We start from the raw sequence: 55656 nt of genomic DNA on the forward strand, positions 1-55656 counted from the left end.
GTTCCTGGGTGGCGGTCGCCACCCAGGAACCGGGCCCTTCGGCCGTCCGCTACCGGCCGACGCCCGCCGGGGCCATGCCGGCCTGCTGCCGCAGGGTCGCCACCGGGGGGCGGCGCGCCGGGCCGGTGCCCGCGATCTCCCGCACCGTCCGGCGCAGGCCCTGCTCCAGGGTGGCCATGGTCCGGCGGGCCTGCGGGGTGTCGACGTGGATGACGTTCATGTGCAGTCCCTCCTCGTCGCGCTGGAACCAGAGGCAGGCGCCGTTGGCACGGGACGACCAGACGTGGGTGGTGGGCCGCCACACGCCGTGGTGGGCGGCGCCGGGGCACCGGCGCATGTCGATGTAGGAGAAGAAGTTCACCGGGTACGGCCACGAGGTCGCGGCGAAGTGCTCGGGGGCCAGCAGTTCCCACGCCCGCACGAAGGGCACGTCGATGTGGCGGATCATCTCCGCGAAGGCGGCTCTCGCCCCGGCCATGAGGTCGGGCAGCTCCATGCCCGCCCGGACCGGGAACTCGATGGGCATCGTGTTGACGAACCAGCCGACGGCGTGCCGCCAGGGCCCGTCGCCCCGTTCGCTGACGGGCATCAGCGCGCGGTAGACGTCCGGCCCGCCGGCCTCCCGCAGGCAGCGGGCGAGCGCGGCCATGACGCCCATGAAGGGCTTGCCGCCCGCGTCCCGGCACGCCTGGTCGAACGCCGCCGTCCCCGCCGCGTCCAGCAGGGTGCAGGCGCCGTTGACGATCGGGTACAGCCGCCCCGTCTCGACCCCGAGGTCCAGCGGGAACGGCGGGAAGAAGGCGCCGGTGCGCTCCGTGAAGGCCCGCCAGTGGTCGAGGCGTCGGTCGTCGGCGGCCAGGGTGAGGAAGCGGTTCCGCTGGGTGTCGGCGAAGTCCAGGTAGCTGCCGGTTCGGGGCAGTTCCGGCTCGTCGCCGGAGAGGGCGGCGGCGTAGGCGTGGGCGATGTCGTGGGCCACGTTGGGCATCGAAACGCCGTCGCAGACGATGTGGTCGAAGGCCAGGTACACGGTGCTGCAGGCGTCGCGGACCACGGCGCCCATCGTGAACAGGGGCCACGCCAGGGTGTCGATGGTGGCGCGGAACCGGGCGGCCAGGAAGCCGCGTACCGCCTCCGTGGTGGTGAACTCGCCCAGTTCCGCCGCGTCCAGGGTCAGTCCGCCGGGGTCGTACGACGCGCACGAGAGATCACCGGCCAGCCGCTGGAACGCGCACCGCAGCACCTCGTGGCGGCGTACGAAGGAGAGCAGCGCCTCCTCCAGGGCCGCCTGGTCCAGTGGGCCGGGCAGTTCGAAGGTCACCGCGATCCAGGACGCCACCTGGTCGTCCGCATCCCGGCTCTGCTCGGCGGCCGTGAAGTGCTTGTCCTGGTTGAAGGAGGCCCGCCGGGCGGCCTCGGGCCCGCCGCCGCCCGGCGCGTCCGTCGAGCGGAGCTGCCATTCGATGAGCCTGCCAGGGGCCACATCGAGCGTCTCCAAGGGGAACTGCCGCATATCGGATCGCCTTTCCGCTCAGAGCCGACCCGTGCTCAACGAAGCCCCGCTTTCTTCGTCACGCCTGTCCGCCGCCCGCCCGCGCCCCTGGCCTCCCCGTCTCCTGCCAGTAGGATTGCGGCCATGCGGTCCTCCGGTCACTCTCCGTCCTCGCCCCGCCCGCCGCTCGGTCCGGCTCAGCACGGGCTGCTGAAGGAGCGGATCGCGCGGCAGTTGGAGCACGACATCCGGTCGGGCCGTTTCGCGGTGGGCCAGAAACTGCCGTCGGAGCGGGAGCTGGCCACCGAGTTCGAGGCCAGCCGGGGCGTCGTCCGGGAGGTGCTGCGGCGGCTGGAGGCCCAGCACCTGATCGAGGTGGCGCCGGGCCGCGGGTCGTTCGTCCGCGAGCAGGCATCCGGGCGGGCGCGGGACTACGACGCGCTGTACCGGGCGGGGCGGCCCACCGTGCGCCAGCTCATCGAGGCGCGGATCCCGATGGAGACGGAGATGGTGCGGCTGGCCGCGGAGCGGGCCACCGACGACGACATCGCGGCGCTTCGCGCGACGCGGGACGCCCTGGAGCAGGCGAGCGACGTGGTCGACAAGGCGCGCGCGGACCTCGCCTTCCACGACGCCATCGCCGTGGCGAGCAAGAACCCCGTGCTGCGGATCATGCTCTCGTCGATCAGCGGGATGATGTTCGAGCTGATGCTGCGCTCCAACTCCGACCCGTCGATCGGCAAGCCGGGCGTGCCGCACCACCCGGAGATCTTCGAGGCGCTGGAGGCGCGCGACGGGGACCTGGCCTCCCTGCGGATGCGCGAGCATCTGAGGCTGGGGCTGCTGACCTACGGGGCCGACCTGGACGTGCAGGTGGACCTCATGGCGCGCAACCACATCGAGACACTGCTGGAGCAGGGCGGCAGGGCGTAGGCCGCGCGGGGCTCACCCCCGCCCCTGGCAAGACCCGGCGCATCCGGCCACCCCTCCCCGGCACCGCCGGGCGGGCTTCCGGCGGCGTCCTGCCGGCCTCTCGTCGCCGTCCGATCGGCGAGATTCTCGCTCTGAGGGGTGTTGCATCGATGTTTCCTCCTGTTACGTTCAGCCCGACCCAACTGGTCCTACCAGTTGGACCACGTGGTCCGGAGGGTCGCGTACGTTCGTGCAGAGAGGCAAGGGACGGCGATGTCCACGAGCAGCCACCCACTGAGTCGGCGCTCCTTCGGCCGGCTCGCCGCCGTTTCGGCGGCGGCGGTCGGCACCACGGCACTCGGCGCCTGCGGACCGGGAGGGGGCAGGCCGTCGGCCAACACCCCGCTGCGGATCATGGCCATCAACCACGTGTGGTCGCAGGCGGTCAAGCGGCGGCTCGGGGAGTTCGAGGAACTCGTCGGGCGGCGGGTCTCCATGACCCTGCTGACGGCGGACCAGCTCGCGAGCAGCTACAACGTCAAGCTCAACGCGTCCGGTTCCGACGTGGACGTCATGATGGTGCGCGCCTTGCAGGAGCAGACGCTGTTCGCGCACAACGGCTGGCTGGTCGACCTGACCGACCGCGTCGAGGGCGACGCGGAGTTCGACTGGTCCGACTTCCAGAAGGCCCCCCGCGCCGCCTCGGCCACCAAGGGCCAGGTGCTCAGCGTCCCCGTCGTCACGGAACGCCCGGTCCTCTACTACCGCAAGGATCTCGCCGCCGACCTGGGCGGCGTCCCGCGCACGCTCGACGCGCTGATGGCCGCCTCGCTGGAGGCGGCCGACCGCGGCCGCGGCCGGTACGGCTTCGTCGGGCGCGGCCAGCGCAGCGGCGCCGTCTCGCAGTGGTCGAGCTTCCTCTACTCGTACGGCGGTGACTTCATCGTCGACGGCGCCTCGGGCATCGGCAGCCGGGAGGCGCTCGCCGCGTACGCGTACTACGGGCGGCTGCTGGGCCGTACCGGACCACCGGGGTCGACCAACATGAGCCTGGAGCAGGCCATGCCGATCTTCGCGCAGGGCAAGGCGGCCTTCTACATCGACGCCGACGCCATCTACAGCAGCTTCCTGGACCCGAAGGTGGCCACCCGGCAGGTGCGGGAGTCGGTGGGGTTCGCCCCGTTCCCGGCGGGTCCCGCCGGGGCGCGGCCGCACAACATCCCCTCCTGGAGTCTGGGCATCAACCAGTTCTCGCTGCTGCGCGACGACGCCTGGCAGTTCATCCGGTGGGCCGCCGGGGTGGAGCAGTCCCGCACGCTCCAGGAGGCGGGAATACCCGGGGCGCGCGCCTCGGTCTGGTCGGACCCGCGGTCCCTGCGGAAGTTCCCCGCCGAACTGGCCGAGGCGATGCGGGTCAACGCCCGGCGCGGGCTCGGCTACGACCGGCCCCGCGTCCTCCAGGTGGGCCGGGCCCGGGACATCATCGGCCGCCCACTCGTCGCGGGCATCCTGGGCGAGCCCGTCGCCCCCGCCGCGCGGGACGCCGACGCCGAGTTCGCCGACTTCCTCGTCCGCGACAACCGCCACAAGGAATCCTGATGAGCACCACCGGACTCGCCCCGGCCCCGGCCGACGCCGCCCGGGCGCCCCGCCCGGTCCCGCCGCGGCGCACCCGCACCTTCGAGCAGGCCAACCGGCGGCTGAAGTGGGCGATGCTCGCTCCGGCCCTGCTGTTCGTCGGCGCCATGATCATCTTTCCGCTGGTCTTCACCGCCGACCTGAGCGTCAGCGACGCCTTCGGCGCGGTGAACGCGGGCAAGGAGTACACCGGGCTGACCAACTTCACCGACGCGCTCGGCGACACCCGGCGGTTCTGGCCGGCCGTCGGACGCACCGTCACCTTCACCGTCGGGGCCGTGCTGCTGGAGACCGTGCTCGGGCTGGCGCTGGCGATGCTGCTGCGCAAGCCCTTCCGCGGCATGCGCTGGGTGCGCACCGTCCTGATCGTGCCGCTGCTGGCGGCGCCCGTGGCGATCGGCATCCTGTGGCTGCTGATCCTGGACCCGACCAACGGCATCGCCAACCACCTGCTGGCCTCGATCGGCCTGCCCCGCCAGGAGTTCCTCGGCTCGGTCGGGCAGTCGCTGCCCACCCTCATGCTGATCGACGTCTGGCAGTGGACGCCGATGATGACGCTGCTGCTCCTCGCCGGCCTGACCACCCTGCCCCAGGAGCCGGAGGAGGCCGCCCTCGTCGACGGCGCGGGCCCCTGGCAGCGGTTCCGGTACGTCGTCCTTCCCATGCTCGCGCCCACGCTGGCCACCGCCCTGGTCCTGCGCGCCGTGGACGCGCTCAAGACCTTCGACCTGCTGTACGCGACGAAGGGGCCGGGCGGCGGCTCCGACTTCGAGGTCGAGACGCTCAACGTCTACGCCTACGGCCTCACCTTCGACTACCAGGAGTACGGCCTCGCCGCGGCCGTCCTGGTGCTGTTCACGCTGTTCATCATCGGTGTCGTCGTCCTCATGCGCCGCCGTGGCGGAGGGAAGAACGCATGACCACTGCAACCGGCCCCGTGCCCTCCACCGCCGCGGTCCGCGACCGGCGCCGCCGGGCCGCCTCCGCCGCCCGCGCGCTCGCCGTCGTCCTGACGGTGCTCGTCTTCGCCCTGCCGATGGTGTGGATGTTCGCCGCCGCGTTCAAGACGAACGTGCAGGTGACCGACCCGTCGGTGGGCCTGTGGTTCACCCCGACGCTGGAGAACTTCCGCTCCGTCTTCGAGGCCGGGCAGATCGTCCGCTCGATGGGCAACTCGCTGCTGGTCGGGGTGGTGTCCACCGTGCTGTCCGCGGTGATCGCCGTCCCGGCCGCCTGGGCCGTGGGCCGCTTCGCGATGCACCGTACGGCCTCGGTGATTCTCGTCGCCCGCATCGTCCCGGCGATCTCCCTGCTGGTGCCCTGGTACTACCTGTTCGCGCAGATGGGGCTGGTCGGCTCGTACACCGCGCTCGTGCTGAGCCACATGTTCGTCTCCGTGCCGCTGATCATGTGGATCATGATCAGCTTCTTCGCCGGTCTGCCGGTGGAGCTGGAGGAGGCGGCGCAGGTAGACGGGGTCAGCGCGTTCGGCGCCTTCTGGCGCATCACGCTGCCCCTCGCCGCGCCGGGCACGGCGACGGCCTCCCTGCTGGCCTTCGTCTTCAGCTGGAACAACTTCATGTTCGCCCTGGTCTTCGCCGACGACACCACACAGACCGTCCCCGTGACCCTCTTCAACTTCATCTCCTACGCCAGCACCGACTGGGGCGGACTCATGGCCGCCACGACCCTGATCACCCTGCCCGTCCTCCTCGCCGCCCTGCTGGGCCAGAAGTACCTGATCGCCGGACTCACCTCCGGCGCCACCAAGGGCTGACCACCTCCCCCGCCCCACACGGAAAGAGCACCCACCGCATGAAGATCGTCGACGCGAAGGTCGTCGTCACCAGCCCCGGACGCAACTTCGTCACGCTCAAGCTGACGACCGACGACGGTCTGACGGGCCTCGGGGACGCCACCCTCAACGGACGCGAACTCGCCGTCGCCAGTTACCTGTCGGACCACGTCGCGCCGCTGCTGACCGGGGTGGACCCGCACCGCATCGAGGACACCTGGCAGTACCTGTACAGAGGCGCGTACTGGCGGCGCGGCCCGGTCACCATGGCCGCCGTCGCCGCCGTCGACGTGGCCCTGTGGGACATCAAGGCCCAGGCCGCCGGTCTCCCCCTGTACCAGCTCCTGGGCGGGGCCAGCCGCGACCGGATCGGCACCTACGGCCACGCCAACGGCCGCGACATCCCCGAACTCCTCGACTCCGTCCGCGCGCGGCTCGCCGAGGGGTACCCGGCGGTCCGCGTCCAGACCGGCATCCCGGGTCTGCGGGCGGTCTACGGCGTCCACACCACCGACAGCGGCGGCACGGCCGTCCTGCACCAGCAGGCCCGCCCGCTCGTGGAGGACTGGGACACCGACGCCTACCTGCGCCACCTGCCGGCCGTCTTCGACGCCGTCCGCTGCGAGTTCGGCCCCGAGCTGCCCCTCCTGCACGACGCCCACCACCGGCTCACGCCCATCCAGGCGGCCCGCCTCGGCAAGGACCTGGAGCCCTACCGGCCGTTCTGGCTGGAGGACTGCACCCCGGCGGAGAACCAGGAGGCGCTGCGCCTCGTGCGCCGCCACACCACCACTCCGCTGGCGGTCGGCGAGGTGTTCAACACCGTCCACGACTACCAGACCCTCATCACCGAGCAGCTCATCGACTACGCCCGCTCCGCCGTCACCCACTTCGGCGGCATCACCCCGCTCCGCAAGCTCTTCGACTTCGCCGCCCAGTACCAGGTCAAGTCCGCCATCCACGGGCCCGAGGACATCTCCCCCGTCGGCATGGCTGCCGCCCTCCACCTGGACCTGGCCGTCCACAACTTCGGCATCCAGGAGTACTCCGGCCACACCCCGCTCACCCACGAGGTCTTCCCGCACGCCTACACCTTCACCGACGGCCACCTCCACCCCGGCGACGCCCCCGGCCTCGGCGTCCGCCTCGACGAGGAGCTCGCCGCCGCCCACCCGTACGAGGCGGCGTACCTGCCCGTCAACCGCCTCCAGGACGGCACCCTGCACGACTGGTAGGCGCCGAGCGGACAGGCTGACGCGTGGGCGGACCGGCCGCGCGTCAGGGGCCGTCCGTCCGCCGCGTCCCGGCCGCGGCCGACGGGCTGGTCGGGCCCGCGGTGGTTCCGGTGCACGAAGGTGCCGCGGGCCGGGGGGCGGCGGGCCGGGTCGTGACGGGGGTGTGCGCCGCCGCCTCCCGTCCGTAGGCTCGTAGCCGGTCGGGCGCCGGGGGGCGGCATGCCCGGGGGAAAGGCGTAGGTGTGCGGATGTCCGGGAGCCGTCGGCTGCTCGCTGTCAGTGATCTCCACATCGGGTACGCGGAGAACCGCGAGATCGTCGAAGGGCTCCGCCCGGAAGGGGACGGCGACTGGCTGCTGGTCGCCGGTGACATCGGCGAGCTCGTCCGCGACGTGGAGTGGACGCTCCGCCTCCTCACCCGCCGCTTCGCCAAGGTGATCTGGACGCCCGGCAACCACGAGCTGTGGACCCCGCGCGGCGACACCGTGCAGCTCCGCGGCGAGGCGCGCTACCAGCATCTGGTCGCCCTCTGCCGCCGCCTCGGCGTGGTGACGCCGGAGGACCCGTACCCGGTCTGGGAGGGCGCCGACGGGAGCTCCACCCTGATCGTCCCCCTCTTCCTCGGCTACGACCACACCTGGCGCCCGGAGGGGACGCACACCAAGGAACAGGCGCTGGCGTACGCGTACGACACCGGGGTGGTCTGCACCGACGAGATGCTGCTGCACCCGGACCCGTACCCGGGCCGGGACGACTGGTGCCGGGCCCGTGTCGCGCTGACGCGGCGCCGGCTCGACGCCGAGCGCGAGGGACGGCCGACCGTCCTGGTGAACCACTATCCGCTGGTGCGCGAGCCCACCCGGATCCTGCGGTACCCGGAGTTCGCCCAGTGGTGCGGCACGGAACTCACCGCCGACTGGCACCTGAGGTACGAGGCGGCGGTGATGGTTTACGGCCATCTCCACATACCGCGGACCACGCGGCACGACGGGGTGCGCTTCGAGGAGGTGTCGGTCGGCTACCCGCGCGAGTGGCGGCGCCGCCCGACGCCGCCGGGACGCCTGCGCACGATCCTCCCCGCCCCGGCGTGACCGGCTCCCGGCCAGGGCCGCGCCAGGTGCGGCGGGGCGCCGCAGGGTATTCTCACCCGCGCACACGGGGGCTCGGGGGGGGCTTCCGGCGACGGGAAGAGAGCAGTGATGGCATCGACCGCCGACCAGAGTGACCCGCGAGCGGAGCGCTGACATGCTGGAGACGATCCTGCCCGAGGGGCTGAGCGTCGTGGAGACCCGCGAGGACGTGCCGGACGCCACGCTCTTCCCGGAGGAGGAGCCGGTCGTCGCCCGGGCCGTGGAGAAGCGGCGGGCGGAGTTCACCACGGTGCGCCACTGCGCCCGGCGTGCCATGGCCGAACTGGGCTTGCCCCCGGCCCCGTTGGTGCCGGGCGAGCGGGGGGCGCCGCGGTGGCCGTCCGGGGTGGTCGGCAGCATGACGCACTGCGCCGGCTACCGGGCGGCGGTGGTCGGCCGGGCCTCGGAGTTCCGGTCCGTGGGCGTCGACGCCGAGCCCCACGACGCGCTCCCCGAGGGCGTCCTCGACACGGTCGCGCTGCCGACGGAGCGCGAGCGGCTCGCGGCACTGCGCCGCGAGCGGCCCGAAGTCCATTGGGACCGGCTGCTGTTCAGCGCCAAGGAGAGCGTCTACAAGGCGTGGTTCCCGCTGACCGGGCGCTGGCTGGGCTTCGAGGAGGCCGACCTCGTGTTCGGTCCCGGACCGGGGTCGGCTGGCACCTTCGAGGCGCGGTTGCTGGTGCCCGGCCACACCACGTCCGGCGATCCGCTGACCGGGTTCGCGGGGCGGTGGCGGGTGGAGGCGGGCCTGGTCTGCACCGCGATCGCCGTCCTGGCGCCCGTACGGTCCACGCCGCCCGCACCCCGGGCGGACCGGCCGTCCTCCGCGCCGACGACGACGCCTCCGAAGCCGTAGCACACCCGCGTCTCCCCCACGGCCGGACAGGCCGTGGGGGGAGGCGTTCGTCGGTCGGGGCCCGCTCAGCAGCCGGAAGCGCCGCAGGCCCCGCCCGCCTGCTCCTCGCCGCCGGTCGGGACGCGCGGGTCCCGGTCGGTGAGGCAGTAGAGCACACCCGACGGGTCGCGCATGACGATCCATTCCTTCCCCTCGGCCACGAACCGCGCGCCGAGCGCCTCGTGCCGCACCCGGGCCGACGCGGGGTCCAGTACCGCCAGGTCGAGATGGGCGTGGGCGGGCTGCTCGTCGTCGAGCCGTTGGACGAGGAACCGCACGGGGAGGCCGAGGGGCGGCCGGAGCCGGTAGAACTCCGGCTGGGTGCTGAGCTCCGGCCGCCAGCCGGTCAGCTCGGCCCAGAAGGCGAGTTCCCGTTCGTACGCGGCGGGGCCGACGTCGAGGCAGACCTGGTCCAGCCGCTCGTCCTCGACCACCGGGGGCGGCGTACGCTCCCCGGCCCACGGCACGACGCAGAAGCCGAGCCCGGCGGGCGAGCGCAGCACGCTGAGGCCCGGCTCCTCGAACTCCACGGCGGCGCCCGCCTGTCGGGCGTGCCGGACGAAGGCCAAGACGTCCTCGACGCACAGGTCCACGTGTGTTCCGCCGGGCCCGCCGGCCACCGACTGGTGCTTGACGCAGGGGTCGGCGTTGCCGGGCGGCAGGAAGGTGACGAACTCCCCGCCCTCCCCGCGCAGAGGGGAGAGTGCGGTGCCGGTGACGGCCGCCCAGAAGGTGCGGACGGCTTCCTCCGTCGGCTGGGGCCGGTCGGCGAAGGCGTAGATCCAGCGGATCGCGGGAGGCGGTGTGGCCGAGGGCGGGGTCATCGGGTCCTCCGGAGTCGGTGCCGTGGGGGGCGCCCCTCGATGATCGCGCAGGATCGCGGGCGGCGTCCCCGAACCCGGCGGGCTCGCGCGCCCGGTTCGCGCGCCGGGCGGTGGCTCAGCCGCCTTCCGCGACAGCCCGTCCGGTCCGCGCGGTGCTCTGGGCCGCTCAGGAGGCGAGGAACCGCAGCCCCTCCTCGGTGGCGGACCCGGGCTCTGCCGTCCAGATGACGAGTTGCTGATCGGGGTCGGTGGTGGCGGTGAGGGTGTCCCGGTCGAGGACCAGCGAGGGGGTGGCCGTCCACGCCTCGGCGCCGAAGGAGCCCTCGCCTCCCTCCACGACCACCTGGTCGCGGCCTGCCCCGGCCGCCCCCACAGCGGGACCTCGGCACCGGGGCGGGCGTAGCCGGGCGGGGCGTGCCTCTCTACGCGCCGGGGGCCGGGCGTCCGGTGAGCGACCAGGCAAGTTCGGCGCGCAGCGGGCCCGAGCGGGCCACCAGGTTGCCGTGGTCGGAGGCGAGCGGGGCGAGCTGGGAGCCGTGGCAGAGCACGGCGGCGCGTTTGGCGGCCCATTCCTCGTCGTCCAGCCGCAGGTCGTGGGCGACGGCGCAGTGGTGGTGGCGTGTCAGCTCCTGGTAGGCGAGGCCCCACTTCTGGCTGGCCGCCAGCGCGGCCGAGGCGCCGTCGGTCGCCCACTCGGGGAGGTGGCCGGTGTAGGGCAGGTCGGCGTAGACGAGGGTGCGGGGTGCGCCGGGCCGGTCGAGGGCGGCCAGGGCCTGGTGGCGGACCCGCTCGTGGTCCGGCTGGTTGGTGCCGAGCGGCACCAGGACCGTGGTGTCGGCGCCGAGTCCGGACAGCAGGGAGTCCAGGCCGGTCAGCGGTCCGTCGGTGCCGTAAGGGCCGTCGGGGTCGGGCAGCAGGGTCTGCTCCGCGTCCAGCAGGGCGCAGGCGCGGGCGTCCTCGGCGCGGCGGCAGGCGTACGCCTCACCGGCCGAGGAGAAGCCGCAGGTGGCGTCCCACCAGGAGACGGGGGCGCCGTCGGGTGGTGGTCCGCCGAAGACGGTGACCACGGTCAGCGGGCGAGGCAGCCGCCGGACGAGGCCCGCGACGGAGAGGGCCGCGTCGTCGAAGTGGGGCGAGAGGACGACGGTGCGCCAGGGCTGGGTCATGCGTCACCTGCTTCGGGGAGGGCGGGGCGCGGACGGGGCACGCGCAGGTCGGCGAAGGCGGCGTCCCAGGCGTGGTCGTCGCCCTCCCACCGCCCGGGGGCTCCGGCGACCGTGCGCGGGAGGATGCCGGGTGGCAGGGCTTCGGCGTCGGCGGGGGCGGTCCGGCGCAGCCACAGAAGGGTGGAGCGGTGACCGGGGTGGGCGGCGGCGAGGACGGCGCGCAGCCGCCGCACGTCGTCGGCGGTCGCCTCGTCGAAGGCGTCGAGGTGGACGTGGAGCACGTGCGCCGGGGAGGCGGCCAGCTGGTGCCAGCGCCGGGCGAGCGCCGCGAACTTTGCTTGGACACGAGGTAGTTGGGCGTCGATGTCGCTCTGGGTGAGGTGTTCGCCGTCGCTGGGGGTGAACTCGTGGAAGAAGCGGATGTCGCTCCCCCGGTCCAGCGCGCACAGCCCGTCGCTGAAGGGCTCGACCGCGCCGGTACGCAGCACGTCGCGGAAGCCTCCGTCCACGGCTTCGGTGACGGCGTCCAGGTCGAGGTCGAGCCAGTCGAAGAAGTGGGCGCGCTCGACACCGGTGATCCGGCGGAGCTGGTACGTGGTCTCGCAGTGGTAGCCGAGGCCGACACAGGCGTCGAAGGAGGGCTGGCCTGCGGGGCCGGCCGGGGCGGGGGCGCGATGCGTGTGCACGGTCATACCCCGTCAGCGGGAGGCGGCTGTCGGGGCCGCGGGGCCGGTCCGGCGTAGGAGCAGGCCGTGGCTGCCGCGTTTGGTGAGGTAGGCGCGGCCGCCGCAGACCGCTTCGACGCGGGGCGCCACCAGGACCGTCTCCTCGGCCACCTCCCAGTGCGGGGATGCGGCGAGCCAGGGCCGGAGGGTGGTCCGCAGCGCCTCCGGTTCGAGAGCGAGGAGGACGAGGTCGGCGGGGAGCCGGTCGATCAGGGCGGGGTCCTGGCCGTAGTAGAGCATCTCGATCAGCAGGTGGGGGCCGCGTGGGCCCGCACCGTCGGCCAGTTCCTTCAGCCCGGCCGCCGAGACGGCGAGCCGCTCGACCCCGGCGAGGGCGGTACTCAGGCGGCGCCGGAAGCGGTCGTTGGGTTCGGTGGCGTGCACCTGGTGGCCGGCCGCGAGGAGGCGGCGGGTCAGGGCACCCTCACAGGCGCCGACCTCGACCAGCGGTGCCGTTCCGGCGGGGCAGTGGCGGCCGATCCAGGCGAGGGTGGTGTCCAGCCGGGCGCGTTCGTAGGGCGAGGCGGCGAACTCCCACGGGTCGTCGACCTCGGCGGCGTCCTCCCCCAGGCTGGCCAGGAGCGCGTACAGCCGGACCGCTTCGTCGGGGCGGGAGCGGAAGAAGCGCTCCGAGGCGGGGACGCGCGAGGTGTCGACGCGGTACTGCGGGGAGTCGGAGGAGAGCAGGGCCGAGCAGTGGAGGTTGACGAACTCCCTCTTGATCGCGACGAGTTCAGGGGTGAGCGGTACGTCCTCGTCGCTGACGACCTGGAGGTACGGCGAATACCCGACCGCGTGGCGGACCGGTAGGCCGTGCGCGGCGCGGGCGGTGTCCCGCCCCAGCCGGGCGCGCGCCTCCCGGTTGTCGGCGGGGGAATGCGTCCAGACCAGGACTTCGCGCCCCGCGGCCGCTTTCCGGATCCGCGCGGCGACATCGTGGCCCCCGGGGCGGGAACGCGGCGGGTCCTCGGCGGGCCGTACGTGCGGGGCGAGCAGGGCCAGTCGCCCGGCCGTCCCCGTACCGGAGGGCAGGGTGACGGTGAGGGCGGGATCGGCGAGGAGGACCACCGCCTCGTCGCGCGGCTCCCGGCTCAGCACGGAGAGGAATTCGAGTACGGCGTCCTCGGCACGGACGCACACCAAGACATCGATCACGGGCAGTCCTGTCTGTCGCGGCGCCGCCCGGGTGGGACGTCGTCCGAGAGCGCGAGCGGCACCGGCACGGCGGTCTCCGCCAACAGGACTAGACCTATCACGGAGGATGCGGAGGACCTCGGGGCTGGTGTGATTTTTGGTCTACTCCACACCTCGGCACGGCCGTCACCTCCCCAGGCGGCCACCGAAGCGGAAGGACGCCCGACCCGCCTGACCGGCGGCAGCGCCCCCGGTCGGGGCGCAGGACCGGATGGCTTGTTCCCGAGGGTCCGGCAGGCTCTTCGGAGCGTCCGCCGGGGAACCCGCACCGTCCGCCTTCACCAAGGGCGCGGATTCGACGCCTTCGGCGAGGGGTTCACCACGGCGCTGCTCGCGAAGGTCCCGCCCGGCAGCGAACAGGTCGTCCTGCTCAGCCGCGGTCACCTGCCGCCCTACCTGGTGGCGGAAGGGCGGGTGGTCCCGCTGATCCGGACGGCTCCCGGTACGCCGCTGGGCGCGGGACTGCCCGGCCCGGACGACGCCGAGCCGGAGGCGTTCCCGCTGCCGCCCGGGGCGTCCTTGCTGCTGACCACGGACGGTGTCACCGAGGCCCGCGACCGGCACGGGGTGTTCCACGACCCGGCCACCGGTCTGGCCGGGCGCTCCTTCGCCGAGCCGCAGGAGCTGGTGGACACCCTGGTCGCCGAGGTCACGGCGTGGACCGGCGGGCGGCTCCACGACGACATGGCGGTCCTGGCGGTCACGCGGCCCGGGCCGCCGGGTTCCCCCGGCGCGTGAGCGGCGAACCGGCCATGGGCGACCGCCTTGGGCCGGTCTCCGCTCGGTTCAACCGCTTGGGCCAGTCCTCCGGCACCGCTCCCGCCGGGCCGGGTACGGGCTGGTCGGCCGGGTGCGAGGTGGGCCGGGCGAGTTGCGGCCGGTCGCAGATGCGCTGCGTCTCGTTGTCGTAGTACCAGTTTTCGCCCGGTTCGTAGCTGGCGACGAAGGGATGGCCCGCCGCCTCGGAGTGCTTCGTGCCGTGCTGGGAGGGCGAGGAGTCACAGCAGCCGATGTTCCCGCAGGCGGCGCAGCGCCGCAGGTGGAACCACCAGCCGGGGCCGTCTCCGGCAAGGCAGTCGGCGCAGCCCGGACCGCTCGGGGCGGCCTGCGGATCGTTGCCGGGGATGGGTTGGTCAGCCATCGGTACGCTCCTCGCTCGGTCGGCGCCGGAACGGCGGGCCGCCCGGCGGCGGGGCGGGCGCCCTTCCTCCAGGCTGCGCCCGGCCGGAGAGGGACGCCGGCGGGCGAGGCGGTGGCGGTGGCCGGGCCCGTCCTCACGCGGGGCGCGGCCACCGGTTCAGCTCACCAGGACGACTTGGTGACGCCGGGGAGGAATCCCGCGTGGGCCTGTTCGCGCATCCGCACCCGGGAGAGGCCGAACTTGCGCAGATGGCCCCGGGGGCGGCCGTCGACGCTGTCCCGGTTCCGGACGCGGGTCGGGCTGGCGTCGCGCGGCTGGCGGCGCAACTCGGCCAGCGCCTCACGGCGTGCGGCGTCGGTGGTGGACGGGCGCCGGATGACCTCCTTCAGTTCGGCGCGGCGGGCGGCGTACCGCTGGACGACCGTCTTCCGGTGCTCGTTCCGGGCGATCTTGCTGCGCTTGGCCATCAGACCTTCCCTCCCCGGGCGCGGATGCGGGCGACGGCCGCCTCGATCCCGATCGCGTCGATCGTCTTGACCGCCCTCGCGCTGAGGGTGAGCCGGACGGTGCGGCCCTCACTGGGCAGCCAGTAGCGCCTGCGCTGGATGTTGGGGTCGAAGCGGCGCGAGGTGCGCCGGTGCGAGTGCGAGATGGAGTTGCCGAAGCCGGGCCGGGCGCCGGTGAGTTGGCAGTGTGCGGACACGGGTGTGACCTGCCTCTCTGGAGCGGTTCCCCGATTTGGAGATGAAAACCGTTTCCATATACTAGCCCGCATGGCTCGCAACGAAGTACGCCCGGTGGTCAAGCTCCGCTCCACCGCCGGCACCGGATTCACCTACGTCACCCGCAAGAACCGCCGCAACGACCCCGACCGGCTGGTCCTGCGCAAGTACGACCCCGTCGCCCGGCGGCACGTCGACTTCCGCGAGGAACGCTGACCGCCGCCCCCGCCCCCTGCCCTCTGCGACCTCTTCCGAAAGGACACCCGATGAAGCCCGGAATCCACCCGGCCTACCGCCCCGTCGTCTTCCGCGACCGGGCGGCCGGCTTCGCCTTCCTCACCCGCTCCACCCTCACCAGCGACCGCACCGTCGAGTGGAAGGACGGCCGCACCTACCCGGTGGTCGACGTCGAGATCTCCTCCCGGAGCCACCCCTTCTACACCGGCAAGGCGCGGGTCCTGGACACCGCGGGCCGCGTCGAGCAGTTCGAACGCCGCTACGGACGGCGGGAGGACCGGTGAACGGCGCACACCGCGAGGGCCTGCCCGTCGCGATCGTCGCCGGGCTGCACGCCGACGCCCGCCGCGAGGCCGTCGAAGAGCTGCTGCGTACCGTCGAGGGGAGCGTCGCCCTCCATCACGACCTCTCCACGGCCGCCTCGGGGACGGTCCGGCGCACCGTGCGCGACCGCTCCGGCGAGCTGGGGGCGGGCGACACCCCGCTCGTCAACGACTGCGCCTGCTGCGCCCTGCGGGAGGACCTCGTCCCCGAACTGCGGCGGCTCGCCGGGGACGGGCTCACCCGGCTCGCGGTGGTGGAGCTGTGGGACTCGGTCGAGCCGCAGGCGATGGCCGAGGTCGTCGCGGCGCACGGGGGTGAGGAGCTGACGCTGACCGCCGTCCTGACCGCCGTCGACCCCGCGCTGGTCCTGCCCTGCCTCGGCAACGGCGACGACCTCGCCGACTCGGGGCTGGCGGCGGCCCGAAGCGACCAGCGGACCGTCGCCGACACCTGGGCGCGCCAGCTGGAGTACGCGCCCGTGCTCGCCGTCGCCGAGAGCGAGGAGGCCGACGACGAGGACCGCGCCCTGCTGGCCCAGCTCCACCCAACGGCACGCCACCTTGCGGTCGGCCGAGGGGAGTTGGCGCAGGCCGTCTTCGACGGGTTCGACCCCGAGGCGGCCTCCGTCGCCCAGCACCCCGCCTGCGCCCTGCTGCCGCAGGAGGCCGACGAGGCGGGTGTCGCGACCACGGTGTGGCACCGCGACCGGCCCTTCCATCCCGCCCGGCTGTACGCGGCGCTGGAGGATCTGGCCTGCGCCGCGGCCCGCAGCCGGGGCCGGTTCTGGCTCGCCGACCGGCCGGACACGCTACTGGTCTGGGACTGCGCGGGGGGCGCGCTCTGCGTCGAGGAGGCCGGGCCGTGGCTGGCGGCGCTGCCGGACGCGGCCTGGGAGATGGTGCCCCCGGTCCGCCGGGCCGCGGCCGCGCTGGACTGGCACCCGGCGCACGGCGACCGCTGCCAGCACCTGGTCTTCACCTCCCCCGGCCTGGACAGCGACGGCCTGGTCCGGCTGCTGGACTCCTGCCTGCTGACCGAGGCCGAGTACCGGGCGGGACGCGAGCTGTGGCGCGAACTCCCCGACCCGTTCGCCCGGTTCCTCGACCCGGTCCGCTGAGGCGCGGGCCCCTGTCATCCCCCTTCGACCCCCTTCGATCCCCTTCGACCCCTGAGGAGCGTGCCGTGGCACGTCGTACCGACACCGGCCGGAAGCCGGTCAAGTCCCGCCCCAACCCGCTGATCGCGGCGGGCATCACCTACATCGACTACAAGGACACCGACCTGCTGCGGAGGTTCCTCTCGGACCGCGGCAAGATCCGCGCCCGCCGGATCACCCGGGTCACCGCCCAGCAGCAGCGGCAGCTCGCCCGCGCCGTCCGCAACGCCCGGGAGATGGCGCTGCTCCCCTACCCGGGGCGGTGACCGCGTGCCCCTGCCTCAGCTCCGGTGCTCCGGGTCGGCTGCGTCGAAGCGGCAGCCGGCGTCCCACTCGGGGCGCTGGCTGCCGTACGCGGGGATGCCGCCGGCCCGCTTGAGGAGGGCGGCGAGATGCATGAGGTTCCAGGCGGCGAAAGTGGTGTTCCGGTTGGTGAAGTCGTTCTCGGGGCCGCCCGAGCCCGGTTCGAGGTAGCTGGGTCCCGGGCCGCCTCGCCGATCCACCCCGCGTCGGCCTGCGGCGGGACGGCGATGCCGATGTGCTGGAGGTTGTAGAGGATGTTCATGGCACAGTGCTTGAGGCCGTCCTCGTTGCCTGTGATCAGGCAGCCCCCGACGCGCCCGTGGTAGGCGGACTGCCCGGCGTCGTTCAGTTCGGCCGAGCAGGAGTAGAGCCGCTCGATGACGTGCTTCATCACGGAGCTGTTGTCGCCGAGCCAGATCGGGCCGCAGAGCACCAGGATGTCGGCCGCCATCACCTTGGCGTAGAGGTCCGGCCAGGCGTCGGTGGCCGCGCCGTGCTCGGTCATGTCGGGCTGGACGCCGACGGCGAGGTCCAGGTCGACGGGGGGGGGACCACCTCGGTCCGCACCCCGCCCGCGCGCATCACCGCGGTACTGCGTTCGATCAGGCCCTCGGTGTTGCTGGTCTCGGGTGCGGGCTTGAGCGTGCAGTTGAGGTAAAGGGCGCTCAGATCGTCGTAGCGGGGGGCGGTACCGGAGGGCATGGTTCAGGTCCCTTTCGCGGCGGGCGGTGACCCGAGCCTGCGGCAGCGGGCGGCGGACGGCCACCACAGCGCGCGAACGCGGTACGCGCACCTCGCCCGCGGATGCGGGCCGCACGGGCCTTCCTGGAGCCCGCCTTCTACGCGTACACCGCGCCGGAGCCCGACGGGCTGGAGCGGCAGCCGCTGGAGCCGGCGGCCGCGCGGTGGACGGAGAGCAGCGGCTCGCACCTCGCCCCTGCTGCCCTACGACGACGTGCGCGCCGCGCCCGACCCGCGCGCGGAGATCCTGCGCTTCTACGACAGCGCCTACGCGGCCGGGGCGCGCCTGGCCGGGTGGTCCGCCGACCGGCTCTGCCCGGGCGGTGTCACCGACCCCGAGGAGCGGGTCGAGGCCGAGCCGCTGTGAGCGGTCAGCCCAGGACGCCCGCGGCGCGCGCGGCGCCGAGCCACAGCGGGAACTCCGAGAGCAGCCGGTCGTACAGCTCCGGGTCGGCGACCTGGTCGATGTCGTCCACGGCGAAGAAGCCGACGTTGTCGACGGTGCGGCCGGGCAGCGTGTCGAAGTACTCCAGGACGCCGTAGTGGGAGCGCCCGAGGCCCACGAACTGCCAGAAGACCGGTTCGTCGGCGGCGGCGCGCAGTTCGCGTTCGATCTCCTTGCTGCGGTAGACACCGCCGTCGGAGAAGAACAGCACGAGGGTCGGCAGTGCGATCGGATGGTCGCGGACGTAGGCGCGCACGTCGGCGATGACCTTCTGCTCCTCGTTCTGGATGCCGACGGTGCGCATGTCGACCTGGCCGTCGGCGCGGCTCTTGGGGCGCTTCTTCCGGCCGATGGCACCGAGCTGGCCGACGCGGACGTGCAGCCGGAGCCATTCGGGCAGGTCGCCGACGAGCAGGTCCGGGAGGCGGGCGGGGCGGGAGCCGAAGGTCCACGCCTGCATCGTGCCGTCGTCGTCGAGCAGGGCGGCGACGGCGGCCGTCCGCTCGGCGACGCGGGCGACGGTGCCCTTGGCGTAGAGGCCGCTCATCGAGGCGGAGGCGTCCAGGACGAGGATGACCCGGGCGGTGACGCCGGTGAGGCCGCCCTTGCGCAGGCTGGTCGCGACCTGCTGCTTGCGCAGGGAGAGGCGTGCGCCCATCTCGGCGGGGAGGAGTTCCTCGCCCCGGGTGTGCCGCTTCCTGGCGGGGGCGGCCGGGACCGGCGGGCCGGGGCGGGGGCGGCCGGTGGCGGTGCGCTCGGGGGCGGGGGTGAGGCCGAAGTCGGCGGCGAGGCCCGCGAAACCGTGGTCGTACCCCTGGCCGACGGCGCGGAACCGCCAGCCTCCGGCGCGGCGGTAGAGCTCCCCGGCGACCAGGGCCGTCTCGCTGTCGGGGGCCATGTCGAAGCGGGCCAGCACCGTGTCGGACGCGGCGTCGACCAGCCGCAGGTGGAGCCCGGTCACCTGGCCGAGGGTGCCGGAGCCGGTCCAGGCGCAGAGCGCCACCCGCTCGGTCCCCTCGGCCAGCGCCGCCAGGTCGACCTCGACGGCCTCGCCGCCCTTCGGCGTGCCGAGGTGGCGGACGGCGGCGCCGGGCGCGCCGGGCCGGTCGCGGGCGACGAGGTCGGCGCCGGAGCGGACCCGCCCGGCGCCGGTCAGCAGCAGCGCGGCGGCGCTCACCGCGGGGCCGTCGGCGCGGCCGAGTTCGAGCCTGACCCGGTCCGCGTCGACCGGAAGGTTGGCGCCCATGCTCATCGTCCTCACGGGGGTCAGTCTGCCAGGGCCGCCGCCGGTCACCGCCGGTCGGTGCGGCCGGGCGGAAGGGGCGACACGCCGCCGGTGTTCCGGTCCGGCGGGCGCGCGGAGGGCGACGATGCTGAGCGTCAGGCATAGGGATCGGCATCGGCACGGGCGGGGTACGGGCGCGGTGGACGCGGAGATCGTGATCGTCGGCGCGGGCGCCGCGGGCCTCTCGCTCGCCCACCGGTTGTGCGCGCCGCCGCCCGGCGCACGGCGCCCGTCGGTGCTGCTGGTGGAGGCACCGCCCGGCCCGCTGCGCCCCGGCGTGCGGACCTGGTGCCACTGGGGCCCGCCCGACGGCCCGTACGACGCGGTGCTCAGCGCCTCCTGGGAGCGGCTGCGGGTCCGTGACCGGGCGGGGCGGGAGGCCGGGGGCGTACCGCGCGGGCTGCGGTACAAGATGCTGCGCTCCGACGTGTTCGAGGAGTTCGTCCTCGCCGGGCTGGCGAACCGGCGCGGCTTCGCCCGCGAGACGGCCACCGTCAGCGGGGTGGCGGGCGGGCCGGACGGGGTGGTGGTGGAGGGGCGGGACGCGGCGGGGCGGCCGTACCGGCGGCGGGGGCGGTGGGTGTTCGACTCCCGGCCGCCGACCGCGCTGCCCCCGGCCCGCACCACGCTGCTCCAGCACTTCCGGGGCTGGTTCGTGCGCACCGCCGGGCCGCGCTTCGACGCCGGGTGCGCCGACCTGATGGACTTCCGCACCCCGCAGCCCGCGCACGGCCTCTCCTTCGGCTACGTGCTGCCGCTCGGTCCCCGGGAGGCGCTGGTGGAGTACACGGAGTTCTCCCGGGCCCCGCTGGACGACGCCGGGTACGACGCGGCGCTGCGCGGCTACACCGGACAGGTGCTGCGGCTCGGCGCGTTCGAGGTGACCGCCGTCGAGCAGGGCGTCATCCCGATGACCGACGCGCTCTTCCCCCGCACCACCGCGCCGGGCGTCTTCCGCGTCGGCACGGCGGGCGGCGCCACCCGGCCGTCCACCGGCTACACCTTCGCCGCCGTGCAGCGGCAGGCCCGCACGGTCGCCGACCGGTACCACCGGGGGCTGGCGCCGGTCCCGCCACTCCCCCACTCGCGCCGGTCGCGGGCGATGGACGCGGTGCTGCTGCGCGCCCTGGACCGCGGCCGGGTGGACGGCGCCGCGTTCTTCACCCGGCTCTTCGCCGCGCTGCCGCCCGAGCGGGTGCTGGCCTTCCTCGACGGCGGCACCGGACCGCTCCAGGACCTGGGCGTGGGCCGCCACGTGCCCTGGGGGCCGATGACCCGCACCGCCCTCGAACTCCCCTTCCTGCGCCGCCGTCCGGCGGCCGCCCGGCCCCACCGAGGAGAGCCATGACCACGCGTTCCGCCCGCCACGAGGTGCCCCGCCGGGGCCGCGACCGCCGGGCCGAGACCCTGCCCGGACCGCCGGGCCGCCCCTGGCGCGGCGCCGACGCGCCGCGGGTCGCGGTGATCGGTGGCGGGATCGCCGGGCTGGCCGCCGCCACCGGCCTCGCCGAACGGGGCGTGCGGGTCACGCTGCTGGAGCGCGGGGAACAGCTCGGCGGGCGGCTCGCGGGGTGGTCCGACACGCTGGCCGACGGGTCGGCGGTGACGATGAGCCGGGGGTTCCACGCCTTCTTCCGGCAGTACTACAACCTGCGGGGGCTGCTGCGCCGGGCCGACCCGTCCCTCTCCGTGCTGCGCGGTCTGCCCGACTATCCGCTGCTGAGCCGCGACGGCGGCCGCGACAGCTTCCGCCGCGTGCCGCGCACCCCGCCGCTGAGCGCCCTCGGCTTCGCCGCGCTCAGCCCGAGCTTCGGGGTACGGGACCTGGCGGGGATGAACCCGGCGGCCGCGCTGCCGCTGCTCGACGTACGGGTGCCGGAGGTGTACGCCCGGCTGGACGGGGTGAGTGCCGCCGCGTTCCTGGACCGGGTGGGCTTCCCCGAACGGGCCCGGCACCTGGCGTTCGAGGTGTTCTCCCGGAGCTTCTTCGTCGACCCGGCCGAACTCTCCGCCGCCGAGCTGGCGTTGATGTTCCACATCTACTTCCTCGGCTCCTCCGAGGGCCTGCTCTTCGACGTGCCCGACGAGCCCTACCCGCAGGCGCTGTGGGACCCGCTCGCCGCCTACCTGACCCGGCTCGGTGCCGAGCTGCGCACCGGGACCGAGGTGGAACGGGTGCAGCCGTCGGGCGGCGGGCGGCTGCGGGTGACCGCGGGGCGGGAGACGGTGCCGGTCGACGCCGTGGTGCTGGCGCTGGACACCGGCGGGCTGCGCCGCCTGGCGGCCGCCTCGCCCGACCTGGCCGACGCGCGGTGGCGGCGGCGGGTGGCGGAGCTGCGGACCGCGCCCCCCTTCCTGGTGAGCCGTCTCTGGCTGGACCGTCCGGTCGCGGCCGACCGCCCCGGTTTCCTCGGGACCAGCGGGTACGGGCCGCTGGACAACGTGAGCGTGCTGGAGCGCTGGGAGGGCGAGGCGGCGCGCTGGGCGGCCCGCACCGGCGGCTCGGTGGTGGAGCTGCACGCGTACGCCACCGCGCCGGGGTGCGACCGCAAGGCCGGACAGGTGCGGCTCACCGAGGAGCTGGCGAGGGTCTACCCGGAGACGCGGGACGCGCTGGTGGTGGACCGGCGCGACCTCTGGTTCGAGGACTGCCCGCACTTCCCGGTCGGCGGGTACGCGGCACGGCCCACCGTCAGCACCCCGGACCCGTCGGTGGTCGTCGCGGGCGACCTGGTCCGCACGGGGCTGCCCGTCGCCCTGATGGAACGCGCGGCGACCTCCGGCTTCCTCGCCTCCAACGCCCTGCTCCAGCGGTGGGGCGTGCGCGGCCAGCGGCTGTGGACGGTGCCGGACCGGGGGCGCTCGGCGCTGCTGCGGGGGCTGGTACGGCTCGGGGAGACGTAGGGCGTCACGGCGGCTCCTCGCGCCCGGCCGGCATCGCGGTCACCCGGCGCCGGGCGAGCGCTGACGCGGACCTCCCTCTCGGGCGGGAAGCCGGCGCCGTCCCCGCGCGCGACGCCTCAGGGAGCGATGTCGAGGCGGCTGATCAGCCCCTGGTCGAGGGTGAAGCGGTAGTGCAGGTCGACGGTGCCGCCGGGGAAGTCGCCCTCGAGGTGCTGGGCCACCGTGCACCGGTCCGCACCGTCGCGCTCGGCGCCGACGAGGGTGGTGGTGTACGTGTACTCGGTCGAGGTCCGGCCGAGCCAGTCGGTGATGGCGGGGAGTCCCTGGTGGGTCTTCCCGTCGTCGGTGACGGTGGCGTCGGGGGTGAAGGTGGCGGCGGCCACGGGGAGGTCGCGCGCGGTGTGCGCCCGGAGGTAGCGCCTGACGGCGTCGGGCACGTCGATGGTGGCCAGGTGTTCGCTCATGACTGCCTCGCAGGGGGTCGGCTGGACGGCGCCGGCGGCACGCGCCGACGACCGACTGCTAAAATAGAAGCCAGTGACTTTCACTTTAGCAGTGACTGGAGGATGTGGCATGGCGACCCGGATCAGGCTGGAGGACCGCGAGTGCCCGTTGTCGACCACGGTGCAGCACGTCGGCGAGTGGTGGACGCTGCTGATCCTGCACGACGCCTTCGACGGCTACACGCGCTTCGACCAGTTCCAGCAGAGCCTGTCCATCTCCACCAGCATGCTCACCTCGCGACTCAAGACCCTGGTCGCCGACGGCCTGCTGGAGCGGCGCCCGTACCAGACCAACCCGGTCCGCCACGAGTACGTCCTCACCGAGCGCGGCCGCTCCCTGCGGCCGGTGGTCGTCGCGCTCGCCGCCTGGGGCAACCGGCACCTCGCCCCGCGGGACCGCTCGATGATCCTGGTCGACACCGCCACCGGGGAGGAGGTCGAACCGGTCGTGGTCGACGCCCGGACCGGCAAGCGCCTCGACGACAGCGACGCCTACGCCTTCACCGCCGGCCCTGCCGCCAGTGACGCGATGCGGGCCCGCTACGAGGAGTTGAGGCGGGGGCGAGGGGCGCTGGCCTCCGAGGGCCCGTCCTGAACATGGGGCTCTACCCCGGGAACCGCCCCGCCGCGCGCAGCGCCCACCGGCGTTCGGCGTAGGCGAGGTCGTCGCGCCACAGGCGGGCGGCGGTGGCGCGCATGAGGGGGCGCAGGAGCGGGGCGGCGAGGCGGGCGGCGGTGAAGCCGGGCCGGTCGGAGGCGGCGATGACGGCCTCCACTACAGCGGTGCGGGGGCGGCCCGTGGCGTCGGGGGTGAGCGGCGTCGCGTGGGTCTCCACGACCGAGCCGACGCCCTCCCCCTGGGTGATGTGCATGACGACCGTGCGGGGTTCGGGCGCGCTGAAGACGGCCTGGACGGGGACGACGGCGCGGCCGGCCACCTTGAAGGACACCTCGACGGTGAACCCGTCGTCCGGGGCCCGGGCGTCGGGGCCCGGCGCGTCGAGGACGCGCAGGTCGACGAAGGAGTACGGGTGGAGCCAGGCCCCGTGCCAGGGGTCGAGCCGATTGGCCACGACGTCCTCGGGTTCGCACCGGCCGACGGCGGTGTACACGGCGTCGACAGCGGTGCGGGGGGCGGGGCGCGCCGGGAGCACCGGCCGCTCCAGCGGGGCCTCACCGCCGGCCTCGTCCAGCCGCACCCAGAGCAGCACGCCGTCGTCATGGGCGGGGTAGGGGCGCCACCCGGCGAACGGGGCGCCGTCCAGGGGCAGTCCGTGCCAGCGGCAGACCAGGGTGCCGCACCGCACCGGGCTCTCGCGCAGGGGTGCGCCGAGGTGCGGGCAGGCTCCCGGGCCCGCGACGAGGGTGCCGCCGGCGGCGCGCCAGAGGACCACCTCGGTACCGGCGACGGTGCGGCCGAGGGGGCGTCGGCTGTCGGCGGGCAGGTCGCGGGAGGCGCCGACGACGTACCAGTTGCCGCTGGGGGCGGCCTGGGCGCGGGCGAGCGCGGCGGCGATGACCCGCGGGCGGGCCTCGCGCCAGGTGGGGCGCATCCGGTCCCAGGGGACAGGGTGATGGCGCAGGCGGAGCGGGACGGGGTTCCGGCGGGTGGTGCGCTCGCTCACGCGGGCACCCCCGGCGTGCGAGCCGGGCGGGTCCTGCGGTGGCGGCGCCGGGCGGCGGCGAGACGGGTCAGGCCGTCGGCGGCGACCGCGGCGCGGCGTCGGCGCGGCACCGCCGATCTGCGGTGGACGGCGGCGTACCCGTCGGCGGCGACCGCGTCGAGGATGGAGCCGTACAGGATGTGGGCGGTGCGGATGCAGGGGCGGGCGACGGGGTCGAGGAGGGCGATGCCGGGGGCCGCCTGGTGGTAGATCTCGCGGGTGACGGCGGCGGCCTCGCGCAGGGCGCGGGCGATGCGGGGGTCGCGGTGGCCGGTGGCGCGGCTCCACCGCAGCAGGTCGCGGTCGACGCCGTGGGCGGCGAGGAGGTCGGCGGGCAGGTAGACGCGGCCCCGGTCGAGGTCCTCGCCGACGTCGCGGAGGAAGTTGGTGAGCTGGAAGGCGACGCCGAGGGCGGCGGCGTGCGGGGCTGCCTCCTCGCGGGGGACGACGGTGCCGAGGACCGGCAGCATCTGGAGGCCGATGACGGCGGCGGAACCGTGCATGTAGCGGCGGAGCGCGGCGAGGTCCGGGTAGTCGGTGACGGTGAGGTCGCTGCGCATGGAGGCCATGAAGTCGTGGAAGTGCCCAGGGTCGATGGCGTAGCGGCGGGCGGTGTCGGCGAGGGCGTGCACCACCGGTTCCTCGCTCGTGCCGTGGCGCAGCCCCGCGTGCAGCCGCCGGTCGAGCCGGTCGAGGGCGGCGGCCCGTTCCCCGGTGGTGGCCGTGGAGCCGAGGTCGTCCACGATGTCGTCGGCGTGGCGGGCGAAGCCGTACAGGCTGTGCACGGCGGGCCTGCGCTCGACCGGGAGCAGCCGGGTGGCGAGGAAGTACGTCCTGCCGTGGCGGGCGTTGAGGGCGCGGCAGGTGCGGTAGGCGGCGCGCAGGGCCGGGTCGGTGATCCGGGCGGCGTCGAGTTCGCGGGCACTCACGCGGTACCTCCGGTGGTCGCGGCGGCGGGGGCGGGGCGGCGGCGGGGCGCGGAGCCGGGCAGTCCGGTGACGCGGGCGGCGGCGAGCCGGCCGGAGACCAGAACGGTGGGGACGCCGACGCCGGGGGTGGTGCCGCACCCCGCGAGGACGGCGTTGGCGGTGCCGCGCACCAGGTTGCGGGGGCGGAAGGGGCCGGTCTGGGCGAAGGTGTGGGCGGCGGAGAACGGGCTGCCCGCGGCGTGGCCCTGGTCGCTCCAGTCGACGGGGGTGACCAGGGCCTGCGTCTCGATGGCGGCGCCGATGCCGTCGAGTCCGCGTTCCTCCAGTACGCGCAGGAGGTGGTCGCGGTAGGCGGGGGCGAGGGCGGTCCACTCCTGGGTGCCGGGGCCGATGTCGGTGTTGGGGCAGGGCGCGAGGACGTAGTGCAGGTGGCGTCCGGCGGGGGCGAGGGACGGGTCGGTCGCGGTGGGCCGGGTGATGAGCAGTGAGGGGTCGCTCATCGGGCGGCCGAGGCGGGTGAGTTCGTCGAAGGTGGAGTGCCAGGCGCGGCCGAAGGAGAGGGTGTGGTGGCCGAGGGCGGGCCAGGTGCGGTCGGTCCCGGCATGCAGGATCACTGCCGACGGGGAGTGGCGCAGCGGGACGGCGCGGCGAGGGGCGCGCCCGAGCAGGCGGTAGGTGGTCGGCAGGTCCGGGGTGAGGACGACGGCGTCGCAGGGGATGCGGGCGCGGTCGGTGCGGACCGCGGTGATCCGCTCGCCGGTGCGCTCCAGGGCTTCGACGGTGTGGCCGTAGTGGATCTCGGCGCCCGCGGCGGTGGCGGCCCCGGCCATGGCGCGGGGCAGGGCGTGCATGCCGCCGCGCGGGAAGTGGACGCCCGCCATGGTGTCCATGTAGGCGATCACCGCGTAGGCGGCGAGCGCTCGGGCCGGGGGGACGCCCGCGTAGAGGGCCTGGAAGGTGAAGACGCGGCGCAGCCGCTCGTCGCCGATGAACCGGCCGACCTGGGCGTCCATCCGGCCGAAGCCGCCGAGCGCGGCCAGCCGGGCGAGGTCGGGGGTGAGCAGGGCGAGCGGGGAGTCGAAGTTGGTGTCGATGAAGCGGCGCATCTGCAGGGCGTACAGCTTCTCCAGCCAGGTGCGCAGCCGCCGGTACCCGGCCGCCTCGCGGGCGGAGGCGAAGCGGCGGATCTCCTCCTCCATCGGCTCGGGCCGGGTGTGGACGTCGAGGCGGCTGCCGTCGGAGAAGTGGGCCCGGTAGGCGGGGTGCAGCTCGGTGAGGTGGAGGTGGTCGGCCATCCGGGCGCCGACCGCGGCGAACGCCTCCTCGACCAGGTGCGGCATGGTGAGGACGGTCGGCCCGGTGTCGATCCGGTAGCCGCCGAGGTCGGTGCGGCCGGCGCGGCCGCCGGGCTGCTCGGCACGTTCGACGAGCGTGACGCGGCGTCCGGCGCCGAGCAGGTGGAGGGCAGCCGACAGGCCCGCGAGCCCGGCGCCGACGACGACTACGTGGTCAGTGGGGCCGTGCAGTGTCCGCATGCCCTGCCTCTCGGTCGGGGTGGGGTGGCGCGGCGTCGGGGTGGGTCCCGGCGGCGAGCCGCAGCAGGCCGCGCAGCCGGTCCCCGGCCACCGGGTCGAGCGCGAGGCTGTCCAGGCGGGCCAGGGCACGCGCGGCCAGCCGGTCGATGCGCTCCTCGACGGCGGCGCGGGCACCGGTCGCCTCCAGGACCTCGCGTACGGCGTCGAGTCCGGCCGGGGTGAGCCGCGGGTCGCCGAGGGCCGATTCGAGGACGGCCACGTCGGCGAGGCGGCCCCGCGCCGTGGCCCGGGCGTGGGCGAGGGCGACCAGCAGGGTCGGTTTGCCCTCGCGGATGTCGTCCCCGGCCGGTTTCCCGGTGCGGGACGGGTCGCCGTAGACGCCCAGCAGGTCGTCGCGGAGCTGGAAGGCGAGCCCGGCCGGGGCTCCGGCCCCGGCGAGGCGCCGGGTGAGCAGGGGGTCGGCGCCCGCGAGGACGGCGCCGAGTTCCAGGGGCCGGGCGGCGGAGTACTGGGCGCTCTTGAGCCGGGCGGTGCGCAGGGCGAGGAGCGCGGAGCGGTCGGCGGTGACCTGGCCGTGCAGGTCGAGGTACTGGCCCGCGACCATCTCGCCGCGCATCACCCGCCACACCGTCCGCACCCGGCGCCGGACCGGGTCGGGCAGTTCGGTCTCGGCGAGGGTGTCCTCGGCCCAGGCGAGGGCGAGATCCCCGGCGAGGACCGCCGCCGCGCCCGCGAAGACGTCCGTGCTCCGTGCCCCGTACTGGGTGGCGAGCGAGACGTGCAGCGCCGGGCGGCCCCGGCGCAGCCGTGAGCTGTCCATGACGTCGTCGTGGACGAGTGCGCAGGTCTGGAGGAGTTCGACGGCCGCCCCCACCCTGAGGGCGGCCCGGGCCCGCCCGTGGTCGGGCAGGGCGCAGGCGCGCAGCGCCCACCACAGCAGGGCGGGACGCATGCGGCGCCCGCCGAGGGCGGTGAACCGCGCGATCCGCTCGGCGATGTCGCGGCCGGAGACGGGGTCGGTGGCGCGGGCCTCCTGGAGCCGTTCGGCGAGGAGTTCGCCGAGCTGGGCGCCGACGGCTCGGCCGATGTCGGCGTCGACCGCGGCCACTTCGGGGTGAGGGGTGGCCGGGGCGGGCCGCCCGGGGCGGCCGTCGGCCGCGTCGGCGCCGGGAGCCTCGGGGCACAGGGCCGCCTGCCCGGTACCGGGCTCCCCCGGGCGGGGGCCGGGCCCGGCGTCCGGGTGGGCCGGAGCGCGGGCGGCCCGGGGGTCTTGGGTGCGGGCCACGGCGGTCCTCTCCTCCGGCTCACCGGTTGCTCCCGTGGCGGTCCGGCCGGGGGGCCACGCCCTGGGGAACGCGGAGGCGGTGGTGGTCCCGCCGCCCGGTGGTGATCAGTGCCCGTTCGGCCGGGAGGCTGTCGGCGGGCCCCTCCATTGGGGGAGCCGCGGAGCGGGAACGACGCCCGTCCGGCGGAACAGAGGGCGTGGGGGCGGGGGGCTGCCGGCCCCGCGCCGAGGGGGCTGAGATTGAGGATGCCGGGGTGCAGGGCGGTGTGGCGGAGCGTCCGGCGCCGCCCGGCGGGAGGCCGGGCGGGCGTGAGCTTGCGGCATCTGCGGCAGTAGCCGCGCGCCCGTACGCCTGCCGTCCCATACGCCTGCCGCCGTGGCCCCCGGACGAGTCGTGGGCCGGGCCCGGATGGCTGGGCGGGCGCTCGCGGGGTGGAGGTTCCCCAGCAGGTCCCTCCACTGCCCCGTACGGCCCTCTACCGGCCCCGCCCTGTCCACTCCAGCAGCTTCTCCGCCCGCCACGTCGTGATCACGTCCTCGGTACGGATCCCGCACTCCTCGGCCCGGGCGCAGCCCAGCCGCTGCCAGGTGAGCTGGCCGGGGGCGTGGGCGTCGGTGTCGACGGCGAAGAGGGTTCCGGCGTCGCGGGCGGCGCGGATCAGCCGGAGCGGGGGGTCGAGTCGTTCAGGGCGGCTGTTGATCTCGACGGCGGTGCCGGACTCGGCGCAGGCGGCGAAGACCGCGTCGGCGTCGAAGTGGGACTCGGGGCGGGTGCGGCCGGTGATGAGGCGGCCGGTGCAGTGGCCGAGGACGTCGGTGCGGGGGTTGCGGACGGCGGCGAGCATCCGGCGGGTCATGGCGGGGGCGTCCATCCGCAGCTTGGAGTGGACGGAGGCGACCACCAGGTCGAGCCGGTCCAGCAGCTCGGGTTCCTGGTCGAGGGTGCCGTCGTCGAGGATGTCGCACTCGATGCCGGTGAGCAGGCGGAAGGGGGCCCACTGTTCGTTCAGGGCGGCGACGGTGTCGAGCTGGCGGCGCAGCCGGTCGGCGCTGAGGCCGTGGGCGACGGTGAGCCGGGGCGAGTGGTCGGTGAGGACGGCCCACTCGTGGCCCAGCGCGAGGGCGGCGCGACCCATCTCCTCGATGGAGCTGCCGCCGTCGGACCAGTCGGAGTGCAGGTGGCAGTCGCCGCGCAGCGCGGCGTACAGGGCGTCGCCGCCCTCGGCGAGCGGCGCCTTCGCGGCCTCCTCCTCCAGCGCTTCGAGGTAGGCCGGGGTCCCCCCGTCCAGCGCCTGGCGGATGACCTTGCCCGTCTTCGGGCCGATCCCCTTCAGCTTCTCCAGCGTGCCGTCGGCGGCGCGGTCGCGGATCTCGGCGAGCCCGTGTTCGCGCAGGACCGCGGCGGCGGTGCGGAAGGCGCGGACGCGGTAGGTGGGTTCCTGAGCGCGCTCCAGGAGGAAGGCGATCCGGTCCAGGGCGTGCTCGGGGTCCACGGCCGCCTCCATCCGGTACGGGGTCTGCTCCTCAGCGTCTCGCGGGCGGGCGGGGGCCGCATCCGGCGTCGGCACCCCAACTTTTGTGGAATGTTCAACCACCTCGGGCCGTTGTCGGGGATGGCCGCGCTCCGGGCAGCACCGGTGCCAGGAGCGGCGTACGGCCGGGAGGAGGAAGAGGCGTGAGCGAGAGCTACTTCGAGTTCGGAACGCCCGCGGACCGCTGGGACCGGGCACGGATGTTCTTCGAGGCCAAGGAGTACCCGGCGGCCGTCCGCATCCTGAACGGCCTGGTCGAGGAGGCGCCCGAGCACCAGGCGGCCCGCCTGCTGCTGGCCCGGGCGTACTACCACTCCGCGCAGCTCGGCCGGGCGGAGCGGGAGCTGCGGGTGCTGCTGGAGCGGGACCCCGTCGAGAGTTACGCCACCCTGCTCCTCGGACGGACCCTGGAGCGCCAGAACCGGGACGACGAGGCCCGCCCCTACCTGCGGATGGCGGCCGCGATGAGCGGCGACTTCACTGAGCCCGGCCCGGGCACCGCCGGGCGCTGACACCGCGCCGGGCACGGCACGGACCCCCGTTCGGCCGCGCCCGGCCCGCGCCGCAGCCGCCGCCCCGGGAGCGCACCCTCCCGGTACGGTCCGCTGAGCCGTGGCCCGGGAGGACCCGCCGGTCGTGCGCCACCCGTCGGACGGCGTCCCGGACGCACCCTTGATCCGGTTCGGCTTGGATGGCCGTGGCGCTCGCCGCACCCCCGGCGGCCGGGTCCGCCGGACGGGTCCCGCAGTCGCACCGGATCGGAGCCTTCCCATGACCCAGCCACCGGACAACGTCCTCTTCTTCACCTTCACCGACCCCAGCGCCACCTACCGCGCCTTCTCCGAGGTCAAGGCCGTGCCCGAGGACTACCAGCCGCAGGCGGGCACGACCACCCTGACCGGCGGCGCCATCGGCGCGCTGGTCGGCATCCTCGGCGGCCCGGTCGGGGTGCTCTTCGGGTGGGGCCTGGGCGCCCTCATCGAGGCGACCGCCGACACGGAGACGGCCGAGGACGCCCACGACGCGCTGACGGTGCTCAGCAAGAACGTCGACGACGGCGCCAACCTGCTGATGGTCGAGGCCACCGCGTTCTCCCCGGCCGCCGCCGACGATCTGGCGGGACGGCTCGGCGGCACGGTCGTGGCCGTCCCCGTGGAACAGGTCGAGGAGGAGGTCGCCTCCGCGCAGAAGGCCGCCGAGGAGGCCGTCCGGCAGGCCCGCCACGACCACCGCAAGCAGCGCCGCCACGAGTTCCGGGAGAAGATGGACACCCTGTTCAGCCGCGGACTCCCGGCCTGAGACGGGCGTTCCGGGCGGCTTCCGGGCCGCGGAGCGGGGTGGGGTACCGTGGGGAGCAGCGAAGGGGAGTAGTCCCGCAACACCGCCGGTCGACATACTGGCCGTCCGCCACCGCGGACAGCCCGGCCGCCGGGCCGCTCGCGCCGTGACCGGCGGGCGGTGGACGAGACCTTCGGCCAAGGCATGAAACCGTGCCCGCAGCAGAGCGGGTGCGGTCCGTCGTGCCGGGCCGAGCGGTCCTCCCGTCGCTGGTCCTGCGGGACCTCACGGGGACGATCCGGGGCCCGGCCCCGCACAGAAGGCCCCCGGAATGAGTCTCGACCCCCTGGCGCTCGTCACTGCCTTCGGGCTGATCTTCCTCGCCGAGCTGCCGGACAAGACGATGTTCGCGTCGCTCGCCATGGGCACCCGCATGCGTCCGCTCTACGTCTGGTTCGGCACCTCCACGGCGTTCCTGGTCCATGTGGCCATCGCGGTCGGCGCGGGCAGCCTCATCGGCCTGCTGCCCGACTGGATCGTCCGGCTGGTCTCGGCCGTGCTGTTCGCCTTCGGCGCCTTCATGCTGCTGCGCAGCGGGGGCGACGGGGAGGACGAGGACGGTGCGGCGAAGACCGTCACCGGCTTCTGGCCCGTCTACACCACCGCGTTCATGGCCGTCTTCATCAGCGAGTGGGGTGACCTGACCCAGATCACCACCGCCAATCTGGCGGCCACCAACGGCACCCCCTCCACCGCGATCGGTGCCGCCGCCGCCCTCATGTCGGTGTCGGCGCTGGCGCTGCTGGCCGGGAGGTTCATCGCCCAGCGAGTGCCGCTCAAGACCGTCCAGCGGATCGGCGGGCTCTGCATGGCGGGGCTGGCCATCTGGTCCCTGGTGGAGGCGATCACCGCCTGACCCGGCGCGCGGCGCCGGGCCTCTGCCGCGTCCCCCGTCTCCCCAGCTGGGCGGAGACGGGGGACGCGGTGCGTGTCAGGCCTTGCGGGCCACGCCGCCGTAGGCGTCGACGGCGGCGGCCTCCTCCGGCGGGGCGTCGTCCTCGGGGCGCCAGCGGGTGACCTGGACGATGCCTGGCTCCGCCAGCTCCAGCCCGTCGAAGAAGCCGGCGATCTCGGCCACGCCGCGCACGTGGTACGGGACGGCGCCGCTCTTGTTGTAGGCGGTGGAGGCGGCGATCATACCGTCGCTGGTGGCGGTGGAGTCGCTGATCACCAGGTGGCTGCCGGACGGCAGGCCCGCCATCAGCCGGTTCACCAGGTCGCGCGCCTCGGCGGCCTGCTCGACGTGGCCGAGGGTGTTGAGGATCATCAGCGCCACGGGCCGGCTCAGGTCGAGCGTGGACTCGGCGGCCTTGAGGATCTCCTCCGGCCGGTAGAGGTCGGCGTCCAGGTAGGCCGTCTTCCCCTCAGGCGTGCTGGTGAGCAGCGCGCGGGCGTGGGCCAGGACCAGCGGGTCGCTGTCGACGTACACGATCCGGGAGTCCGGGGCGTACCGCTGTGCGACCTGGTGGGTGTTGTCGGCGGTGGGCAGGCCGGTGCCGATGTCGAGGAACTGGCGGATGCCCTGCTCGACGGTGAGGTACCGGACGGCGCGGCCGAGGAAATGGCGGCTGGTGCGCGCCACGTCCACGAGGCCGGGGAAGATCTCCTTGATCTGGTCGCCCGTCTCGCGGTCGATCTCGTAGTTGTCCTTGCCGCCCACGAAGTAGTTCCAGAAGCGGGCGGAGTGCGGCTTGCTCGTGTCGATCCGCGCGCGGACGTCGTCGGCGGCGGCGAGCGGGGCGTCGTTCTGTGACAAGGGAGTCCTCCTGGGCGCGAACAATTCCTCGACCTGGTCCAAACCTAGACCACCGAACCACCGGAGGGCCGCCCGGGATCGATCAACTCCCCCGCAGCTCAAAGGAGGTGACGACACGTCCGGCACAATCCACGCGGCCCGGCCGCCGGCGCGGCCGGGCCGTACGGTACGCCGCCTCCGCCGCGGTACGCCTCCAGCAGCCGCCGTTAGGTACAAACCTAATGCTGCAACGGTGCTTGCCGTGCCTGGTGGCCCGTTCGGTCGTTGGCGTGGCGCTGGGTGGGGGCCCGGGCAGTTTCGTTCGGATCATCGGGCGGACCAGAGGAAGATGCCCGCGGTGTGGAGTCCGGCCCGGTAGATGGTGGCGGTCTTCTCGTAGCGGGTGGCGATGCCTCGCCACTGTTTCAGGCGGTTGATGCACCGCTCGACGGTGCGGCCGGCGACCACGCCATCGGCCGTTCCCGTGACTGCGTGCCGGTCTGGAACTTGTAGGCGATCGCGTCGATCACCTCACGATGGTCACGCCAGCGGCCACCCCGCTTCGGCGTCCGGTCCGGGAGCAACGGCTCGATCCGCGCCCACTGCGCATCAGTCAACGGCACACCCGGACCAACGACCAACTGATCCAAACGAAGCCGCCTAGGACGCGACAGGGCCTGCCCCGTTCCCGGGGCAGGCCCTGTCCGGGCTGGTGCGGCGGAGCACTGATCGGCCGACTCGGTGAGTGCCGTGGCGGTCACGACGGCTCCTGCGGCGCGCCGGGTGCTCCGTCACTCGGCCCGGGCGACTACGCGACGTCAGCGAGACCGGGCGACGAGTTCACCAGCTGTCAGGCTGAGTTGGTCGAGTGCCTCGGTCACCTGCTGCTGCGTCCTGGGCGCGGTGGCGATGCGCCTGGCGTTGTCGAGCTTGCTCTCGAACACCTTCCAGGACCGCGCCGTGTAGCTCTCGGCGTTCACCTTCGACGCCTGTTCGACGGCGTTCCTGAGTGCTGACGGGTTGAGGGCGGGAGCGGTGGCCTTGCTCGGTGCGAGGCCGGTGATGGCCTTCCTGATGGCTTTGGTGGCTGCGTTGATCTGCGCCTGGGTGGTCTCGGGGTCGTCGGCGGCCGCGAGGTCCTTCTTACCCGCCTTGACAGCGCTCTTGAGGCTCTTGACGGACTGCTTGGTGTACCGGTGGGATTCGTCGAGCTTGGCCTCTCCGTTCTCGATGGCCTGGGCCAGCTTGGTGATGTCGACCGCTACTTCCGCGCCGATGCCCCGCAGGTTCTTGATCGCCGTGGTGAGGGCGGTTGTCGCCTTGTCGACCTCGGCCTGCGTGTGCTCGGTGGCCTCGCCTTCCGTCTGCAGGGCGAAGCCGAGGTTCTGGCCGTAGCGGGCCGGTACCGGGTCGGCCCCGTCCATCGTGTAGTAGACCTCGGCGTTGTAGGTCGGCGACAGGACGCGCAGTTCGCCGTAGCCGAAGAGGCCGGCGTCGTTGTTGTGCCAGTCGCCCGACTTGAAGTTCATTACCGGCTCGAACACCGGTACGTCCTCAGCCTCCTCACTCCCCGCCTTGGCAAGGGAGAAGCTGGTGGTCGCGACGTCGGAGAATCGGGTCCTGGCGAAGTCGGTGGACACCGCCTTGAGCACCAGGCCGTCGGTGATCGAGATGTCAGGCACCTTGTAGCGGTTGTCCCATTGCCAGGCCGTGTCGCTGGTCCTGGGGTCGGAGCCGTCGGTGGTGACCAGCACCTGGTACTTGTCGACATCAATGTCCGCGGTCACGTAGGCGCGGTCGCCCTCGTTCGCGACGACCGACTTGCTGCCCTTGTTGACACCGGCGTTCTCGTCCACGCGCGGCGCGATCTGGGGCGCGACGAGCTCTTTGCGCGCGCCGCTGTCGTCCTCCACCGACGTGTACGTCTCACTGGCGACTGCCGAGCGGTCCATCTCGTCCACGATCGGCGTGGTGTCGTCGTCCGGGTTCGGGTCGTACGCCTCGTCGGCGCCTCCGCCGTACCCCTTCGCCGCGATACCGGCCGCCTTCATGGGGTCGGACTTCGCCGCGGGGTAGCGCACGATGTAGGAGCCCGGGCTCGGGTTGATCCCGGCGGCCTCGGCGTCCTCGTAGGCCGACTGGTCGTACGGCGTCATGCGCACGGCGCTGGCCTTGAGCGTCATGTCGTCGTGCAGGTCGTTGAAGTTGAAGGTCCACCAGGTGCCCTCCTGTACGGAGGAGCCGTACAGGTCGTCGCTGTTGCGCGCGGGCTTGTCCGGGTCGTAGCCACTGCCGCGAGGACCGGTGGGCTTGGGAAACGTGGAGATCTGGGGCGGGTAGTCGCTGCCCGTGGTCGGGGCCTCGGCGCTCCCGTCATACGCACCGCTCTTGCCTGCGGTGTCGTAGTCCTTGCGCAGCTGCCCGACGCGGTCGCCCATCGCGTCCTTGAAGTCGGTCGACCCCGCCTGGCCCTTGCCTCCGACGTTCAGACTGGCTCCGGGACGTGCGTGTGTCGCGACGACTTCGTAAGGGCCGGTGGGCTTGTCGGCGACCAGCGCCATCGTCTGAGAAGCGCTGTAGGTGGCCTTGAGCTCCCAGTGCACCCAGACGACGTACTTGCCACTCGGCGCGCGCTCGAAGTCAATGCGCTCCAGCTTCGCGTTGGCCAGTGGATGTGTCACCGTACCGTCGGGCATGGTGTACGTCGTGTCGGCGTCGGCGACCACCTTCAGCAGCGACTTGTTGCGCCAGTCCTTGCCCCGGTAGAGGGCCAGGCTGGTACCGCCTGCCGAGGCATCGAGCTGGGTCGCGCCGATCGAGTAGTAGTAGCCATCGACATCGGTGTTGTAGAGACCCGGGCCCGCCATCGGCTTCCCGTCGGACGCCAGTCCGGTCGCGTTGTCGACGGTCAGCGTGTCGTCGGCGGCGGCTGCCGCCGGCGCGCCGCCGGCCGCGACGGCGGCAGGCGCGAGGGCGACCACCATCGCCAGTGCGAGCGCTACGCCCGTGAAGGGGGCGGCGCCGCGTGACAAGTTCCGCCTCGCCTTGATTCCAGGAGCGGTTCTCATGCGAGTTCCTCCTTGCCACCGCGATGCCGCGGTTCCACAGTGCTCGAACTCGCCGCCTCACCAGGGGCGGCCGTGTCCCGGGTCGGCGTTGTGCGCATGGTGCCGAGGAAGGCTGCACCCGCGAAGGCTGCGGCGGCTCTCATTGCGTTGCTCATGATGGACCGAGGTCCTCTCCAGAGCTTTCGACTCCCGCGTGCGTTACGGGAGTCGGCAAGTCCCACACGGGGCTGCGTAGGACCCGGGACACCGTCGGCGTAACGAGCAGCACACACGGCCCCCGAAATGTTTACGCAAACATGACAGGGAGGATGCCAACCAGCGGGGGGTCACGCAATGGGTGCGGCAAGAGCTTCTCCGCTCGAACCTGTGGGAATCTGTTGACTGTTGCGCGATCCAGGTGGCCCCTCGCAGGTGAGGGGCCACCTTGCCCAACGGGTCATCAGCTCCGTGCGGGCCAGTCCGCTTCGACGGTGCGGCCCACGATCCAGCCCGGCCCGGCGATCCCTCGCCGCCTGCTCAGCCACGGTGAGGGCTCACGCATACCCGGCTCACGAGCGCCCTTCGACCGCCGGCCGCCAGAGGCGCCGTCAGACAGCAAGAGGTGGTGCGCCCCCCTCACAAGAGCGGCTTGACGCATTGCCGGGAGGACACGTCGCACCCCCGCCGATCGAGACGTCTTCGGCGTGCACAACTGGTGGAACATGTTGGACTCTGATCACCTACGACATCAGGGCCTGCTTGTACCTCTCGGGCGCCCCGGGGCATGCCGACGGACGCGCCCGGGGGCATCCGGCGGGCGCGGCCCGGCATGCACGGCCAACCCTCAACGGCCCACCTGGGTCACGCGCCCGGCACGCCGAGAGGGGCCCGGGTGACACACCAGGGCCCTTTTGCTCTCGCTAATTCGGTGTCCGGGAAGAGCCATGAAGCTGCGCCCCGTACCGGGCCGGCCGAACGGAGCCGCCGCCCGCCGACCGGGCAGTGGACGAGCTGGCGGCTCCGGCCCGCGGACGGCTTCAAGCACTCCGATCGGCGGGCGGAAGCGGTTCCTGCGGATTCGGCTGCCGCAGAACGGCGGTTCCCCCAGGCGGCAGGGTGAACCCGTCACCGGCCGACGGCCCTATGAGCACCTCCCCCGACAGGCCAGGAAGGGGAGCCGGCGCGTCACCGCGGTTCACGAAGAACAGATAGCGGCTGTCGCTGTCCCGGCGCACGACGTGTTCGACCGTGCCCCGCGCTGCCTCGGGCAGGTCGCTCGCCACGCCGGACGGGGCTAGCAGCCGGGGCAGCAGAGCGGCCAGGCCGTCGACCCCGAGGCGGGTGGAGACGTACGCGGCCGTTCCTCGGCCGGTTGCGCGGCGGGTGACCGCCGGGCGTGACGCGTAGGTCCCGGTGCGATAGTGGACCAGAGTCTCCACGTCGGTGGCATCGACGCTGATGCGGTCGGTCCACAGGCTGCCGGCCGTGTCGTTGTCGAGGTCGACGGTGTCGCCGTCGAGCAGGGGTCCGAACTCCTCGATGCGAATGCCGAGCAGTTCGCGCAAGGCGCCGGGATAGCCGCCGAGCCAGACGTGGTCGTTCTCGTCCACGATCGCGGAGAAGTAGGTGGTGACCAGGTGGCCGCCGCCCTCGACGTACCGGGTGAGCTCCTTGGCGAGCGGCTGCGCCACCACATGCAGGACGGGCGCGATCACCAGGTCGTACGGGTTCAGGTCGGTCGTCTGCGCGGGGACCACGTCGGCGCGGATGCCCAGGCGCATCAGGGCCGAATACCAGTCGAGGGCCTCGCGGTGGTAGTCGAGGAGGGAGGTGGGGTGGGAATCCTGTTCGCTGGCCCACCAGGAGTCCCAGTCGAACAGGATCGCCACGCGAGCGGGCTCACGTTCACTCCCGGCAAGCGGTGCCAGCACATCCAGCGTGTGCCCCAACGCGACGACGTCGCGGAAGAGTTCGCTGTCCTCACCGGCGTGGGGCACCATCGCCGAGTGGTATTTCTCCGCGCCTGCCGCGGACTGGCGCCATTGGAAGAAGCACACGGCGTCGGCGCCGTGCGCCACGTGCAGCAGCGAGTCGCGGCCCAGGTCTCCGGGCTTCTTGGGCAGGTTGACGGGCTGCCAGTTCACGGCGTTGGTGGAGTGCTCCATCAGAAACCACGGGCGGTGCCCCGCGATGCCGCTGGTCAGATTGGCGCAGAAGGACAGCTCGTCACGGTTTTGCGGGCCGAGGACCGTGTAGTGGTCGTTCGACACGAAATCGACAGCACCGGCCCAGTCCGCGTAATTCATGCCCTTGATCCCGCTCATCACCATGAAGTTGCTGGTGACGGGGGTATTCGGGGTGATCTCCGTCAGTACTTCGCGCTCGGCGAGCAGATGGTCTTTCAGGGCATCGGAGGAGAAGCGTTTGAAATCGAGCTGTTGCGTCGGGTTGGGATGAGAGGCAGCGAGGCGAGGCGGCAGGATCTGGTCCCAGTCGCTGTAGCGCTGGGACCAGAAACTCGTGCCCCAGGCGTGATTGAGGGCGTCAAGCGTGGTGTACCGGCGGCGCAGCCAGCCGCGGAAGGCGTGCGCGGCATCGTCGGAGTAGTCGTAGATGTTGTGGCAGCCCAGTTCGTTGTTGACATGCCAGGCCACGAGAGCCGGGTGGTCGGCATAGCGCGTCGCCATCTCTCGTACCAGGCGCAGCGCGTGTTCGCGGAAGACGGGTGAGGTGGGCCGCCAGTGCTGTCGTGCGCCTGGCCACAGGGTCTCACCGGTGGCGGTCACCGGAAGGATCTCGGGGTGCGCGGCGGTGAGCCACGGCGGCGGTGAGGCCGTGGCGGTCGCGAGGTCGACACCGATTCCGCCCGCGTGGAGCAGGTCCATCACCTCGTCGAGCCACCCGAAATCCCAGGTGTCCTCGGTGGGCTGCAGCCTCGCCCAGGAGAAGATCGCCAGCGAGACGAGGTTCACGCCTGCCTGGCGCATCAGGCGGATGTCCTCTGCCCACACCTCCCGCGGCCACTGCTCGGGGTTGTAGTCGGCGCCGTAGACGAGGCGCCGGGCTCCGTCGTCGTCCTTCGGGTAGGGGATTCGGGAGGTGCGGGGGGAGGTCATGCGGGTCCTTCCACGAGCTGGTGGTCAAGAAGGGGAGGATCGAGAGCCCTCAGGTGCTACTTCTGGACGGTGAAGCCTTGCTTCTCGCCGTAATCGAGAGACTTGTCCTGCCACGCCTTCAGGCCCTCGGGCAGCGTGGTGCCGGAGACGTACGCCTTGCCGACGGTGTCGTTGAAGATCGAGTTGGAGTACACCTGGTACGGCAGGTACTTCCACCCGGCCGGCACGCCCTTCGCCGAGTCGGCGAAGATCTTGTTGGCCTTCTGGCCCCCGAAGTACGGGAACTCGGTGTTCTGGAACGCCTGGGAGTTCAGGTCCTTCGCCGTCGCCGGGAATGCGCCGTTCTTGATGCGGGTCTGCACGCCGGGGCCCGAGTTCGCGTACTCGACGAAGGCGTAGGCCAGCTCCTTGTTCTTGCCGAGAGTGGGCACAGCCAGCGAACTGCCGCCGTTCTCTGAACTCGTGCTCCGGCCCTTCTCCCACTGCGGCAGCGGGGCAACGCGCCAGTCACCCGCGGCGCCCTTCACTCCGGAGGCGAAGTTGGCGGGCATCCAGGCTCCGATGGGCAGAGTGGCGATGGTGCCGTCTGCCAAGCCCTTGTACCAGTCGTCGCTCCAGCCGACGACAGGCGAGAGGAGCTTCTCGTCGATCAGCTTCTGCCAGGTGGCTGTGTACTTCCCGGCGCCCGCGTCGGTGAAGTCGATGCCGACCTTCGTGCCGTCGACCTTGTAGGGGCGCGAGCCGGCCTGCCACAGCAGGCTGGTGGTCAGACCCGCGTCGCCGACGTCGCTGGTGATGTACGCCTTCGGATCGGCCTTGTGCAGCTTGCGGCCGGCCTCGACGTACTCGTCCCATGTCGTGGGCACCGCGATCCCGTGCTTGTCGAAGACCTTCTTGTTGTAGAAGAGGGCCATGGGCCCGGAGTCCATCGGCAGGCCGTAGACTCCGTCGTCGAACTTCACCGAGTTCCAGGGGCCGGGGGTGTAGGTGCCTTCCAGCTTGCCGGCGCCGTACGCCGTGAGGTCGGTGATCTCCTTCGTCAGCGCATACTGCCCCAGTGCGTAGTACTCCAGCTGTGCGACATCGGGCACCCCCTTCTTCGCCGATATGGCGTTCTGCAACCCCTTGTACTGGTCGTTGCCCGTGCCCGCGTTGACCAGCTTGATGTCCACCTGGGGGTACTTCTTCTCGAAGTCCGCGGCGACCTGCTTGAGTGTGGGTTCCCACGCCCACACGGTGACGGTGCCGCCCTTCTTCAGCGCGGCCTGGAGGTCCGCGGCGCCTAGGTTCCTCTGAGCGGAGCCGTCGTCGGAGCCGCCGCAGGCGGTCGCTCCAAGGGCCAGGGCACAGACGAGACCGAAGCCGCGCAGCAGACGGCGGGAGTGCTGGGACATCACGGTACTTCCACTTCTTCGTGGTTCGACAGGACTTACGTACGGAAGGAAGACGAGGAGCGCCGCGGGGGGCCGCTCCGGCACGGGCTACTCCTTGACGCTGCCGGCGGAGAGTCCGGACTGCCAGTACCTCTGGAGCAGCAGGAAGGCGGCGATCAGCGGCACGATCGTGAGGAGCGAGCCGGTGACGACCAGGTTGAAGACGGCTTCACCGCCGGCTGTCGCCGCCTGCTTGTTCCAGGCGTCGAGGCCGAGGGTGAGCGGGTACCAGTCGGGGTCCTTCAGCATGATCAGCGGAAGGAAGTAGTTGTTCCAGGTCGCGACTGTGGTGAACAGCAGCACCGTGACCGTGCCCGGGGCGAGCAGAGGCAGGGCGACCTGGAAGAAGGTGCGCAGCTCGCTCGCCCCGTCGATCCGGGCAGCTTCCATCAGTTCGGTGGGGATCGCCTCGGTGGCGAACACCCACATCAGGTACAGGCCGAAGGGAGAGATGAGCGAGGGGATGATGACAGCCCACGGGGTGTCGGTCAGCCCGATCTTGCTGAACATGAGAAACGTGGGAACGGCGAGTGCCGTGGTGGGCACGGCGACTGCTCCGATGACGACGGCCAACACAGCGCGCTTGCCGGGAAACTGGAACTTGGCCAGGGCGTACCCGCCGAGTACGGCCAGGAAGGTGGCGCCGCCGGCGCCCACCACCACGTACAACAAGGTGTTCAGCAGCCAGCGGCCGAATACCCCGTCCTGGTACGTGAAGGTCTGGCGTACGTTGTCCCACAGTGCGAGGTCACCGTCGAACCACAGCCCGAACGAACCTGACAGGCCCTGCTGCGTCTTGGTGGCACTGATCAGCAGCCACACCAGCGGTACGAGAGCGTAGAGCGCGACGACGCCGGTGAGCGCGGTCAGCAGAACGCTGCGACGCGCGCGGCCTCGGGGCTGCCGTCGACGCGGTGGGCGAAGTCGGGGGGTGCCGGCCATCGGCACCTTGATGGACCGGGCCACGGCAGTCGGCGGCACCGTGTCCCGAGCACTGCTCACCGTCATCACTCTCACGCTCCCTTGCGCATGCCGCGCAACTGGACGACATAGGCGACGGCCATCGTGATCACGCCCATGACGATGGCGACGGTCGCGGAGTAGTTGTGCTGCTGACCGGAGAAGGACAGCGAGTACGTGTAGTAGTTCGGGGTGTAGTCGGTGGTGATCGCGTTCGGCGCGATCTTCTGGAGGACCGCCGGCTCGTTGAAGAGCTGGAAACTGCCGATGATCGAGAAGATCGTCGCGATGACGAGGGCGCCTCGGATCGCCGGAAGCTTGATCGCCGAGATGACGCGCCACGGACCCGCGCCGTCGATCTCCGCCGCCTCGTAGAGCGCGTGCGGGATGACACGGAGCGCGGCGTAGAAGATCAGCATGTTGTAGCCGATGAACTCCCAGGTGACGATGTTGCCGATCGACGCCAGGATGAGGTCCGAGGAGAGCGGGTTGGGCAACTGCGTGCCGAAGGCATCGTTGATGTCCCCGATCAGTCCGAAACGCGGCCCGTACATGAAGCCCCACATCAGGGTCGCGACGACCGCGGGCACGGCGTACGGCAGGAACACGGCGATCCGGAAGAAGTCCTTGCCGTACAGGCGCCCGCTGTCGATCGCCAGAGCGACCAGCAGGGCGATGCCAAGCATGATCGGCACCTGGATCAGCAGGAACAGGCCGACCCGGATGACGCTGCCCCAGAACTGGCCGTCCTGTAGGGCCTGTTGATAGTTGTCGAGGCCCACGAAGGTGGTGCCCCCGACCAGCTGCGTCCGGTACAGGCTCAGATAGACCGAGTACAACAGCGGCGCCAGGAAAACGAGCACGAAGACCAGCACGAAGGGCCCGATGAACCCCCAGCCCGCCCAGGAGTGACGCGATCGTCGCCCCGGTGGTCCGACCGGACGGCCCCCTGCGGCCGTCGACAGTTGCAGCGTCGCCATCTCGCGCCCCTCGCTAGTCCTTCGCCAAACCGAAAAAAGGAGTTCTACGCAAACGTCCCAGGCCGATGACCCGGCTCGACCACTGGCCACCCCGGTGTTATGTTTACGTAAACATTCGATGGCGGCATGTCTACACTGCCCTCAGATGAGCGGTCAAGGGTCGTTCATGAAAGGCGACATCTGATGAGGGAGACGGTGGACGGAACAGAGGCAGACCGCACGGCGGCAGGTACACGCCCTGTGAGGCCGGTGCACGCGGATCGTGCCCCGCGCCGTCGCAGGACCGTGTCCATGGCAGACGTCGCCCGGACCGCGGGCGTCTCCTCGCAGACGGTCTCCCGTGTCTCCAACGGTTTTCCGGGGGTCAACGAGGAGACCCGCCAACAGGTCCTGGCCGTGATGAAGGAACTCGGCTACCGCCCCAACAGCGCCGCCCGGGCCCTCAAACGAGGCGAGTTCCGCACCATCGGCGTGATCACTTTCACCCTGGCCACGACGGGCAACGTCCGCACCCTCGAAGCCATCGCCACCTCGGCCGCGCAGGAGGGGTACGCGGTCACACTCCTCCCGGTCGCCGTCCCCACCCAGGACGAGGTGCGCGGCGCCTTCTCACGCCTCGGCGAACTCGCCATCGACGCGGCCATCGTCATCATGGAGGTGCACCTCCTGGACAAGGCGAAGCTGTCCTTGCCTCCCCATGTGAAGGTGGTCGTCGCGGACTCCGACGCCGGAGACCGTTACACGGTTGTCGACACCGACCAGGCCGGCGGCGCCCGTGATGCCGTCAACCACCTCCTCGGCCTGGGGCATCGCACCGTCTGGCACCTGGCAGGCCCTGAAGAGTCGTACGCCGCCCAGCGCCGCTCGGACGCCTGGCGCACGGCGCTCCTGGACGAGGGCCGCGTACCGCCGCCCCTCGTACGCGGGGACTGGTCGGCGGAGTCCGGCTACCGGGCGGGTCTGCGCATCGCCGACGAAGCCGACTGCACCGCCGTGTTCGCGGCCAACGACCAGATGGCGCTCGGCCTGCTGCGCGCCCTCAACGAGCGCGGGCGCAAGGTCCCCGAGGACGTTTCCGTCGTCGGCTTCGACGACATCTCCGAGGCCAGTTCCTTTCAGCCTCCGCTGACCACCGTCCACCAGGACTTCGCGGAGGTGGGCCGCCGCTGTGTGGAGGGTGTTCTGCACCAGGTGCGGGAGAGCACGCCGGAGCATGGCACGACCATCGTCCCGACCCGGCTCGCGATACGGGACAGCACGGCCCCGCCACCCCGGTAGCCACGTGTAGAAGCTCCGCCGCACAGACGCCGCTGCTCAGCGGCTCCGGAGCCCATTCCGTCCGCCGGGCGGAAAGACGATCTCGATCAGGGTGCCGCGGCCGGGCACGCTGTCCAGCCGTACCTGCGCATGATGGAGTTCGGCTACAGCGGAGACGATGGAGAGGCCCAGGCCGGTGCCCCCGACCGCACGGCTGCGTCCTTTGTCCGCCCGGTAGAACCGGTCGAAGACATACCCTTGGGATTCCGGGGGGATGCCCGGCCCGCGGTCTTCGACCCTGAGCACCACCGCCTCCCGGGTGGCGCTCAACTCGATGCCGCATGGGGCGTCGGGGGCAGTATGCATGCGGATGTTGCCGAGAAGGTTGGCCACCAGGCTGCGGAGCTGAGCCTCGTCACCCAGAATGGTGATGCCTTCCTGGACACGGACGCTGCGCGGGCGGCCCGGTTCCACGGCTGCGGCATCCAGACAGGACTCGGCGACCACGCGGCTGAGATCGACGGGTTCCAGTGCCGCTTCGTCCTCCTCCTCGTCGAAGCGCGCCAGCATGAGAAGGGACTCGACCAGCCGGCTCATACGCTGGATCTCCGAGGCCATGCGGTCCATGGCGGTATCGACCGCGGCGGTGTCCGGCAGGGCCCCGTGCTGGTAGAGCTCGGCATAGCCGCGCAGGGATTGCAACGGGGTGCGCAGTTCGTGAGAGGCGTCCGCGACGAACTGGCGCATGCGGTCCTCGGATGCCTCGCGTGCGGTGAGTGCGGCCTCGATCTGGTCGAGCATGCCGTTCAGGGCCACGGCCAGCCTGCCGACTTCGGTGGCGGGAGCGGTGGCGGCCTCCGTGACCCGGTGTGAGAGATCTCCGGCGGCGATGGAGTCGGCTGTGGCTGCCGCGTGCTCCAGTGGCCGTAGTTCGCGTCGTACGACGGCGGTGGTGGCCGTCGCCACGAGAAGCAGCCCGGCCACTTCGACGATCACGATGGCCGCGGGGTCGCCGTCCGTACTGAACCAAGCGCACGCGGTGCCGGCCATGGCGCAGGCACACAGGGCGGTGACGACCACGCTGAGCCGGGTGCGCAGTGGCCTCTGCTCAGATCGCCTCAGCATCGTGGCTCCCGAAGGCTGTAGCCGACGCCCCGTTGGGTGTGGATCAACGGGGGCCCCAGGGCGTCGATCTTGCGTCGCAGATAGCTGATGTAGGTGGCGACGACGGTGTCGTCGCCGTTGAAGTCGTAGGACCAGACGTGGTCCAGGAGCTGGGCCCGTGACAGGACCCTCCCGTGGTGGAGCATCAGGTAGCGGAGCAGGCGGAACTCGGTGGGAGACAGATCCAGTGGCACCCCGGCGCGGTGCACGGCGTACGTGACCGTGTCGAGTTCGAGGTCGGCGACCCGCAGCACCGAGCTGCCGTGGTCCCGCTGCCGGGTGCGACGCAGCACGGCGGTGATACGGGCGGCGACCTCGTCCAGCCCGAACGGTTTGGTGATGTAGTCGTCCCCGCCTGCGGTCAGGCCCCTGACCAGGTCTTTGCGGGTGCCGCGGGCGGTCAGAAAGACGACGGCGAAGGGCAGTTTGTCCTGGCGCAGGCGCCGCATCACCTCGAAGCCGTCCCCGTCGGGCAGCATCACGTCCAGCAGGATGAGCTCGGGCAGGAAGGCGCGGGCCATCGCGAGCGCCTCGGAGGCGGTGGCGGCCGTACGGACCTCGTAGCCGAGGAACCGCAGGAAGCGGCTGACGGTGTCGAGGATCGCCGGTTCGTCGTCGACCACCAGGAGCCGGCCGTGCTGTGCCGGGGGCGCACCGGCGTCCGCCGAGGTCTGCTCCGTCATCCCTGTGTCTTTCCTGTTCGCATGAGGCCAGCCTGCTTCTAGGGGTCGGTCTTCATCTAGCTTGTCCGATCGGCTTGCGGTGTTCCATGGGAGTTCCATGTGAAGACCGGCCTCAGGGGCCCGTTGTGCCGAGTGCCCGCGAGCCGGCGGCCTAGCGTGGAGTACACACCGCATCCGGGGGCAGTAGCGCGCTGGCCGTTCCGACCCGGGTGCGCCCCCTTCTCTGACATCCCGGGAGTCTTTCGCGTGTCCACATTCTTGTACCGCCTGGGCCGTTTCGCCTATCGGCGCAAATGGCCCGTCATCGGCGCTTGGCTCGCCGTGCTGCTGGTGGCGGGGGTTGCCGCGCTGGGGCTGATGAAGCCGTTCAGCTCGTCCACCTCCATCCCCGGCACGGAGGCGCAGCGCACCCTGGACGTGATGGAGAAGGAGTTTCCGTCCGGAGACGGCCAGGTGACCGGCAAGATCGTCTTCCGGGCACCCGACGGTCAGAAGATCACGGCGGGGGGCCCTGCGCAGGCCGTCGCCGACCTGACCCGGGATGCGGGACGAGCGCCCGGCGTGGCAGCTGCTACGGCCCCTTCCGCAGAGACAGGCACCGTCTCGCCCGACGGCCGTACCGGCATAGCGCAGATCACCTTCGCCGCCGAGAAGGCTGACGACATCCCGGATGCCACGAAGCAGGAGATCGAGGCGGCAGCCGAAGAGGGCCGCGGATCAGGGCTGACCGTGGAACTGGGCGGTGACGCGTTCGCGCCTGAGGTCAAGGTCCTCGGGCCCATGGAAGCCGTCGGGGTCCTGATCGCCCTGGGTGTCCTGGTGCTCGTCTTCCGCACCCTGCGGGGCGCGATCATCCCGGTGGCCACCGCCCTGGTCGGCGTAGCCATCGGCGTGCTGTCACTCCTGGCCATGACCAGCGTGATCACGATGGACAGCACCTCGATCATCCTGGCCGTGATGCTGGGCCTGGCGGTGGGAATCGACTACGCGCTCTTCATCGTCTCCCGCCACCAGACGCAGGTCAGGGAGGGTATGGACCCCGAGGAATCGGCCGGACTGGCGACGGGCACCGCCGGCGGGGCCGTGGTCTTCGCCGGGGCCACCGTCGTGATCGCCCTGGCGGCGCTCGCTGTCGTGAACATCCCCTTCCTCACCGTCATGGGCCTGGGCGCCGCCGCCACCGTCGTGGTGTCCGTCCTGATCGCGGTCACTCTGCTCCCGGCCGTCCTCGGACTCGTCGGCGCCAACATCGCCACCAGCACCGTTCCCGTACTGCGCCGGTCGACCGAACGAGCACGGCTCCGGGCTGCTGCGCCGGGGCATCAGGGCCGGGGCCGGCGTTGGGCGTCCCTGGTCGCGCGCCGTCGTTGGCTGGTGATGGTCACGTGCTTGCTCGGCCTCGGAGTCATGGCTGCCCCGGCGGCCGACCTCCGGCTCGGCCTGGGCGGGGAAGTCGACCCGCACAGCTCTGCGGGCCGCGCTCAGACACTCATCGACGAGGGCTTCGGCCCTGGCTACAGCGGCACCCTGGTCGTCCTCGCCCAGGGCCAGGACCAGACCGCCGTCCTGTCGGCGGCGAACGACCTCGCCTCGCAGGTGAAGGAGCTTCCGGGCGTGTCCTCGGTCTCCCCGCCCGTACCGGCCTCCTCCGGTGACGCCGCCCTGGTCAACGTCACTCCCTCAAGCGGTCCCGAGTCGGAGGCCACCAAGGGGCTCCTGGCCGAGATCCGAGAGGCCCGCGGCGGTATCGAGCAGCGCACCGACACGACCCTGAACGTCACCGGCACGTCCGCGGTGAACATCGACGTGGCCGACAAGCTGTCCTCCGCCCTCCCCCTGTACTGCCTGCTGGTCATGGGGCTGGCCCTGGTGCTGCTGATCGTCGTCTTCCGTGCCATCGCCGTCCCGCTGAAGGCCGCGCTGGGCTTCCTGCTCTCCCTGGGCGCCTCCCTGGGAGCGCTGGTCGCGGTCTTCCAGTGGGGCTGGCTGTCCGACCTGCTCGGCATCAGCCAGACGGGCCCGGTGCTCAGCTTCCTGCCCATGCTGCTGGTAGGCATTCTGTTCGGGCTGGCCATGGACTACGAGGTCTTCCTCGTCTCCCGGATGCGTGAGGAGTACAAGCACGGCAGGCCGCCGACCGAAGCGATGGTCCGAGGCTTCGGCCACAGCTCTCAGGTGGTCACCGCCGCGGCTCTCATCATGATCGCGATCTTCGGCTCGTTCATTTTCGCCGAGATGCAGGTGATCAAGGGCATGGGCTTCGCGCTCGCCATCGGCGTCCTGCTTGACGCCTTCGTGGTCCGCATGACCCTGGTGCCCGCGGTCATGGCCCTGCTCGGCCACAAGGCATGGTGGCTGCCCCGCGTTCTGCAGCGGTGGCTGCCCGAGGTGGACATCGAAGGTGAACGTCTCACCAAGCTGCACACCGCGCCCCACCGCCCCGAAGAACCGCACCTCCCCCGGCAGCCTGCGTCCGTCGGCGCCGACCGCGCCCCTTCGGGAGAGTGACTGATCCACTGGCACGAACACGCTTCCCCCCTCCGGGCCCTCGCTCGAGTCGCACGCGAGGGGGCGAGCGTGTACGGCGCGGAAGGCGGCGACCCTTCCGCGCCGTTGGCTTGCGGATGGCGTGAGCCCGACAGCCGGCCCCCTTCTCGCGCCCGCCCAGGCCATCTCCGTCGCACTCAGACCGGGGTGAGCGGCGGGGTGCTGCGGCCACTGACCACACGGAGCCGTCTTTCGACCTCGGCGGCCTCGGAATCCTGAAACCGGGACTCGTGGTCGAGGATCGCCCGGAGCATGCTCCGGGCACTGAACTCGATGTCGAAGTCGATGGACGTGATGGCGGGCGTGGCTACGCGGGCGAGCGAAGAGTTGTCGACCCCGATGATCCCCACGTCGCCGGGAATGCTCCGTCCGAGCTGCTGGGCGGCTCCGAGTACGGCCAGCGCGACCTCGTCGTTGTAGGCGGCGATTCCGAGGGGAACCTCGGGCAACTGCGCCACGGCCCCTGCCGGCCCCTCATGGGTGAGGTCGACGTACAGCGTCGGAAGGACGTGGAGGCCGTGGCGCAGGCTCCATTCGTGAACGCCTCCCGCCCTCGGAGAGGCGAACCGGTGTTCGCGCGCGTCCACCGCCACGGCGGCGGCGATCGTCCGGTAGCCACAGGCGGCCAGGTGTTCCGCCTGACGCTGGCCGATCGCCGTGTCCAGGTGCTCCTGCGCCGCACGTGAATGCTCCACGACGAGCGCACCATGCCGTTGCAGTCGTCTGCGGTCGGATTCCTCCAGCGGGGCGAGGCTGACGACGGCGTACGGCCGTAGGCCGAGTACGGCGTCCTCGATCGGGTCCGTCGCGGTTGCCAGGCGGATCAGGTTCACGTATCCCTGCCGTTCGAGCCCGCTGGAGAGGACGTCGAGAAAGTCGCGCAGGCGGGGCCCGAACGTGATGTTCGGCACCAGGGTGATCACGATGTCACTGGTGCCGCGGGCCAGCGTTCTCGCCGCCGTCGAGGGGCGGTATCCCAAGCCGTCCGCGGCTTCCCTCACCCGGGCGACCGTCTCCGGCGAGAAGCGGTCCTCATGGCCGTTGAGAACCTGGCTCACCGTCGACCGTGACACCCCCGCGCGCGCCGCTACGTCCTTGCTGCTTGTCATCATGCCTCGCCTCCCGCAGCACGTTAACACGGGACAATTCACCTTCGATTGACGCGCGATAATAAGAACTCCAGCGCTTTGACCTGCGTAATTAACAAGCCAGCAACCTATGTATTGACGCGAGACAACACGAGTGTTGTCCTTGCTTCGTACGCGTTCCGCGTAAACACCGAGTGAAGTGAGGCGGAAATTGACCAGCTACGGTCCGGTCGGCCGAACCGCGGAGATTCCGCTCGCGACGTGGGAGTTCCGGCGAACCTCCTCACCGGACAGCACCAGGGTCCGGCTACCGCACGACGCGATGATCGGGGAGAAGCGGGGCCCGTCCAGCCCCGGAGGCGCCGACGCGGGCTGGTTCTTCGGCGGTGCGTACCAGTACCGCACCACCTGGACGGCCGGCCCCGACGACGGCCTCCTGGCCGGCCTGCGGTTCGAGGGCGTACAAGGTGACGCGGACGTCTACGTCAACGACCAGTTCATCGGGCGGATCCGAGGCGGGTACACCGAACGTGAGCTGTCCTTCCAGGGCGCGGTCAAGTGGGGGGCCGACAACGACATCCGGGTCGAGGTCGACAACAGCCACCAGCCCAACAGCCGCTGGTACTCCGGGTCCGGCCTCTACCGGCCCGTGTACGTGGTGCTGCGCCCCGCGATCCACTTCGCCGAGGACGGGCTGCGACTGCGCACCCTCTCGCCAGGCGCGGACGCGCGCGTCCAGGTGGCGTACGAGGTGACGAATCCGTCGTCGGAGACGCTCTCGGTGACCGTGGAGCTGTGGGACGGCGACGTCAGGGTGGCCTCCGCGACGATGCACTCCGACGCGGGGGTGGCTGCCATGACCGTCGCCCGGCCCAAGCTGTGGTCGGCCGACGCCCCTCACCGGTATCGGCTCGTCGCCCGGATCGAGCGCGCAGGCACGGTGGTCGACGAACGCCACGAGTGGGTCGGGCTGCGCACCGTCGAGGTCGACGCGCAGCAGGGTCTGCGGATCAACGGCCACACGGTTCTGCTGCGGGGAGCGTGCATCCATCACGACAACGGGATCCTCGGTGCCGCCACGCACCGCAGCGCGGAGTTCCGTCGGGTGCGGATCCTGAAGGATGCCGGGTTCAACGCCGTACGCAGCGCGCACAACCCGATGTCCCGCCACCTGCTGGACGCGTGCGACGAGTTGGGCATGTACGTGGTCGACGAGTTCGCCGACTACTGGTTCGTCAAGAAGACCGCCCACGATCACGCGGACCGGTTCCGCGACACATGGCGCCAGGACGCTGCGGCCTTGATCGGTAAGGACCGCAACCGGCCCAGCGTGGTGATGTACGCGATCGGCAACGAGATTCCCGAGACCGCGACCCCTGAAGGCGTGCAACTCGCCCGCGAGATCACGGACCACTTCCACGCCGCGGACCCCGACCGGCCGGTCACCGTCGCCGTCAACATCTTCCTCAACGTCCTGGTCTCCCTGGGGGCCTCCCCCTACAAGTCGGGGAAGGTCGCGAACCCCACGACGGACGCGCAGCAGACGTCGATGGCGGGCAGCACAGAGGCGAACAGGATGGTCAACCAGATCGGCCGGATGATGAATCTGGTGTCACGGCTGCGCCGGGCCGACAAGGCCAGTCGTGACGTGTTCGGGGTGGTGGACGTCGCGGGATACAACTACGGCCTCGCCCGCTATCGCCAGGACGTGAAGGCCTACCCGAACCGGGTCGTCCTCGGCACTGAGACCCTTCCCGGGGATGTCGCCCGGGCGTGGTCCCTGGTGAAGGCCCATCCCGCCGTCATCGGCGACTTCGTCTGGGCGGGCTGGGAGTACCTCGGCGAGGCCGGTGTCGGCGTATGGGTGCCGGGGAAGCGTGCGGGACTGTCGAAGCCCTATCCCTACGTGATCGCCGGCCCCGGAATGATCGATCTGACCGGGCGCCCGGACACGTCGTTGCGACTCGCGCAGGCGGCCTGGGGCACTCTCGCAACGCCGGCCATAGCTGTCCGCCCGGTCGACCGGAGTGGACAGCCCGTGGTGCGTTCGGCGTGGCGCAGCACGGACGCGGTCGAGAGCTGGTCCTGGCGTGGCTGCGAAGGCCGCACGGCCGAGATCGAGGTCTACTCGGCCGACGAAGAGATCGAACTACTGCTGAACGGCCGATCCCTGGGCCGACGCAAGGCCGGCGCCCGGCACCGGTTTCGCGCACGGTTCCGGACGCCGTACGAGCCGGGTGAACTGCTGGCGATCGGCTATCGGGACGGAGCCCCGGTGAGCCGCAGCACGTTGTGCTCCTCCTCGGGGCGGCTCGGTCTGCGTCTTTCCGCGGAGCGCCGGATTCTGGTCGGTGACGATCTCGCGTTCGTCACCGTCGCGGTCACGGACGCGGACGGCGTCGTGGAGATGCTTGCCGACGACCAGGTATCGCTGGAGGTCAGCGGCCCGGCCGAACTCATCGCCTTCGGCACGGCGGCTCCGGCCACCGAGGAGTCCTTCGTGTCGGCCACGCACACCACATACCGGGGCCGGGCGTTGGCGGTGCTGAGGCCCAGTGGAGAGTTCGGCACCGTACGCCTCCTCGCACGCTCCGCCGTGCATGGCGAGGCCGAGATCGAGCTCGTTGCCGCGCTGGCGAACGCGCCTGGTGGAACGCCTGAAGAGCCGCCCGCGGCGGGACACCCGAACGCCGCGGTGTCAGCGGCGGAAGCCGGATAGCGCCCCCGGGCGCCTCCTCGACCGACAAGAGAGTCCCGTCATGTCTTCTGCTCTACCGCCTCAGCACCCCGTCGTCGGCGCCGGCCCCGAGAACAGTCCGGCTCCGGCCGCCGACTCGGGACCGGCCGGGCACAGCGAGCCGCCCCGTGTTTCGGCATGGTTCATCTTCGTCTACACGCTGACCACGTTCGGTGCGAACCTCACCATGCTCGCACCGATGCTGTTCGGACTCGCGTACAAGATCCAGCTGGTCGACCCCGGGGGCAAGGAGTCGAGCCTCGGGCTGGTGGTCGGCATCGGCGCCCTGTTCAACATCGTGGCCACCCCGCTCGCCGGCGTGCTCACGGACCGGACGAGAAGCCGCTGGGGCCGCCGACGGCCTTGGGTCGCCGCCGGTATCGTCATCTGCGCAGCAGCCGGGACGGCCATCGCCCTGGCCTCGACCGTCCTGTTCGTCGCCGTGGCCTGGGTCGTCTACATCCTCGGTCTCGCCGCGACCCTGAGCGCCCTGGCTCCGGTGATAGCCGATCAGGTCCCCGAGTCACAGCGGGGGAAGGTGGGCGCGTTCTCCGGGGTCTCCACGCAGTTGGCCGGCGTTGCCGCGAGCCTGGTGGGCAGTGCCCTCACCGGCAACCTGCTGCTGATGTTCCTGGCCCCGATCGTTGTCCTCGTCGTCGCGTTCGTGTTCTACGTCGTTGCCATCCCGGATCGGCCGGCTGCCAGGACGAAGGATCACGAGCCCCTGTCCGTCGTCTTCAAGCAGCTGGTGTTCGATCCCCGCAAGCACCGGGACTTCGCACTCGTCTGGCTGGGCCGGTTCCTGCTCCAGGTCGGCATGACCTTCTTCAGCACCTACCAGCTCTACTTCCTCCTGGACCGGATCGGCCTCGCCCCGGAGGAGGCCGGCCAGAAGCTGGCCCTGGTGGGAGGAATCGGCATCGTCGTCACCACCGGCTTCGCGGTCCTGGGCGGGCTGCTCTCCGACCGCCTGCGGCGACGCAAGCCTTTCCTGTACGTCGCCGCCGCTCTCGCGGCCAGTGGTCTGACCGTGATGGCCTTCGCGCCCGACGTTCTCAGCTATGCGGTCGCCACCCTTCTCATCCTCGCCGCCGCGGGCCTGTTCGGCTCCGTCGATCTCGCCCTGGCCAGTGACGTCGTGCCCGACCGGGCGGAAGCGGGCCGGTGGATGTCGATTCTCAACGTCGCCGGCTACGTCCCGTCAGCGGTGGCCCCCGTCGTGGCACCTCTCATCCTGACGACCAGCGGCGGACAGAACTACACCGCCCTCTACCTGACAGCGGCCCTCGTGGCCACCGGCGCCGGCGTCACCGCCTGGCGGGTGCGCGGCGTCCGGTGAACACGCCGAACGTGCCGAACCCGAGAAAGCCAGGCCCCACAGCGGTGCCCGGTCCTTCCGACCACCACACACCAGGAGCAGCGCACATGCCCGACCTCTTTCCTGACGACTTCCTGTGGGGCGCTTCGACCGCCGCTCACCAGGTGGAAGGCAACAACCTCAACAGCGACTGGTGGCTGATCGAACAGGGGCCCTACGGCCTCCAGCGCAGCGGCGACGGCCTCGACAGCTACCACCGCTTCGCCGAGGACATGCGGCTCCTCGCCGACGCAGGTCTGAACGCCTACCGGTTCAGCATCGAATGGGCTCGCATCGAGCCCTCCCCCGGCGCGTTCTCCCGCGCCGAACTCGCCCACTACCGCCGGATGATCGACACCGCGAAGGCCCTCGGGCTGACGCCCGTGGTGACGCTGCACCACTTCACCCACCCGATCTGGTTCGAGGAGCGGGGGGCCTGGCTCGGCGACGGCGCCGTGGACGCCTTCGCCCGCTACGTCGAGTTCGCGGCACAGATCCTGCACGACGTCGACTGGGTATGCACCATCAACGAGCCCAACATGGTCGCGGTCATGCACGGGATGCGCGTGCGCGCGGCCCGCGGCGAGCAGATCGACCCGACGGTGCTCGCGTCCCCCGACGAGACCATAGGGCGCGCACTCATCGCCGCCCACCGGGCCGCCGTGCCGGTCCTGCGCAACGCGACCGGCGCGAAGGTCGGGATGACGATCTCCTCCCAGGCGCAGGAAGCCGCACCCGGCGCCGAGCAGAAGCTCGCCGAGGTGCGTTACCTGTGGGAGGACATGTACCTGGAAGGCTGCCGCGGGGACGACTTCGTCGGAATCCAGGCCTACAGCACCCAGACCGTCGACCAGGACGGCCTGGTCCCCCACGCTCCGAGCCCTGACAACACCCAGGTGGGACTGCCCTACCGGCCGGACGCCCTGGGCATCGCCGTCCGCCACGCCCACCGGTTCCTGGACGGCATGCCGATCCTCGTCACGGAGAACGGAATCGCGACCAGCGACGACGAACGGCGTATCGCCTACACCCGCGAGGCACTGCGCCACCTCGGCGAAGCCCTGGAGGAGGGAGCGAACGTGCTGGGCTATCTGCACTGGTCCGCCCTGGACAACTTCGAGTGGGGCCACTGGGAGCCCACCTTCGGGCTGATCGCCGTCGACCGGGAGACCTTCGTCCGTACTCCCAAGCCCAGCCTCGCCTGGCTCGGTGCGGTCGCCCAGAGGCGCACGCTCACCTGACCGCGAACGGCCGGCCCGGAGCCCCGGCCCGCCCCTCGTTTCACCGAAGAGAGAACCCATGGAAATCAAGAACAACGTGTTCGTCGTCACGGGAGGCGGCAACGGCATCGGCAGGCAGGTCACGCTCGAACTGCTCTCCCGCGGTGCACGAGTGGCGGCGGTCGACCTCAGCCCCGAGGGCCTTGAGGAAACCCGCGCCCTGTCCCACCCGGACCACCGCGGCCTCACCACCCACGTTCTCGACGTGAGCGACAACGCCGCCGTCCAGGGCCTGCCCGGCAGCGTGCTCGAAGCCCACCAGCAGATCGACGGAGTCATCAACGTCGCGGGCATCATTCACCGGTTCGCCCCACTCGCCGAGCTGTCCCGGGATGAGCTGGAGCGCATCGTCAACGTGAACTTCTGGGGAACCGTCAACACCACTCTCGCGCTCCTGCCCACCCTTCGGTCCAGGCCCGCCGCCGCGATCGTCAACATCTCCAGCCTGTCCGGGCTGGTCGCGTTCGCGGGACAGGGTTTCTACGGAGCCACGAAGGGAGCCGTCAAGCAGTTCAGCGAGGGGCTCTACGAAGAGCTCATCGACACGAACGTGGCTGTCACCACGGTTTTCCCGGGCAATATCAGCACCAACATCAGCGGCAACTCCGGCGTGGCGATGATCGATGCCGGCGGCCGCAAGGTGCGCGCGACAACGCCCGAAAGGACCGCCCGCGAGATCGTCGACGGTGTCGGGAACGGCAGCTTCCGGGTGCTGATCGGCTCGGACGCCCGACTGCTCGACAGGCTGTACCGGATCTCGCCGAGGTGGGCCACCCGCGTCGTCGCGAAGCAGATGAAGGCCGTCCTGTGACGGCCACGGGGCTTCTCCGCACCCGGCCACCGGTACGGGCCAGGACTCCCCGCGCCGAGATCCGGCTGACCGCCCGAGCCGCCGCCGGCCGGCCCTGATCACTTTCGCTCCGATGGACACGCAAGGAAGAACACCATGACCGATATGCGCACTCTCGTCTCCCGTCTCGACCTCGACCAGAAGATCGCCCAGATCCAGGGCGTCATCCCCATGGACCTCATCGACTTCGCCAGGTTCAGCACGCCTGGCACCGAAACCCCCGACTTCTCCAAGGGGTTCCCGTACGACATCGACCAGCTCCGGCGGGTTAGGCCGCACGGCGTCGGCCACCTCTCCATGGGGCAGCAGTTCAGTCCGGACCTGGAGCAACTGCGCCAGGACCTCGCGCACTTCCAGGACGTCCAGCGGGAGTTG

Annotated in this window: 49 protein-coding genes and 6 pseudogenes (1 of these 55 only partly in view); 26 read left to right on the forward strand and 29 right to left on the reverse strand. The window is 72.0% G+C overall.

Going from position 1 to position 55656, the window contains the following annotated elements:
* Positions 1-49: 49 nt before the first annotated feature.
* On the reverse strand, positions 50-1510 hold the full coding sequence (locus ACFWMZ_RS13370; protein ID WP_383201487.1) for a condensation domain-containing protein: 1461 nt from the start codon (positions 1508-1510) through the stop codon (positions 50-52).
* Between the two features lie 123 nt (positions 1511-1633).
* Between ACFWMZ_RS13370 and ACFWMZ_RS13375 the strand changes: the two genes are divergently transcribed.
* From ACFWMZ_RS13375 to ACFWMZ_RS13405, 7 genes are all read left to right on the forward strand, one after another.
* Positions 1634-2422: a FadR/GntR family transcriptional regulator gene (locus tag ACFWMZ_RS13375; protein ID WP_383171481.1), complete on the forward strand. Its 789-nt coding sequence runs from the start codon at positions 1634-1636 to the stop codon at positions 2420-2422.
* Between the two features lie 252 nt (positions 2423-2674).
* Positions 2675-4000, forward strand: a complete 1326-nt coding sequence (locus ACFWMZ_RS13380) for an ABC transporter substrate-binding protein (protein ID WP_383201490.1) — start codon at positions 2675-2677, stop codon at positions 3998-4000.
* Complete coding sequence (locus ACFWMZ_RS13385) at positions 4000-4959, forward strand: carbohydrate ABC transporter permease (protein WP_383171475.1); 960 nt, start codon at positions 4000-4002, stop codon at positions 4957-4959. Before ACFWMZ_RS13380 ends, ACFWMZ_RS13385 begins: the two co-directional genes overlap by 1 nt.
* Positions 4956-5816 carry a carbohydrate ABC transporter permease gene (locus ACFWMZ_RS13390; RefSeq protein WP_383171473.1) on the forward strand — a complete coding sequence of 287 codons (861 nt, stop codon included), beginning with the start codon at positions 4956-4958 and terminating at the stop codon, positions 5814-5816. The genes ACFWMZ_RS13385 and ACFWMZ_RS13390 overlap by 4 nt, the downstream gene beginning before the upstream one ends.
* A 38-nt stretch (positions 5817-5854) precedes the next feature.
* On the forward strand, positions 5855-7069 hold the full coding sequence (gene manD / locus ACFWMZ_RS13395; RefSeq protein ID WP_383171470.1) for a D-mannonate dehydratase ManD: 1215 nt from the start codon (positions 5855-5857) through the stop codon (positions 7067-7069).
* A gap of 248 nt (positions 7070-7317) precedes the next feature.
* Positions 7318-8160: a metallophosphoesterase family protein gene (locus ACFWMZ_RS13400; protein ID WP_383201493.1), complete on the forward strand. Its 843-nt coding sequence runs from the start codon at positions 7318-7320 to the stop codon at positions 8158-8160.
* A 154-nt stretch (positions 8161-8314) separates the two neighbouring features.
* The gene (locus ACFWMZ_RS13405; RefSeq protein ID WP_383171465.1) at positions 8315-9055 is read left to right on the forward strand and encodes a 4'-phosphopantetheinyl transferase; all 741 of its coding nucleotides are present in this window, start codon (positions 8315-8317) and stop codon (positions 9053-9055) included.
* A 65-nt stretch (positions 9056-9120) separates the two neighbouring features.
* On the opposite strand, the gene ACFWMZ_RS13410 is transcribed toward ACFWMZ_RS13405, so the two are convergent.
* From ACFWMZ_RS13410 to ACFWMZ_RS13430, 5 genes and pseudogenes are all read right to left on the reverse strand, one after another.
* Positions 9121-9918, reverse strand: a complete 798-nt coding sequence (locus tag ACFWMZ_RS13410; RefSeq protein WP_383201496.1) for a VOC family protein — start codon at positions 9916-9918, stop codon at positions 9121-9123.
* Between the two features lie 166 nt (positions 9919-10084).
* A pseudogene (locus ACFWMZ_RS13415) lies at positions 10085-10201 on the reverse strand (transcriptional regulator); the annotation flags it as partial.
* A 139-nt stretch (positions 10202-10340) separates the two neighbouring features.
* Positions 10341-11084 carry a PIG-L deacetylase family protein gene (locus ACFWMZ_RS13420; RefSeq protein ID WP_383171457.1) on the reverse strand — a complete coding sequence of 248 codons (744 nt, stop codon included), beginning with the start codon at positions 11082-11084 and terminating at the stop codon, positions 10341-10343.
* Positions 11081-11776 (reverse strand): DUF1796 family putative cysteine peptidase, encoded by a 696-nt coding sequence (locus ACFWMZ_RS13425; protein ID WP_383201499.1) that lies wholly within the window; start codon positions 11774-11776, stop codon positions 11081-11083. The genes ACFWMZ_RS13420 and ACFWMZ_RS13425 overlap by 4 nt, the downstream gene beginning before the upstream one ends.
* 6 nt (positions 11777-11782) lie before the next feature.
* Positions 11783-12964: a hypothetical protein gene (locus ACFWMZ_RS13430; protein WP_383201502.1), complete on the reverse strand. Its 1182-nt coding sequence runs from the start codon at positions 12962-12964 to the stop codon at positions 11783-11785.
* A 255-nt stretch (positions 12965-13219) separates the two neighbouring features.
* Here ACFWMZ_RS13430 and ACFWMZ_RS13435 point away from each other — a divergent pair, with 255 nt between their 5' ends.
* Positions 13220-13741, forward strand: coding sequence for a PP2C family protein-serine/threonine phosphatase (locus tag ACFWMZ_RS13435; protein WP_383201505.1), 522 nt, complete (start codon positions 13220-13222; stop codon positions 13739-13741).
* Positions 13742-13787: 46 nt separating this feature from the next.
* On the opposite strand, the pseudogene ACFWMZ_RS13440 reads toward ACFWMZ_RS13435, so the two are convergent.
* From ACFWMZ_RS13440 to rpmB, 3 genes and pseudogenes are all read right to left on the reverse strand, one after another.
* Positions 13788-14144, reverse strand: a pseudogene (locus ACFWMZ_RS13440) (UBP-type zinc finger domain-containing protein); the annotation flags it as partial.
* A gap of 161 nt (positions 14145-14305) precedes the next feature.
* Positions 14306-14611, reverse strand: a complete 306-nt coding sequence (gene rpsN, locus ACFWMZ_RS13445; protein ID WP_383201509.1) for a 30S ribosomal protein S14 — start codon at positions 14609-14611, stop codon at positions 14306-14308.
* The gene (rpmB, locus tag ACFWMZ_RS13450) at positions 14611-14847 is read right to left on the reverse strand and encodes a 50S ribosomal protein L28 (RefSeq protein ID WP_383171442.1); all 237 of its coding nucleotides are present in this window, start codon (positions 14845-14847) and stop codon (positions 14611-14613) included. The genes rpsN and rpmB overlap by 1 nt, the downstream gene beginning before the upstream one ends.
* A 70-nt stretch (positions 14848-14917) precedes the next feature.
* On the opposite strand from rpmB, the gene rpmG reads away from it, so the two are divergent.
* The 4 genes from rpmG to rpsR all read left to right on the forward strand — a co-directional run bounded on the left by rpmG (position 14918) and on the right by rpsR (position 16849).
* Positions 14918-15082, forward strand: a complete 165-nt coding sequence (gene rpmG / locus ACFWMZ_RS13455; RefSeq protein WP_003946691.1) for a 50S ribosomal protein L33 — start codon at positions 14918-14920, stop codon at positions 15080-15082.
* A 50-nt stretch (positions 15083-15132) separates the two neighbouring features.
* Positions 15133-15387, forward strand: a complete 255-nt coding sequence (locus ACFWMZ_RS13460; protein ID WP_383171439.1) for a type B 50S ribosomal protein L31 — start codon at positions 15133-15135, stop codon at positions 15385-15387.
* Positions 15384-16544 (forward strand): CobW family GTP-binding protein, encoded by a 1161-nt coding sequence (locus ACFWMZ_RS13465; protein ID WP_383171436.1) that lies wholly within the window; start codon positions 15384-15386, stop codon positions 16542-16544. The genes ACFWMZ_RS13460 and ACFWMZ_RS13465 overlap by 4 nt, the downstream gene beginning before the upstream one ends.
* A 65-nt stretch (positions 16545-16609) precedes the next feature.
* Complete coding sequence (rpsR, locus tag ACFWMZ_RS13470; RefSeq protein WP_383171433.1) at positions 16610-16849, forward strand: 30S ribosomal protein S18; 240 nt, start codon at positions 16610-16612, stop codon at positions 16847-16849.
* Between the two features lie 15 nt (positions 16850-16864).
* Here the strand turns inward: rpsR and ACFWMZ_RS13475 are convergent.
* A pseudogene (locus tag ACFWMZ_RS13475) lies at positions 16865-17588 on the reverse strand (flavodoxin family protein).
* 114 nt (positions 17589-17702) lie between these two features.
* Here ACFWMZ_RS13475 and ACFWMZ_RS13480 point away from each other — a divergent pair.
* Positions 17703-17994: pseudogene (locus tag ACFWMZ_RS13480) on the forward strand (DUF5996 family protein); the annotation flags it as partial.
* A gap of 4 nt (positions 17995-17998) precedes the next feature.
* Here the strand turns inward: ACFWMZ_RS13480 and ACFWMZ_RS13485 are convergent.
* Positions 17999-19318 carry a VWA domain-containing protein gene (locus tag ACFWMZ_RS13485; protein WP_383171632.1) on the reverse strand — a complete coding sequence of 440 codons (1320 nt, stop codon included), beginning with the start codon at positions 19316-19318 and terminating at the stop codon, positions 17999-18001.
* 178 nt (positions 19319-19496) lie between these two features.
* Between ACFWMZ_RS13485 and ACFWMZ_RS13490 the strand changes: the two genes are divergently transcribed.
* The gene (locus ACFWMZ_RS13490; protein ID WP_383201512.1) at positions 19497-20705 is read left to right on the forward strand and encodes a lycopene cyclase family protein; all 1209 of its coding nucleotides are present in this window, start codon (positions 19497-19499) and stop codon (positions 20703-20705) included.
* Positions 20702-22261: an FAD-dependent oxidoreductase gene (locus ACFWMZ_RS13495; RefSeq protein WP_383201515.1), complete on the forward strand. Its 1560-nt coding sequence runs from the start codon at positions 20702-20704 to the stop codon at positions 22259-22261. The genes ACFWMZ_RS13490 and ACFWMZ_RS13495 overlap by 4 nt, the downstream gene beginning before the upstream one ends.
* Positions 22262-22377: 116 nt before the next feature.
* Here ACFWMZ_RS13495 and ACFWMZ_RS13500 read toward each other — a convergent pair whose 3' ends face one another.
* Positions 22378-22725, reverse strand: coding sequence for a nuclear transport factor 2 family protein (locus tag ACFWMZ_RS13500; protein WP_383201517.1), 348 nt, complete (start codon positions 22723-22725; stop codon positions 22378-22380).
* A 109-nt stretch (positions 22726-22834) separates the two neighbouring features.
* Here ACFWMZ_RS13500 and ACFWMZ_RS13505 point away from each other — a divergent pair, with 109 nt between their 5' ends.
* Positions 22835-23359: a winged helix-turn-helix transcriptional regulator gene (locus ACFWMZ_RS13505; RefSeq protein WP_383171422.1), complete on the forward strand. Its 525-nt coding sequence runs from the start codon at positions 22835-22837 to the stop codon at positions 23357-23359.
* Between the two features lie 10 nt (positions 23360-23369).
* On the opposite strand, the gene ACFWMZ_RS13510 is transcribed toward ACFWMZ_RS13505, so the two are convergent.
* From ACFWMZ_RS13510 to ACFWMZ_RS13530, 5 genes are all read right to left on the reverse strand, one after another.
* Entirely contained in the window at positions 23370-24317 is a 948-nt protein-coding gene (locus tag ACFWMZ_RS13510) for a DUF5914 domain-containing protein (protein ID WP_383171630.1), read from the reverse strand.
* Positions 24318-24385: 68 nt separating this feature from the next.
* The gene (locus ACFWMZ_RS13515; protein WP_383201520.1) at positions 24386-25357 is read right to left on the reverse strand and encodes a phytoene/squalene synthase family protein; all 972 of its coding nucleotides are present in this window, start codon (positions 25355-25357) and stop codon (positions 24386-24388) included.
* Complete coding sequence (crtI, locus tag ACFWMZ_RS13520) at positions 25354-26892, reverse strand: phytoene desaturase family protein (RefSeq protein WP_383201523.1); 1539 nt, start codon at positions 26890-26892, stop codon at positions 25354-25356. The genes ACFWMZ_RS13515 and crtI overlap by 4 nt, the downstream gene beginning before the upstream one ends.
* Positions 26867-28177, reverse strand: coding sequence for a polyprenyl synthetase family protein (locus ACFWMZ_RS13525; RefSeq protein WP_383171413.1), 1311 nt, complete (start codon positions 28175-28177; stop codon positions 26867-26869). The genes crtI and ACFWMZ_RS13525 overlap by 26 nt, the downstream gene beginning before the upstream one ends.
* A gap of 476 nt (positions 28178-28653) precedes the next feature.
* The gene (locus tag ACFWMZ_RS13530; RefSeq protein ID WP_383171410.1) at positions 28654-29670 is read right to left on the reverse strand and encodes a PHP domain-containing protein; all 1017 of its coding nucleotides are present in this window, start codon (positions 29668-29670) and stop codon (positions 28654-28656) included.
* A 182-nt stretch (positions 29671-29852) separates the two neighbouring features.
* Between ACFWMZ_RS13530 and ACFWMZ_RS13535 the strand changes: the two genes are divergently transcribed.
* The 3 genes from ACFWMZ_RS13535 (at position 29853) to ACFWMZ_RS13545 (ending at position 31903) form a co-directional block, all read left to right on the forward strand.
* Positions 29853-30221: a tetratricopeptide repeat protein gene (locus tag ACFWMZ_RS13535; protein ID WP_383171408.1), complete on the forward strand. Its 369-nt coding sequence runs from the start codon at positions 29853-29855 to the stop codon at positions 30219-30221.
* Between the two features lie 259 nt (positions 30222-30480).
* Positions 30481-31008, forward strand: coding sequence for a histidine kinase (locus ACFWMZ_RS13540; protein WP_383201526.1), 528 nt, complete (start codon positions 30481-30483; stop codon positions 31006-31008).
* A gap of 310 nt (positions 31009-31318) precedes the next feature.
* The gene (locus ACFWMZ_RS13545) at positions 31319-31903 is read left to right on the forward strand and encodes a TMEM165/GDT1 family protein (RefSeq protein ID WP_383201529.1); all 585 of its coding nucleotides are present in this window, start codon (positions 31319-31321) and stop codon (positions 31901-31903) included.
* Between the two features lie 75 nt (positions 31904-31978).
* On the opposite strand, the gene ACFWMZ_RS13550 is transcribed toward ACFWMZ_RS13545, so the two are convergent.
* From ACFWMZ_RS13550 to ACFWMZ_RS13585, 8 genes and pseudogenes are all read right to left on the reverse strand, one after another.
* On the reverse strand, positions 31979-32803 hold the full coding sequence (locus tag ACFWMZ_RS13550) for an SAM-dependent methyltransferase (protein ID WP_383171399.1): 825 nt from the start codon (positions 32801-32803) through the stop codon (positions 31979-31981).
* 306 nt (positions 32804-33109) lie between these two features.
* Positions 33110-33235: pseudogene (locus ACFWMZ_RS13555) on the reverse strand (IS5/IS1182 family transposase); the annotation flags it as partial.
* Positions 33208-33543: a transposase gene (locus tag ACFWMZ_RS13560; RefSeq protein ID WP_383201532.1), complete on the reverse strand. Its 336-nt coding sequence runs from the start codon at positions 33541-33543 to the stop codon at positions 33208-33210. The pseudogene ACFWMZ_RS13555 and the gene ACFWMZ_RS13560, both read right to left, overlap by 28 nt.
* A 57-nt stretch (positions 33544-33600) precedes the next feature.
* On the reverse strand, positions 33601-35850 hold the full coding sequence (locus tag ACFWMZ_RS13565; protein WP_383201534.1) for a hypothetical protein: 2250 nt from the start codon (positions 35848-35850) through the stop codon (positions 33601-33603).
* A 1016-nt stretch (positions 35851-36866) separates the two neighbouring features.
* Complete coding sequence (locus tag ACFWMZ_RS13570; RefSeq protein WP_383201537.1) at positions 36867-38945, reverse strand: beta-galactosidase; 2079 nt, start codon at positions 38943-38945, stop codon at positions 36867-36869.
* A gap of 56 nt (positions 38946-39001) precedes the next feature.
* Positions 39002-40339 carry an ABC transporter substrate-binding protein gene (locus ACFWMZ_RS13575; protein ID WP_383171390.1) on the reverse strand — a complete coding sequence of 446 codons (1338 nt, stop codon included), beginning with the start codon at positions 40337-40339 and terminating at the stop codon, positions 39002-39004.
* A gap of 87 nt (positions 40340-40426) precedes the next feature.
* Positions 40427-41320 (reverse strand): carbohydrate ABC transporter permease, encoded by an 894-nt coding sequence (locus ACFWMZ_RS13580; RefSeq protein WP_383201605.1) that lies wholly within the window; start codon positions 41318-41320, stop codon positions 40427-40429.
* A 71-nt stretch (positions 41321-41391) separates the two neighbouring features.
* Entirely contained in the window at positions 41392-42318 is a 927-nt protein-coding gene (locus ACFWMZ_RS13585; RefSeq protein WP_383201540.1) for a carbohydrate ABC transporter permease, read from the reverse strand.
* 291 nt (positions 42319-42609) lie between these two features.
* Here ACFWMZ_RS13585 and ACFWMZ_RS13590 point away from each other — a divergent pair, with 291 nt between their 5' ends.
* On the forward strand, positions 42610-43596 hold the full coding sequence (locus tag ACFWMZ_RS13590) for a LacI family DNA-binding transcriptional regulator (RefSeq protein ID WP_383171384.1): 987 nt from the start codon (positions 42610-42612) through the stop codon (positions 43594-43596).
* Between the two features lie 36 nt (positions 43597-43632).
* Here ACFWMZ_RS13590 and ACFWMZ_RS13595 read toward each other — a convergent pair whose 3' ends face one another.
* Together ACFWMZ_RS13595 and ACFWMZ_RS13600 are read right to left on the reverse strand one after the other, a co-directional pair.
* A complete protein-coding gene (locus ACFWMZ_RS13595) occupies positions 43633-44655 on the reverse strand; it encodes a sensor histidine kinase (RefSeq protein ID WP_383201543.1) in 1023 nt (340 codons plus the stop codon).
* Positions 44656-44693: 38 nt separating this feature from the next.
* The gene (locus ACFWMZ_RS13600) at positions 44694-45422 is read right to left on the reverse strand and encodes a response regulator transcription factor (RefSeq protein WP_383171378.1); all 729 of its coding nucleotides are present in this window, start codon (positions 45420-45422) and stop codon (positions 44694-44696) included.
* A gap of 246 nt (positions 45423-45668) precedes the next feature.
* On the opposite strand from ACFWMZ_RS13600, the gene ACFWMZ_RS13605 reads away from it, so the two are divergent.
* Positions 45669-47930, forward strand: coding sequence for an MMPL family transporter (locus tag ACFWMZ_RS13605; protein WP_383171375.1), 2262 nt, complete (start codon positions 45669-45671; stop codon positions 47928-47930).
* 176 nt (positions 47931-48106) lie between these two features.
* On the opposite strand, the gene ACFWMZ_RS13610 is transcribed toward ACFWMZ_RS13605, so the two are convergent.
* Positions 48107-48892 (reverse strand): substrate-binding domain-containing protein, encoded by a 786-nt coding sequence (locus ACFWMZ_RS13610; protein WP_383171622.1) that lies wholly within the window; start codon positions 48890-48892, stop codon positions 48107-48109.
* 51 nt (positions 48893-48943) lie between these two features.
* Positions 48944-49081 (reverse strand): annotated as a pseudogene (locus ACFWMZ_RS13615) (LacI family DNA-binding transcriptional regulator); the annotation flags it as partial.
* Between the two features lie 298 nt (positions 49082-49379).
* Between ACFWMZ_RS13615 and ACFWMZ_RS13620 the strand changes: the two are divergent.
* From ACFWMZ_RS13620 to ACFWMZ_RS13640, 5 genes are all read left to right on the forward strand, one after another.
* Entirely contained in the window at positions 49380-51776 is a 2397-nt protein-coding gene (locus tag ACFWMZ_RS13620) for a glycoside hydrolase family 2 TIM barrel-domain containing protein (protein ID WP_383201546.1), read from the forward strand.
* A gap of 40 nt (positions 51777-51816) precedes the next feature.
* On the forward strand, positions 51817-53133 hold the full coding sequence (locus ACFWMZ_RS13625; RefSeq protein ID WP_383201549.1) for an MFS transporter: 1317 nt from the start codon (positions 51817-51819) through the stop codon (positions 53131-53133).
* 86 nt (positions 53134-53219) lie between these two features.
* On the forward strand, positions 53220-54392 hold the full coding sequence (locus tag ACFWMZ_RS13630) for a glycoside hydrolase family 1 protein (protein WP_383201551.1): 1173 nt from the start codon (positions 53220-53222) through the stop codon (positions 54390-54392).
* A gap of 58 nt (positions 54393-54450) precedes the next feature.
* Positions 54451-55242 carry an SDR family NAD(P)-dependent oxidoreductase gene (locus ACFWMZ_RS13635; RefSeq protein WP_383171363.1) on the forward strand — a complete coding sequence of 264 codons (792 nt, stop codon included), beginning with the start codon at positions 54451-54453 and terminating at the stop codon, positions 55240-55242.
* Between the two features lie 135 nt (positions 55243-55377).
* Positions 55378-55656: the start of a glycoside hydrolase family 3 N-terminal domain-containing protein gene (locus ACFWMZ_RS13640; protein ID WP_383201554.1), read on the forward strand. It continues 2085 nt past the right edge of the window; only the first 279 of its 2364 coding nucleotides appear in the window; its start codon is at positions 55378-55380; the stop codon falls past the right edge of the window.

Source organism: Streptomyces sp. NPDC058373 (assembly GCF_042723275.1).
Taxonomy (GTDB): Bacteria; Actinomycetota; Actinomycetes; order Streptomycetales; family Streptomycetaceae; genus Streptomyces.

What these genes read in the sequence shown, in the direction of transcription:
- ACFWMZ_RS13370 (WP_383201487.1), bottom strand. Translation starts at nt 1,510, where the DNA reads ATGCGGCAGTTCCCCTTGGAGACGCTCGATGTGGCCCCTGGCAGGCTC.
- ACFWMZ_RS13375 (WP_383171481.1), top strand. Translation starts at nt 1,634, where the DNA reads ATGCGGTCCTCCGGTCACTCTCCGTCCTCGCCCCGCCCGCCGCTCGGT.
- ACFWMZ_RS13380 (WP_383201490.1), top strand. Translation starts at nt 2,675, where the DNA reads ATGTCCACGAGCAGCCACCCACTGAGTCGGCGCTCCTTCGGCCGGCTC.
- ACFWMZ_RS13385 (WP_383171475.1), top strand. Translation starts at nt 4,000, where the DNA reads ATGAGCACCACCGGACTCGCCCCGGCCCCGGCCGACGCCGCCCGGGCG.
- ACFWMZ_RS13390 (WP_383171473.1), top strand. Translation starts at nt 4,956, where the DNA reads ATGACCACTGCAACCGGCCCCGTGCCCTCCACCGCCGCGGTCCGCGAC.
- manD (WP_383171470.1), top strand. Translation starts at nt 5,855, where the DNA reads ATGAAGATCGTCGACGCGAAGGTCGTCGTCACCAGCCCCGGACGCAAC.
- ACFWMZ_RS13400 (WP_383201493.1), top strand. Translation starts at nt 7,318, where the DNA reads ATGTCCGGGAGCCGTCGGCTGCTCGCTGTCAGTGATCTCCACATCGGG.
- ACFWMZ_RS13405 (WP_383171465.1), top strand. Translation starts at nt 8,315, where the DNA reads ATGCTGGAGACGATCCTGCCCGAGGGGCTGAGCGTCGTGGAGACCCGC.
- ACFWMZ_RS13410 (WP_383201496.1), bottom strand. Translation starts at nt 9,918, where the DNA reads ATGACCCCGCCCTCGGCCACACCGCCTCCCGCGATCCGCTGGATCTAC.
- ACFWMZ_RS13420 (WP_383171457.1), bottom strand. Translation starts at nt 11,084, where the DNA reads ATGACCCAGCCCTGGCGCACCGTCGTCCTCTCGCCCCACTTCGACGAC.
- ACFWMZ_RS13425 (WP_383201499.1), bottom strand. Translation starts at nt 11,776, where the DNA reads ATGACCGTGCACACGCATCGCGCCCCCGCCCCGGCCGGCCCCGCAGGC.
- rpsN (WP_383201509.1), bottom strand. Translation starts at nt 14,611, where the DNA reads ATGGCCAAGCGCAGCAAGATCGCCCGGAACGAGCACCGGAAGACGGTC.
- rpmG (WP_003946691.1), top strand. Translation starts at nt 14,918, where the DNA reads ATGGCTCGCAACGAAGTACGCCCGGTGGTCAAGCTCCGCTCCACCGCC.
- ACFWMZ_RS13460 (WP_383171439.1), top strand. Translation starts at nt 15,133, where the DNA reads ATGAAGCCCGGAATCCACCCGGCCTACCGCCCCGTCGTCTTCCGCGAC.
- ACFWMZ_RS13485 (WP_383171632.1), bottom strand. Translation starts at nt 19,318, where the DNA reads ATGGGCGCCAACCTTCCGGTCGACGCGGACCGGGTCAGGCTCGAACTC.
- ACFWMZ_RS13495 (WP_383201515.1), top strand. Translation starts at nt 20,702, where the DNA reads ATGACCACGCGTTCCGCCCGCCACGAGGTGCCCCGCCGGGGCCGCGAC.
- ACFWMZ_RS13500 (WP_383201517.1), bottom strand. Translation starts at nt 22,725, where the DNA reads ATGAGCGAACACCTGGCCACCATCGACGTGCCCGACGCCGTCAGGCGC.
- ACFWMZ_RS13505 (WP_383171422.1), top strand. Translation starts at nt 22,835, where the DNA reads ATGGCGACCCGGATCAGGCTGGAGGACCGCGAGTGCCCGTTGTCGACC.
- ACFWMZ_RS13510 (WP_383171630.1), bottom strand. Translation starts at nt 24,317, where the DNA reads ATGCGCCCCACCTGGCGCGAGGCCCGCCCGCGGGTCATCGCCGCCGCG.
- crtI (WP_383201523.1), bottom strand. Translation starts at nt 26,892, where the DNA reads ATGCGGACACTGCACGGCCCCACTGACCACGTAGTCGTCGTCGGCGCC.
- ACFWMZ_RS13540 (WP_383201526.1), top strand. Translation starts at nt 30,481, where the DNA reads ATGACCCAGCCACCGGACAACGTCCTCTTCTTCACCTTCACCGACCCC.
- ACFWMZ_RS13545 (WP_383201529.1), top strand. Translation starts at nt 31,319, where the DNA reads ATGAGTCTCGACCCCCTGGCGCTCGTCACTGCCTTCGGGCTGATCTTC.
- ACFWMZ_RS13565 (WP_383201534.1), bottom strand. Translation starts at nt 35,850, where the DNA reads ATGAGAACCGCTCCTGGAATCAAGGCGAGGCGGAACTTGTCACGCGGC.
- ACFWMZ_RS13570 (WP_383201537.1), bottom strand. Translation starts at nt 38,945, where the DNA reads ATGACCTCCCCCCGCACCTCCCGAATCCCCTACCCGAAGGACGACGAC.
- ACFWMZ_RS13575 (WP_383171390.1), bottom strand. Translation starts at nt 40,339, where the DNA reads ATGTCCCAGCACTCCCGCCGTCTGCTGCGCGGCTTCGGTCTCGTCTGT.
- ACFWMZ_RS13580 (WP_383201605.1), bottom strand. Translation starts at nt 41,320, where the DNA reads ATGGCCGGCACCCCCCGACTTCGCCCACCGCGTCGACGGCAGCCCCGA.
- ACFWMZ_RS13585 (WP_383201540.1), bottom strand. Translation starts at nt 42,318, where the DNA reads ATGGCGACGCTGCAACTGTCGACGGCCGCAGGGGGCCGTCCGGTCGGA.
- ACFWMZ_RS13590 (WP_383171384.1), top strand. Translation starts at nt 42,610, where the DNA reads ATGGCAGACGTCGCCCGGACCGCGGGCGTCTCCTCGCAGACGGTCTCC.
- ACFWMZ_RS13600 (WP_383171378.1), bottom strand. Translation starts at nt 45,422, where the DNA reads ATGACGGAGCAGACCTCGGCGGACGCCGGTGCGCCCCCGGCACAGCAC.
- ACFWMZ_RS13620 (WP_383201546.1), top strand. Translation starts at nt 49,380, where the DNA reads ATGATCGGGGAGAAGCGGGGCCCGTCCAGCCCCGGAGGCGCCGACGCG.
- ACFWMZ_RS13625 (WP_383201549.1), top strand. Translation starts at nt 51,817, where the DNA reads ATGTCTTCTGCTCTACCGCCTCAGCACCCCGTCGTCGGCGCCGGCCCC.
- ACFWMZ_RS13630 (WP_383201551.1), top strand. Translation starts at nt 53,220, where the DNA reads ATGCCCGACCTCTTTCCTGACGACTTCCTGTGGGGCGCTTCGACCGCC.
- ACFWMZ_RS13635 (WP_383171363.1), top strand. Translation starts at nt 54,451, where the DNA reads ATGGAAATCAAGAACAACGTGTTCGTCGTCACGGGAGGCGGCAACGGC.